The organism is Acinetobacter sp. GFQ9D191M (genome assembly GCF_011174875.1).
GTDB lineage: Bacteria > Pseudomonadota > Gammaproteobacteria > Pseudomonadales > Moraxellaceae > Acinetobacter.
Genome location: NZ_JAALGV010000059.1, coordinates 1 through 57,671, shown reverse-complemented (window position 1 = coordinate 57,671; position 57,671 = coordinate 1). Strand labels below are relative to the sequence as shown.

At 42.1% G+C, this 57,671-nt stretch carries 45 protein-coding genes, 1 tRNA gene and 1 pseudogene (1 of these 47 running past the window's edge); 22 read left to right on the top strand and 25 right to left on the bottom strand.

Going from position 1 to position 57,671, the window contains the following annotated elements; all coding sequences use genetic code 11:
- From sucC to sdhC, 8 genes are all read right to left on the bottom strand, one after another.
- Positions 1 to 629: the 5' portion of an ADP-forming succinate--CoA ligase subunit beta gene (gene sucC / locus G5T77_RS09090; RefSeq protein WP_004782971.1), read on the bottom strand. Its footprint begins 538 nt before the window's first position; 629 of the gene's 1,167 nt are visible here — the first part of the coding sequence; its start codon is at positions 627 to 629; the stop codon falls past the left edge of the window.
- 184 nt (positions 630 to 813) lie between these two features.
- The gene (gene lpdA, locus G5T77_RS09085) at positions 814 to 2,247 is read right to left on the bottom strand and encodes a dihydrolipoyl dehydrogenase (RefSeq protein ID WP_004782973.1); all 1,434 of its coding nucleotides are present in this window, start codon (positions 2,245 to 2,247) and stop codon (positions 814 to 816) included.
- A 60-nt stretch (positions 2,248 to 2,307) separates the two neighbouring features.
- Positions 2,308 to 3,528: a 2-oxoglutarate dehydrogenase complex dihydrolipoyllysine-residue succinyltransferase gene (odhB, locus tag G5T77_RS09080; RefSeq protein WP_005234619.1), complete on the bottom strand. Its 1,221-nt coding sequence runs from the start codon at positions 3,526 to 3,528 to the stop codon at positions 2,308 to 2,310.
- 18 nt (positions 3,529 to 3,546) lie between these two features.
- Positions 3,547 to 6,369, bottom strand: a complete 2,823-nt coding sequence (locus tag G5T77_RS09075) for a 2-oxoglutarate dehydrogenase E1 component (RefSeq protein ID WP_004782976.1) — start codon at positions 6,367 to 6,369, stop codon at positions 3,547 to 3,549.
- 822 nt (positions 6,370 to 7,191) lie between these two features.
- Positions 7,192 to 7,902, bottom strand: coding sequence for a succinate dehydrogenase iron-sulfur subunit (locus G5T77_RS09070; protein ID WP_004782977.1), 711 nt, complete (start codon positions 7,900 to 7,902; stop codon positions 7,192 to 7,194).
- Positions 7,903 to 7,916: 14 nt separating this feature from the next.
- Positions 7,917 to 9,815 carry an FAD-binding protein gene (locus G5T77_RS09065; protein ID WP_004782979.1) on the bottom strand — a complete coding sequence of 633 codons (1,899 nt, stop codon included), beginning with the start codon at positions 9,813 to 9,815 and terminating at the stop codon, positions 7,917 to 7,919.
- 12 nt (positions 9,816 to 9,827) lie between these two features.
- Positions 9,828 to 10,193, bottom strand: a complete 366-nt coding sequence (sdhD, locus tag G5T77_RS09060) for a succinate dehydrogenase, hydrophobic membrane anchor protein (RefSeq protein WP_004782980.1) — start codon at positions 10,191 to 10,193, stop codon at positions 9,828 to 9,830.
- The gene (sdhC, locus tag G5T77_RS09055; RefSeq protein ID WP_034705238.1) at positions 10,193 to 10,591 is read right to left on the bottom strand and encodes a succinate dehydrogenase, cytochrome b556 subunit; all 399 of its coding nucleotides are present in this window, start codon (positions 10,589 to 10,591) and stop codon (positions 10,193 to 10,195) included. The genes sdhD and sdhC overlap by 1 nt, the downstream gene beginning before the upstream one ends.
- A gap of 1,004 nt (positions 10,592 to 11,595) precedes the next feature.
- On the opposite strand from sdhC, the gene gltA reads away from it, so the two are divergent.
- The 3 genes from gltA to G5T77_RS09040 all read left to right on the top strand — a co-directional run bounded on the left by gltA (position 11,596) and on the right by G5T77_RS09040 (position 15,542).
- Positions 11,596 to 12,870, top strand: a complete 1,275-nt coding sequence (gltA, locus tag G5T77_RS09050) for a citrate synthase (RefSeq protein ID WP_004782984.1) — start codon at positions 11,596 to 11,598, stop codon at positions 12,868 to 12,870.
- A 169-nt stretch (positions 12,871 to 13,039) separates the two neighbouring features.
- A complete protein-coding gene (locus G5T77_RS09045; protein ID WP_166136998.1) occupies positions 13,040 to 13,543 on the top strand; it encodes a hypothetical protein in 504 nt (167 codons plus the stop codon).
- 373 nt (positions 13,544 to 13,916) lie between these two features.
- Positions 13,917 to 15,542 (top strand): NAD+ synthase, encoded by a 1,626-nt coding sequence (locus tag G5T77_RS09040; RefSeq protein WP_166137000.1) that lies wholly within the window; start codon positions 13,917 to 13,919, stop codon positions 15,540 to 15,542.
- Between the two features lie 204 nt (positions 15,543 to 15,746).
- On the opposite strand, the gene G5T77_RS09035 is transcribed toward G5T77_RS09040, so the two are convergent.
- A tRNA-Met gene (locus tag G5T77_RS09035) sits at positions 15,747 to 15,823 on the bottom strand.
- A 325-nt stretch (positions 15,824 to 16,148) separates the two neighbouring features.
- On the opposite strand from G5T77_RS09035, the gene G5T77_RS09030 reads away from it, so the two are divergent.
- Positions 16,149 to 16,562: a hypothetical protein gene (locus G5T77_RS09030; RefSeq protein WP_171523055.1), complete on the top strand. Its 414-nt coding sequence runs from the start codon at positions 16,149 to 16,151 to the stop codon at positions 16,560 to 16,562.
- Positions 16,563 to 16,979: 417 nt separating this feature from the next.
- On the top strand, positions 16,980 to 17,420 hold the full coding sequence (locus G5T77_RS09025) for a universal stress protein (RefSeq protein ID WP_166137003.1): 441 nt from the start codon (positions 16,980 to 16,982) through the stop codon (positions 17,418 to 17,420).
- Positions 17,421 to 17,459: 39 nt separating this feature from the next.
- On the opposite strand, the gene G5T77_RS09020 is transcribed toward G5T77_RS09025, so the two are convergent.
- Entirely contained in the window at positions 17,460 to 17,756 is a 297-nt protein-coding gene (locus G5T77_RS09020) for an MGMT family protein (RefSeq protein WP_159122871.1), read from the bottom strand.
- Between the two features lie 65 nt (positions 17,757 to 17,821).
- Complete coding sequence (locus tag G5T77_RS09015) at positions 17,822 to 19,321, bottom strand: cation:proton antiporter (protein ID WP_004782994.1); 1,500 nt, start codon at positions 19,319 to 19,321, stop codon at positions 17,822 to 17,824.
- A 216-nt stretch (positions 19,322 to 19,537) separates the two neighbouring features.
- Here G5T77_RS09015 and G5T77_RS09010 point away from each other — a divergent pair, with 216 nt between their 5' ends.
- Positions 19,538 to 20,092: a hypothetical protein gene (locus G5T77_RS09010; protein WP_166137007.1), complete on the top strand. Its 555-nt coding sequence runs from the start codon at positions 19,538 to 19,540 to the stop codon at positions 20,090 to 20,092.
- Positions 20,093 to 20,141: 49 nt separating this feature from the next.
- Here the strand turns inward: G5T77_RS09010 and G5T77_RS09005 are convergent, their stop codons facing one another.
- Both G5T77_RS09005 and G5T77_RS09000 read right to left on the bottom strand, forming a co-directional pair.
- Positions 20,142 to 21,044 carry a neutral zinc metallopeptidase gene (locus G5T77_RS09005; protein WP_005234599.1) on the bottom strand — a complete coding sequence of 301 codons (903 nt, stop codon included), beginning with the start codon at positions 21,042 to 21,044 and terminating at the stop codon, positions 20,142 to 20,144.
- Positions 21,045 to 21,092: 48 nt separating this feature from the next.
- A complete protein-coding gene (locus G5T77_RS09000; RefSeq protein WP_166137010.1) occupies positions 21,093 to 22,019 on the bottom strand; it encodes a DUF808 domain-containing protein in 927 nt (308 codons plus the stop codon).
- Positions 22,020 to 22,208: 189 nt separating this feature from the next.
- On the opposite strand from G5T77_RS09000, the gene trpS reads away from it, so the two are divergent.
- Positions 22,209 to 23,222 carry a tryptophan--tRNA ligase gene (trpS, locus tag G5T77_RS08995; protein WP_104426456.1) on the top strand — a complete coding sequence of 338 codons (1,014 nt, stop codon included), beginning with the start codon at positions 22,209 to 22,211 and terminating at the stop codon, positions 23,220 to 23,222.
- Between the two features lie 347 nt (positions 23,223 to 23,569).
- Here the strand turns inward: trpS and G5T77_RS08990 are convergent, their stop codons facing one another.
- Entirely contained in the window at positions 23,570 to 25,021 is a 1,452-nt protein-coding gene (locus tag G5T77_RS08990; protein ID WP_166137013.1) for a capsule assembly Wzi family protein, read from the bottom strand.
- A gap of 270 nt (positions 25,022 to 25,291) precedes the next feature.
- A complete protein-coding gene (gene lysS / locus G5T77_RS08985) occupies positions 25,292 to 26,818 on the bottom strand; it encodes a lysine--tRNA ligase (RefSeq protein WP_166137016.1) in 1,527 nt (508 codons plus the stop codon).
- Positions 26,819 to 27,196: 378 nt separating this feature from the next.
- On the opposite strand from lysS, the gene G5T77_RS08980 reads away from it, so the two are divergent.
- Positions 27,197 to 27,691: a YqiA/YcfP family alpha/beta fold hydrolase gene (locus G5T77_RS08980; protein ID WP_004783008.1), complete on the top strand. Its 495-nt coding sequence runs from the start codon at positions 27,197 to 27,199 to the stop codon at positions 27,689 to 27,691.
- 39 nt (positions 27,692 to 27,730) lie between these two features.
- On the opposite strand, the gene G5T77_RS08975 is transcribed toward G5T77_RS08980, so the two are convergent.
- Complete coding sequence (locus G5T77_RS08975; RefSeq protein WP_004783009.1) at positions 27,731 to 28,273, bottom strand: adenine phosphoribosyltransferase; 543 nt, start codon at positions 28,271 to 28,273, stop codon at positions 27,731 to 27,733.
- Between the two features lie 478 nt (positions 28,274 to 28,751).
- Between G5T77_RS08975 and rubA the strand changes: the two genes are divergently transcribed.
- From rubA to G5T77_RS08950, 5 genes are all read left to right on the top strand, one after another.
- The gene (gene rubA / locus G5T77_RS08970) at positions 28,752 to 28,916 is read left to right on the top strand and encodes a rubredoxin RubA (protein WP_004783011.1); all 165 of its coding nucleotides are present in this window, start codon (positions 28,752 to 28,754) and stop codon (positions 28,914 to 28,916) included.
- Between the two features lie 88 nt (positions 28,917 to 29,004).
- A complete protein-coding gene (rubB, locus tag G5T77_RS08965; protein ID WP_166137019.1) occupies positions 29,005 to 30,183 on the top strand; it encodes a rubredoxin reductase RubB in 1,179 nt (392 codons plus the stop codon).
- A 57-nt stretch (positions 30,184 to 30,240) separates the two neighbouring features.
- A complete protein-coding gene (gene estB / locus G5T77_RS08960) occupies positions 30,241 to 31,179 on the top strand; it encodes an esterase EstB (protein ID WP_034704187.1) in 939 nt (312 codons plus the stop codon).
- A 13-nt stretch (positions 31,180 to 31,192) separates the two neighbouring features.
- Positions 31,193 to 32,101 carry a LysR family transcriptional regulator OxyR gene (gene oxyR, locus G5T77_RS08955; protein ID WP_005234587.1) on the top strand — a complete coding sequence of 303 codons (909 nt, stop codon included), beginning with the start codon at positions 31,193 to 31,195 and terminating at the stop codon, positions 32,099 to 32,101.
- Between the two features lie 232 nt (positions 32,102 to 32,333).
- Positions 32,334 to 32,930, top strand: coding sequence for a response regulator transcription factor (locus G5T77_RS08950; RefSeq protein ID WP_166137023.1), 597 nt, complete (start codon positions 32,334 to 32,336; stop codon positions 32,928 to 32,930).
- A gap of 48 nt (positions 32,931 to 32,978) precedes the next feature.
- On the opposite strand, the gene ppk1 is transcribed toward G5T77_RS08950, so the two are convergent.
- Positions 32,979 to 35,060, bottom strand: coding sequence for a polyphosphate kinase 1 (ppk1, locus tag G5T77_RS08945; protein ID WP_166137025.1), 2,082 nt, complete (start codon positions 35,058 to 35,060; stop codon positions 32,979 to 32,981).
- Between the two features lie 111 nt (positions 35,061 to 35,171).
- Complete coding sequence (gene mtgA / locus G5T77_RS08940; RefSeq protein ID WP_166137028.1) at positions 35,172 to 35,846, bottom strand: monofunctional biosynthetic peptidoglycan transglycosylase; 675 nt, start codon at positions 35,844 to 35,846, stop codon at positions 35,172 to 35,174.
- 77 nt (positions 35,847 to 35,923) lie between these two features.
- Here mtgA and G5T77_RS08935 point away from each other — a divergent pair, with 77 nt between their 5' ends.
- Positions 35,924 to 36,754: a rhomboid family intramembrane serine protease gene (locus G5T77_RS08935; protein ID WP_166137031.1), complete on the top strand. Its 831-nt coding sequence runs from the start codon at positions 35,924 to 35,926 to the stop codon at positions 36,752 to 36,754.
- 3 nt (positions 36,755 to 36,757) lie between these two features.
- Here G5T77_RS08935 and G5T77_RS08930 read toward each other — a convergent pair whose 3' ends face one another.
- Together G5T77_RS08930 and G5T77_RS08925 are read right to left on the bottom strand one after the other, a co-directional pair.
- The gene (locus G5T77_RS08930; RefSeq protein WP_166137034.1) at positions 36,758 to 39,253 is read right to left on the bottom strand and encodes an FtsX-like permease family protein; all 2,496 of its coding nucleotides are present in this window, start codon (positions 39,251 to 39,253) and stop codon (positions 36,758 to 36,760) included.
- Position 39,254: 1 nt separating this feature from the next.
- A complete protein-coding gene (locus G5T77_RS08925) occupies positions 39,255 to 39,980 on the bottom strand; it encodes an ABC transporter ATP-binding protein (RefSeq protein ID WP_034704174.1) in 726 nt (241 codons plus the stop codon).
- A gap of 11 nt (positions 39,981 to 39,991) precedes the next feature.
- On the opposite strand from G5T77_RS08925, the gene G5T77_RS08920 reads away from it, so the two are divergent.
- Positions 39,992 to 40,621 (top strand): arylesterase, encoded by a 630-nt coding sequence (locus G5T77_RS08920; protein ID WP_166137037.1) that lies wholly within the window; start codon positions 39,992 to 39,994, stop codon positions 40,619 to 40,621.
- A gap of 34 nt (positions 40,622 to 40,655) precedes the next feature.
- Here G5T77_RS08920 and G5T77_RS08915 read toward each other — a convergent pair whose 3' ends face one another.
- Positions 40,656 to 41,270, bottom strand: a complete 615-nt coding sequence (locus G5T77_RS08915) for a carbonic anhydrase (RefSeq protein WP_004783034.1) — start codon at positions 41,268 to 41,270, stop codon at positions 40,656 to 40,658.
- 308 nt (positions 41,271 to 41,578) lie between these two features.
- Between G5T77_RS08915 and G5T77_RS08910 the strand changes: the two genes are divergently transcribed.
- Together G5T77_RS08910 and G5T77_RS08905 are read left to right on the top strand one after the other, a co-directional pair.
- Complete coding sequence (locus tag G5T77_RS08910; RefSeq protein WP_166137040.1) at positions 41,579 to 42,616, top strand: alpha/beta hydrolase; 1,038 nt, start codon at positions 41,579 to 41,581, stop codon at positions 42,614 to 42,616.
- 14 nt (positions 42,617 to 42,630) lie between these two features.
- Positions 42,631 to 43,638, top strand: a complete 1,008-nt coding sequence (locus G5T77_RS08905) for a hypothetical protein (RefSeq protein WP_125279206.1) — start codon at positions 42,631 to 42,633, stop codon at positions 43,636 to 43,638.
- Between the two features lie 39 nt (positions 43,639 to 43,677).
- Here the strand turns inward: G5T77_RS08905 and G5T77_RS08900 are convergent, their stop codons facing one another.
- Together G5T77_RS08900 and nfuA are read right to left on the bottom strand one after the other, a co-directional pair.
- Positions 43,678 to 45,744, bottom strand: a complete 2,067-nt coding sequence (locus G5T77_RS08900; protein ID WP_159122829.1) for a TonB-dependent receptor — start codon at positions 45,742 to 45,744, stop codon at positions 43,678 to 43,680.
- A gap of 176 nt (positions 45,745 to 45,920) precedes the next feature.
- Positions 45,921 to 46,559 (bottom strand): Fe-S biogenesis protein NfuA, encoded by a 639-nt coding sequence (gene nfuA, locus G5T77_RS08895; RefSeq protein ID WP_004783039.1) that lies wholly within the window; start codon positions 46,557 to 46,559, stop codon positions 45,921 to 45,923.
- A 158-nt stretch (positions 46,560 to 46,717) separates the two neighbouring features.
- On the opposite strand from nfuA, the gene G5T77_RS08890 reads away from it, so the two are divergent.
- From G5T77_RS08890 to G5T77_RS08880, 3 genes are all read left to right on the top strand, one after another.
- Positions 46,718 to 47,335, top strand: a complete 618-nt coding sequence (locus G5T77_RS08890; RefSeq protein ID WP_004783040.1) for a rhomboid family intramembrane serine protease — start codon at positions 46,718 to 46,720, stop codon at positions 47,333 to 47,335.
- A gap of 113 nt (positions 47,336 to 47,448) precedes the next feature.
- Entirely contained in the window at positions 47,449 to 48,393 is a 945-nt protein-coding gene (locus G5T77_RS08885) for an ABC transporter substrate-binding protein (RefSeq protein ID WP_166137043.1), read from the top strand.
- Between the two features lie 167 nt (positions 48,394 to 48,560).
- The gene (locus tag G5T77_RS08880; protein WP_166137046.1) at positions 48,561 to 50,102 is read left to right on the top strand and encodes a hypothetical protein; all 1,542 of its coding nucleotides are present in this window, start codon (positions 48,561 to 48,563) and stop codon (positions 50,100 to 50,102) included.
- Between the two features lie 408 nt (positions 50,103 to 50,510).
- Here G5T77_RS08880 and G5T77_RS08875 read toward each other — a convergent pair whose 3' ends face one another.
- Positions 50,511 to 52,130, bottom strand: coding sequence for an inorganic phosphate transporter (locus tag G5T77_RS08875; protein WP_166137049.1), 1,620 nt, complete (start codon positions 52,128 to 52,130; stop codon positions 50,511 to 50,513).
- Positions 52,131 to 52,646: 516 nt separating this feature from the next.
- Between G5T77_RS08875 and metH the strand changes: the two genes are divergently transcribed.
- Together metH and G5T77_RS08865 are read left to right on the top strand one after the other, a co-directional pair.
- Positions 52,647 to 56,333 carry a methionine synthase gene (gene metH / locus G5T77_RS08870; RefSeq protein ID WP_004783045.1) on the top strand — a complete coding sequence of 1,229 codons (3,687 nt, stop codon included), beginning with the start codon at positions 52,647 to 52,649 and terminating at the stop codon, positions 56,331 to 56,333.
- Positions 56,334 to 56,586: 253 nt separating this feature from the next.
- Positions 56,587 to 57,417, top strand: coding sequence for a TIGR02391 family protein (locus tag G5T77_RS08865; protein ID WP_166137052.1), 831 nt, complete (start codon positions 56,587 to 56,589; stop codon positions 57,415 to 57,417).
- A 166-nt stretch (positions 57,418 to 57,583) separates the two neighbouring features.
- On the opposite strand, the pseudogene G5T77_RS08860 reads toward G5T77_RS08865, so the two are convergent.
- Positions 57,584 to 57,671: pseudogene (locus G5T77_RS08860) on the bottom strand (IS1595 family transposase); the annotation flags it as partial.

The following is a 57,671-nucleotide window of genomic DNA, read 5'->3' as shown; positions in this document are numbered from 1 at the left end:
ATGTCACCATTTTCACGAACAGAGAGTGGGTTAATTTCAAATAAAGCAAAATCATTTTCGACAAAGGCTTGGTAAGCAGCTGTCATGACTTTAACAAATTGATTGATCTGGCTATCTTTTAACTTAAGTGCAAACGCCACTTCACGCGCCTGAAATGGCAATAATCCTACTAAAGGATCAACTTCGACTTTAATGATTTTTTCAGGATTTTCTTCTGCAACTTTTTCAATTTCGACACCACCTTCAGTGGATGCCATGAAAGTAATACGACGGCTAGAACGGTCTACCACTGCACCTAAATAGAGTTCACGCTCGACCGGATAAACATCTTCAGAAACCAAAATACTATTGACTGGTTGACCATTTGCATCGGTTTGATAGGTCACTAAACGTGAACCAATAATCTGATTGGCATATTCAGCTGCTTCTTCAGCCGACTTTACCACTTTTACCCCACCCGCTTTGCCACGACCACCTGCGTGAACCTGCGCTTTTAATACTGCAAACTTCCCACCAAGCTGCTCAAAAGCATGTACTGTTTCTTCAGCATTGGTAGCAAGAATACCTTCTTGTACAGGCATCCCATATTTTTTTAATAACGCTTTTGCTTGATACTCATGTAAATTCATTGATTAACCTTTTACTACTTATTTGACTTTGTTATTACACGTTTTCCCAATATTTCTTGGTTCACATCAATCAATATTGGTATTTTTGGATCTTAGATTTTACTTATCTTTATTTTTAGATGATTATTCATTCAAAAACAACCACCAAATGTAAAAAGAGCGGCCTGAGCCGCTCTTCGAAGAATTACTTACGCTTACGTTGGATCGCGTGGATCGCACGACCATCGACTGCAAGAGCAGCTTCATGTACGACTTCAGAGAATGTTGGGTGACCGAAAGTCATCAACTGTAGATCTTCAACTGAAGAGACAAACTCAAGTGCGATCATACCTTGGTGAACGATGTCAGACGCAGCAGGTCCAATCACGTGCATACCAAGTAGACGGTCAGTTTTTGCATCAGCAACAAACTTCACGAAACCAGCACCTTCACCAGCAGCCAAAGCACGACCATTTACAGCAAAACCGAATTGACCAGTTTTCACTTCATGACCTTTTTCTTTGGCTTGCTCTTCTGTTAAACCTACCCAAGCCGCTTCCGGGTGAGTGTAGATGACAGAAATGATAGTGTCGTAGTTCACTTGAGCAGCATGACCGTGGATACGCTCAACAGCCATTACGCCTTCTTCCATTGCTTTATGTGCAAGCATTGGACCACGTACCAAGTCACCGATTGCGTATACGCCTTCAACAGAAGTTGCACACCAGTCGTTTACTTCAACCAGACCGCGCTCAGTCAGTTTGATACCTGAGTCTTCAGCCAATAGGCCTTCAGCATAAGCACGACGGCCTACACAAACGATCAGCTTATCGAAAGTCTGTTCTTTGTCTTCGCCGCCCTGGCTGTATTTAACAGTCACTTCACGACCGTTAACTTCAGTACCAGAAACTTTTGCACCAATGCGGATATCAAGACCTTGCTTGGTCAGCAGTTTTTGGTAGTCTTTTGCCAATGCTTTGTCAGCCATTGGCAAGAATGCGTCCATTGCTTCAAATACAACAACTTCCGCACCCAGACGACGCCATACTGAACCAAGTTCAAGACCGATTACACCAGCACCAATCACACCAAGACGTTTAGGCACTTCTGGGAATTCAAGCGCACCAGTTGAGTCTACGATCAGGTCTTGATCTACAGGAGCAACTGGAATATTGACTGGTACAGAACCAGATGCAAGGATGACATATTTAGGCTCTAAAACCTGAGTTTCGCCTTCATGCGGTACGAACTCAACTTTTTTACCAGCAAGTAATTTACCAGTACCTTGTAACCATTCTATGCCATTACCTTTAAGTAACTGCGCAACACCACCAGTCAATTGTTCAACGACTTTGTCTTTACGCGCAAGCATTTTAGACAAATCGAAAGCAACTTCACCCGTTGTAATACCGTGGTCATCTAAATGCTTAACAGTATCTTCATAACGGTGAGAAGAATCTAGAAGTGCTTTAGAAGGAATACAACCGACGTTTAAGCAAGTACCACCTAAAGAAGGTTTACCTTTATGAATACGTTTTTCGATACACGCAACTTTAAAACCAAGCTGTGCAGCACGAATTGCAGCTTCGTAGCCACCTGGGCCACCACCGATTACAACTAAATCGAATTGTTGAGACATTATTCTCTCCAAAAATGGGCCTAGAGGATCACCCTAAGCCCATGGATTTATTCTTTAGAATTAAAGATCAAGGATCAGACGAGCTGGTTCTTCTAACAATTCTTTGATTGTTACAAGGAAACCTACAGCTTCTTTACCATCGATTAGACGGTGGTCATAAGAAAGCGCTAGGTACATCATTGGCAAGATTTCAACCTGACCATTCACTGCCATAGGACGTTCCTGGATTTTATGCATACCCAGAATCGCAGTTTGTGGAGTGTTCAAGATTGGAGTTGAAAGCAATGAACCGAAAGTACCACCGTTGGTAATTGTGAAAGTACCACCAGTCATGTCTTCAATCGCAAGTTTACCTTCACGCGCTTTACCAGCGTATGCACGGATACCATTTTCAACTTCAGCATAGTTCATACGGTCTGTATCACGAAGTACAGGAACCACTAGACCACGGTCAGAAGAAACTGCTACACCGATGTCATAGTAACCATGGTAAACGATGTCATCGCCATCGATAGACGCATTCACTGCTGGATAGCGTTTCAGTGCTTCAGTCGCAGCTTTAACGAAGAATGACATGAAGCCTAGACGTGCACCATGACGTTTTTCAAACGCTTCTTTGTACTGGTTACGCATTTCCATGATTGGTTTCATGTTTACTTCGTTGAACGTAGTCAACATTGCTGTTTCTTGAGTTGCAGCAAGCAGACGTTCAGCAACACGTTTACGCAGACGAGTCATTGGAACGCGTTTTTCAATACGTTCGCCAACCGCAACGCTTAACGGTGCAGCAGCAGGCGCTGCAGGTTTAGACTGATGGTTCGCAACATCTTCTTTAGTAATGCGACCGCCACGACCTGTACCAGATACGTCAGCAGCATTGATACCAGATTCAGTCAATGCTTTACGTACTGCTGGAGCTTGGTCTTGAACCTGTTGACGCTCAACGATCGGTGCATTACCCGCTTCAGTTTTTGCAGCAGCTTGCTCTACTGATGCTTCAGTTTCAGATTGAACTGCTTGAGTTTGAGTTGCGCCAGATACGGCACCCTCTTCAAACTGTGCAATCACTTCAGCAGAAAGCACTGTATCGCCTTCATTTTTAACGATTGATGCAATTGTACCGTCTGCAGGAGCAACAACTTCTAAAACAACTTTATCAGTTTCAATATCACAGATCACTTCATCACGTGATACTGCTTCACCTGGTTGTTTGTGCCAAGTTGCGATCGTACCGTCCGCAACTGACTCTGGAAATACCGGTGCTTTAATTTCGGTTGCCATTATTTAGAATCTCCTGGATTATTCAGCATCGATCGCTAGAGCGTCGTTAACGAGCTGAGCTTGTTGTTTTGCATGCAAGTATGGTGAACCACACGCCGGTGCAGCTGAAGCTTCACGGCCTGCGTAACTAATACGGATTTGTTTGCCCGCTTTCATCACATCGTCATATAAACGAGGCGCGATGAACAACCAAGCACCTTGGTTTTTCGGTTCTTCTTGTGCCCAAACCAGTTCTTTCACGTTTGGATACTGAGCAAGAACTTCTGCAAGACGTGCTTCTGGGTACGGATACAATTGTTCAATACGTACAATTGCAGTGTTGTTCAATTCTTTTTCACGACGTTTTTCAACCAGATCGTAGTAAACCTTACCACCACACAATACCAGACGGGTTACGTCTGCTTTGCTGATGTTGTCTACTTCGTCGATCACAGTCTGGAATGTACCGTTAGCCAGTTCTTCCAGGTTAGACACCGCCAATTTGTGACGAAGCAATGATTTAGGTGACATGATGATCATTGGTTTACGGATCGGGCGGATTGCCTGACGACGTAACGCGTGGAAGATCTGTGCAGGTGTAGTTGGAGTCATCACTTGCATATTGTCTTCAGCACATAGCTGCAAGAAACGTTCCAGACGTGCAGATGAATGCTCAGGACCTTGGCCTTCGAAGCCGTGTGGCAGAAGCATAGTCAGACCACATACACGTTCCCATTTGGTTTCACCAGATGAGATGAACTGGTCGATCACCACCTGTGCACAGTTTGCAAAGTCACCGAACTGAGCTTCCCAGATGATCAGGCTCTTAGGAAGAGTAGTCGCATAACCATATTCAAATGCCAGTACTGCCATTTCAGACAATAAAGAGTCATAGATCGCAACACGCGGTTGGTTCTCTTTGATATGGCAAAGTGGAATATAAGTTGAGCCATCTACCTGGTTATGCAGTTTTGCATGACGGTGTGAGAATGTACCACGACCCACGTCTTCACCAGTTAAACGAACCAGATAACCATCATCTAGCAGTGATGCATAGGCTAGAGTTTCAGCAGCACCCCAGTTCAGCGGCATTTCACCAGTTTGCATTTTCAGACGGTCGTCAATTACTTTAGATACCTGACGCTGCATCACGAAGCCTTCTGGAAGCTCACGCATTTTGCGGCCAAGCTCTTTAAGACGTTCTAGATCACACGTAGTATCCCACTCGTCTGTGTATTCATGACCCAGGTACGGTGTCCAGTCTACAAACATTTTTTTGTTCGGTTCTAGAACCAGTGCATTGGCAACATGTTTACCTGCTTCAAGATCAGAACGGTATTGTTCAACCATTTGATCTGCAGTAGCACGATCAAGTACACCTTCTTGAACCAGTTTGTCAGCATAAAGCGTACGAGTTGTCGCTTTTTTGTTGATCACTTGGTACATCATTGGCTGAGTTGCAGCTGGTTCGTCCGCTTCGTTATGACCACGACGACGGTAACAGAACATGTCGATCACAACGTCTTTACGGAAAGTATGACGGAAATCGTGGGCAAGCTGAGCAACAAACAACACAGCTTCCGGATCATCACCATTTACATGGAAGATCGGCGCCTGAATCATTTTCGCGATATCAGTACAGTATTCTGTAGAACGCGCATCACGTGGATCAGAGGTTGTGAAACCAACCTGGTTGTTCACTACGATATGAACTGTACCACCTACTGTGTAACCACGAGTCTGTGACATCTGGAAGGTTTCTTGGTTTACGCCCTGACCTGCAAATGCAGCATCACCGTGAACAATTACTGGCAATACGTCATCGCCACCAATGTCTTTACGACGGACTTGACGTGCACGTACAGAACCTTCAACTACAGGTCCAACGATTTCAAGGTGAGATGGGTTAAACGCCAATGCCAAGTGAACTTCACCACCTGGAGTCATTACGTTAGAAGAGAAACCTTGGTGATACTTAACGTCACCAGAACCTTTTTTATGTAGTGATTTACCTTCGAACTCACCAAACAGGTCAGCCGGGTTTTTACCCATGATGTTAACCAGAAGGTTCAGACGACCACGGTGTGGCATACCGATCACGACTTCTTTACAGCCTACAGAACCGGCACGCTGGATCAATTCATTCACCATAGGAATGAAAGATTCACCGCCTTCAACACCAAAACGTTTTGCACCCACGAATTTATTACCGAGGTATTTTTCCAGACCTTCAGCCGCAGTTAAACGTTCAAGAACATGTTTTTTCTGATCAGCACTTAGTCCATATTGACCACGTGCGCTTTCAAGACGTTGCTGGATCCAGCGTTTTTCTTTGGTATCCACGATGTGCATGTATTCAGCACCGATAGAGCTACAGTAAGTCGCTTCCATCGCTTGGACCATTTCGCCCAAAGTCGCTGCTTCCTTACCAATCGCAAGGTTACCGGTATTGAATATAGTGTCCAGATCAGACTGAGTTAAACCGTGCGCAGAAAGATCAAGATCTGGCACAACTTCGCGTTTAGCCAGACCTAATGGATCCAATTTTGCTTTTTGGTGGCCACGGTTACGGTACGCAGCAATCAGCTGTAAAACGCCAATTTGACGACGTTCATGCTCTGAACTAACTGTCGATTGGATAACAGGCTGAATACGGCTTGAATTGCGACCTAAAAGTAGGAATTGCTCACGTACATTGCTGTGTGGTTGATCACCTTTTGGGAATTTATCGAAGTACGCTCTCCAGTCAGCACCCACTGAGTCTGGAGCAGTGAGGTACTGCTCATAAAGTTCTTCAATATACGCTGCACTATCAGCGGAAAGTTCAGTGTCAAGACGCAGAGCGTCAGCAACTTCTTGCATTTGTGGACCCATTTCCTATTGCAAAAACATTTTCAGGATGCTTTTTAAGCAAAACCCAGGATTAGTAATGTCAAATTGATAATTCAACATTAGTCCCCCATAAGGCATAAGCCATGAGGCGTTATCACCACACCAAGAAAATTCTTGATATGTTTAATGAACAATAACGCCCCTCAGCGGCATCATCACTCATTGAATACCCGATCGTGACCGAGCAATTTTTTGCAAATCGACTTAGAAAAAACAAAGATTTAAACTATATTTTTTCTAAAGCGACTTTGACTTACATTTATATACTATTCTCAACCTCTTCCGTGTTTAAAAAATGTACATCTGCCCACACATTTTTTAAATATAGTCTTGTGCTAAATGCTATCACGATCTCGACTAATCAATTGATTTTTTTGACGAGGAACGCATGTTTTTTAGTCAAATACTTCTATCAGAAATTACTCTAACATAGGGAGCTTTAAATGAAAAACACATTCAGCGTAGACCAAAGTCCTACATCTTTTTGATAAACAAAAAGAGAGTAAATCTTCCAATCCACTCCCTTTGCAACTTTGCGTTATATAATAACATTATTGAAAACCTTTTTCAGTCCAGAATTACATCTAAAAATCATAAATACCTCAAACAACATCATAATAGTGCATAAATCCGACCAAAATGTTCTGCAATGATTCATCACCCGATTTGATCATATGAGATACAGCACCAATAACAGCAGTTTTCACGACCACTGTTCGTTTATGGAGCCCTATAAAGCAAAAAGCACACCAAGTGGTGTGCTTTTTGAAAAACTGTTTATTGCAGTCTAAATTAGCCAGCCATATCTAGAAGCATGTTACGGATGTGACCGATTGCTTTAGTAGGGTTCAAGCCTTTAGGACATACAGATACACAGTTCATGATACCTTTACAACGGAACAGAGAGAACGGATCGTCAAGACGAGCCAGCCGCTCTTGAGTACCTGTATCACGCGAATCGATGATGAAACGGTATGCATTCAATAATGCTGAAGGACCCAAGAACTTGTCTGGGTTCCACCAGAATGATGGGCATGAAGTTGAACAACATGCACAAAGAATACATTCATACAGACCATTCAAGTGTTCACGTTCTTCAGGAGACTGCAAACGCTCTTTAGGAGGTGCAGGCTGATTGTTGATCAAGAACGGATGAATCTTGTTGTACTGGTCGTAGAACTGGTTCATGTCAACTACAAGGTCTTTGATTACTGGAAGACCAGGTAGTGGACGAATCGTGATTTCGTTTGGTAAATCGTTCAGGTTCCAAAGACACGCCAAACCATTTTTACCATTGATGTTCACGCCATCAGAACCACAGATCCCTTCACGGCATGAACGACGGAATGTCAAAGATTCGTCCTGTACTTTTAATGCAAGAAGCGCATCAAGCAACATACGGTGCTTATCAGTCAGTTCAAGCTTAAAAGTTTGCATGTACGGTGCTTTATCCTTATCAGGATCGTAGCGGTAGATATGAAATGTACGAGTACCTCTACTCATCTTTAATCTCCTGATTAGAATGTACGTGGTTTCGGTGGAATTGCATCAACCGAAAGCGGTTTGTAACGCACTGGCTTGTACTCAAGACGGTTGTCAGCAGAGAACCACAAAGTGTGCTTCATCCACTCATCGTCACGACGGCCATATGGATACTCTGGGTGATCTGGTGGTAATTCGAAATCTACCACAGTGTGAGCACCACGACATTCTTTACGTGCAGCAGCTGAAATCAAGGTCGCTTTAGCAACTTCATACAGGTTTTCAACTTCTAGAGCTTCAATACGTGCAGTGTTGAATACTTTAGATTTGTCTTTCAAGTGAATGTTGCGAACACGCGGCTCAATTGCAAGAATTTGTTTTACACCTTCTTCAAGCAGCGCAGTTGTACGGAATACACCCGCGTGGTCTTGAACGATGTCACGGATTGCATCAGCAACTTCTTGAGCATTCTCACCAGTTGTTGATTCATCCAGCTTACGAACACGCTTAATTGTGTTTTCAAGCACAGTTGTAGGAAGCGGTTCATACTCATCACCGTGGTGTTTAGTCACGTAGTCGATGATGTGCTGACCAGCAGCCTTACCAAATACAACCAAGTCAAGCAGTGAGTTTGTACCTAGACGGTTTGCACCGTGTACAGATACACATGAACATTCACCGATCGCATAGAAGCCTTTCACTGGTTTCGTGAAGTTGCGACCTTCTTGGTTAGTAGAATAGGTATCAGTATTCTTGTCGTAGTTCGTTACTAGAGCTTCAGATTCTGGAGACTCAGGAACAACTACCTGACCATGAATATTCGTAGGAATACCACCCATTTGGTAATGGATTGTTGGTACTACAGGAATTGGCTCTTTAGTAATGTCAACGTTCGCGAATTTCTTGCCAATCTCGAATACAGATGGCAGACGTTTCATGATGGTGTCAGCACCCAAGTGAGTCATATCAAGAAGGATATAATCGCCTTTAGGACCACAACCACGACCTTCTTTGATTTCCTGGTCCATAGAACGTGATACGAAGTCACGAGGAGCCAAGTCTTTCAGAGTCGGTGCATAACGTTCCATGAACGGTTCGCCGTCTTTGTTACGAAGGATTGCACCTTCACCACGACAACCTTCAGTTAACAGTACGCCTGCGCCCGCAACACCTGTAGGGTGGAATTGCCAGAATTCCATATCTTGTAATGGAATGCCTGCACGAGCTGCCATACCAAGACCGTCACCAGTGTTGATATAAGCATTAGTAGATGCACGGTAAACACGACCAGCACCACCTGTAGCGAACAATGTAGCTTTCGCCTGGAATACGGCAATTTTACCAGTTTCCTGATCAATTGCTGTCACACCCAGTACATCACCAGCTTCGTTACGGATCAGGTCAAGCGCGATCCATTCAACGAAGAACTGAGTACCCATTTTCACGTTGCTTTGATAAAGCGTATGAAGAAGCGCGTGACCTGTACGGTCGGCTGCAGCACATGCACGTGGAACTGCTTTTTCACCATAGTTTGCAGAGTGACCACCAAATGGACGTTGGTAAATCGTACCGTCTGCGTTACGGTCAAATGGCATACCTAAATGTTCTAATTCGTATACCACTTGCGGTGCTTCGCGAGTCATAAACTCGATCGCGTCTTGGTCACCTAACCAGTCAGAACCTTTAACTGTGTCGTAGAAGTGGTAGTGCCAGTTATCTTCTTGCATGTTACCAAGAGATGCACCGATACCACCCTGCGCTGCTACAGTGTGAGAACGTGTTGGGAATACTTTAGTCAGTACCGCAACTTTCAAACCTGCTTGAGCAAGTTGGTAAGAAGCGCGCATACCAGAACCACCACCACCAACGATAACTGCATCGAAAGTTTCGTGTGGAATATTTGTGTAATCTTCTTTAGGGGTTATAGCGCCCATGATTGTTTCCTATCAATTCGCCCAAAAAATCTGGATTGCCCAGATCGCATATGCAAATACAGCAATAATCACTGCTGAAGTCAGTACAAGGCGTAAACCTGATGCTGATGGACCCATTTGACGAGTAGTCACATAGTCAGTGAATACCTGCCACATACCGATCCATGCATGCGCAACAAGAGATAAGACTGCCAACAAAGACATGATCTTCATTGGAACTGTCATCATAAAGCCGTACCATTGCTCGTAGTTGAAGCCACCATTCAGTAGGATCCAACCAAACACCACAACGGTATAAACAGCTAGAACTACAGCACTGATGCGTTGGACAAACCAATCACGAGAACCTGAACCTGTTAAACCAGTAGCACTTTTCATTAGAGTACGATCCATACAAATGCTGCAACAATACCGATTGCAGACAAGATTAATGAAATAGTAGCTGCAGTACGACCGCTTTGCAGTTCTTCTGCAACGCCGATATCTGCAAGTAAGTGCTTAATACCAGTGAACAAATGATAAATTAAGCCGGCTACAAATACCCATACGATAAAGCGGACAAAGAAACCGTTAAAGATTTCCTGCACTTCAGCAAAACCTTCTGCTGAAGACAATGATTTATCCAACAGCCACAAAAGGACCGGTACGAGTAAAAATACGATGACACCTGAAAGACGGTGTAGAATTGATGCAATAGCCACGGGTGATTTTAAGTTTACTTCTAAAACTTGACCCATGGACAAATTGACAGGTCTGTTGCTTTTCACAGCGGGCATCCTGTAGTTAAAAACTCCATCCGGAGTTTGTTGGAATTAATTCGAAGGAAAGCTGGCATTATCAGGCAAATACATGCCTAAACATAAAACGACACTGAATTATAAAACGTGAACTATTAAAATACAAACAACTGTATTTGGCTTTTTGAACAAAAAACCTTTAAATAAGAATCATTAACAACAACTTTAAGTTCTCCCCCACTTACTTTATCTTCATATTCTCATTCTAGATATTTGTTTTTTAATAATTAACTTGATTAATTTAGTCTGTTATCTAGCCAAGCTTCGACTAAGTAGATTTAGACTAAAGATGAACAGCAAAAATATAATTTCGATCCTAAGTCCTTATTAATCCCAAGTAAAATTATAAGGATATATTTCACAAATAAATAATGACTATTTATATAAAGGGATCTCAATTTAGAATTTTTATACTAAAACCTACTTATCTCTTTGTAGATCATAGTTTTTTTGATGTTTTTAGACATTTTATATTCAAAAAAACACTTATTTATTTTTGTTTAAGTTGTATTAAACAAAGTGAAGCAAATTTACGAGCTATTTTTTAGCCGATTAAACAGAGCCAAAAAGAAAATTTATTGCTTTTATTTATAATTCAAGTTTGAAGTAAAAACTTAAGGAAATCGATGTAAGTTACGAGATTTATATAATTTTAAGTTGCAGCCTTAGAATATTTTCTCAATTTCTCCTTTATTTTTTGCTAGGAAAAAACGCTTACAAATACGGCAAAGACTATATTTTTTTCTGCACCTTCTGTTCAATTTGACTTATTATAGAGGTTTGGTACTGTGATTTTATTAAACTTTTTATACCAAGATAAATGACTAAACCACTGTGAGAATGTCATTTTTCATCCATAAGTATAATTGACAAAATTTCAGTAGCCACTAATCTTATAGCAAATTTTTGATCCGTCCGTTTTGTGCATTAAAAGATTGATAGACAACTCGGATATACATTCACCAGGACAGGAGATCTATTGAATGTCTGAAGCAACTGGCAAGAAAGCCGTTTTACAGCTTGATGGCAAAGAAATTGAATTACCAATTTACAGCGGCACATTGGGCCCAGATGTAATCGACGTTAAAGATGTGTTGGCTGCAGGTCACTTTACTTTTGATCCTGGTTTTATGGCAACAGCTGCATGCGAGTCTAAAATCACTTTCATCGATGGTAATAAAGGTGTTCTTTTACACCGTGGCTACCCAATTGACCAGTTAGCAACTAAAGCTGATTACCTAGAAACTTGCTACTTACTTCTTAATGGCGAGCTTCCAACAGCTGAGCAAAAAGAAGAATTCGACGCTAAAGTTCGTAACCACACTATGGTTCACGATCAAGTAAGCCGCTTCTATAACGGTTTCCGTCGTGATGCTCACCCTATGGCAATCATGGTTGGTGTTGTTGGTGCGTTGTCTGCGTTCTATCACAACAATCTGGACATCGAAGATGTTAACCATCGTGAAATCACTGCGATTCGTTTAATCGCTAAGATTCCTACTTTGGCAGCTTGGAGTTACAAATACACTGTTGGTCAACCATTCGTTTACCCACGTAACGATTTGACTTACGCTGAAAACTTCCTGTACATGATGTTTGCTACTCCTGCAGACCGTGACTACAAAGTAGATCCAATCCTTGCGAAAGCAATGGACCGTATCTTCACACTTCACGCTGACCACGAACAAAATGCTTCTACGTCTACAGTACGTTTAGCTGGTTCTACTGGCGCTAACCCATATGCATGTATCGCTGCTGGTATTTCTGCACTTTGGGGTCCTGCTCACGGTGGTGCGAACGAAGCTGTTCTTAAGATGCTTGATGAAATCGGCACTGTAGAAAACGTTGCTGGCTTCATGGAAAAAGTGAAAACTAAAGAAGTTAAACTCATGGGCTTCGGTCACCGTGTGTACAAAAACTTCGATCCACGTGCGAAAGTAATGAAAGAAACTTGTGACGAAGTTCTTGGTGCTCTTGGCATCAACGATCCACAGCTTGCTCTTGCTATGGAACTTGAACGTATCGCGCTTTCTGACGAATACTTCATCAAACGTAACCTTTACCCTAACGTAGACTTCTACTCAGGTATCATCCTTAAAGCGATTGGTATCCCAACAGAAATGTTTACTGTGATCTTCGCGCTTGCACGTACAGTTGGTTGGATCAGCCACTGGTTAGAAATGCACAGCGGTCCTTACAAGATCGGTCGTCCTCGTCAGCTTTACACTGGCGAAGTTCAACGCGACATCAACCGTTAATTCGGTTAGCGTTGAAAGACATAAAAACCACCCTTCTGGGTGGTTTTTTTATAACTGACAAAAACCAACACAATAATGATGTGAAAAAATTAAAATAGTAAGCCTGAAGAATTTTCAATTTCTGCAAATTTCTAGAAAGTACTCTTCTATCGTTAAGGATTGAGTTTTAATGCTGTTTTACCTACTTCCTTTTATCCTGAGAATGGTTCGTTTTGATCAGTTTAAAAGCCGGAATTTGACTTCAGGGGAAATCAGGCTTTGCCAGCAAGTCTTTGCTGACCTGATTGACTATTCAGCAGTCCGTGTCTTGAATCACCCTTTCCTGCCTTGGCAATCCAAGCATGTGATTATGGCACCAAGTGGTTATATTCATGTGCGTAACCTGAATTATCGGGACGATTATTCTAAAGAAAGCCGTTCTTATCAGGCGCTTTTCATTCATGAAATGGCGCATATTTATCAATATCAACAGAATATTAATGTGTTGTTTAAGGGTGCTTTTTTACAAGCCGCTTATTTTTTAACTATGGGAAAATATAATCCTTACAAATATCAATTTAATCCCAACAAATCCTTTTTAGACTATAACATTGAACAACAGGGAGATATTGCACGCGATATTTTTCTAAAAAAAATCCCCAATATTATTTTAAAAAATCAGTTAAGCAGATGATATTGAATATTTTTCACTCAAGTATTCTGTTGATTTCTATTTTTGGAAAATAAACTCATTTAAATCCATTTGAGTATTTTTGTGCATTTACCAGAATAAAAAAGCACCATAATAAGTCATTTCTGATCATAACTTTGTGTATCTGTTTCAATTCTCCTGAAACAGCTCTAGCATCTGCCTCAAATTTCGATAAAATAAGCCAAGTATGATATTTTTAGCTCGCAAATCAAGATTTAATGATCATGCGGTCATGACTTTTTTAATTTTGGCCATTTGGCATTTTGTTCGTATCAAACTGCACTCAGCTGGATAATTAGAATTTTAAAAATCAGTGATTTAGTGTATTCACCTATAGGAATAGGACTTAATTGGAATGAAAAGTTTTAAAATTGCGATTGCTCAATTCTCTCCACATGTGGGCAATTTAGATGCAAATACGCAGACAATGATAGATTTGGCAAATCAGGCCAAAAAAGATAATGCTGATCTTATTATTTTCCCTGAACTTTCAACTTTAGGTTATCCGGCTGAAGATTTATTAATTCGTCCAAGTCTGGCTAAACGCACAAAGCTGGCGTTTGAGAAACTGACTGAAGTAAAAGATATCGTCATGGTCTTTGGTTTTGTCAATCAAACCGAAGATGGTGAACGCTATAACTCAGCCGCCGTTATGAAAGATGGCGAAGTTTTAGGGGTTTATAATAAACAGACATTGCCAAACTATGGTGTATTTGATGAGAAACGCTATTTTGGCGAAGGACATCAGCATCTGGTCTTCGAATATCTGGGACACAAGTTTGGTGTTCTGATCTGTGAGGATGTCTGGTCATTGTCTACGGTTCAACAGCTGGCTCAACTGAATATTGATACTGCGCTGGTTCTGAATGCTTCCCCATACGAAGTTGGCAAACCGCAACACCGTATCGATACCATGGCTGCGCTGGTCAAACAGTTGAATATCAATCTGGTGTACTGTAACCAGGTAGGTGGCCAAGATGATCTGATCTTTGACGGCACCAGCTTTGTACTCAATAAATCAGGCGAAGTGGCTCTGCAAGCACCTAGCTTTGAAAAAGGCCTGTATATCGCTGAATATGATGCAGAAAAATTAGAGTTCAGCAAAGGCATGATTACTCCAGCCCTAGAAACTATGGCCGAGATTTATCAAAGTCTGGTGATGGCAACCCGTGATTATGTACAGCGTTCAGGTTTTCCAGGTGTAATTCTGGGTCTGTCTGGTGGTATTGACTCTGCCTTGACTCTTGCCATCGCAGCAGATGCGATTGGCCCTGACAAAGTCCAAGCAGTGATGATGCCTTATACCTATACTGCTCAGATCAGTGTAGAAGATGCCACTGAACAAGCAAAAACTATGGGTGTAACTTTCGGTATTGCCGAGATTAACCCGATTGTAAGTGGCTTCTTGCAAACCCTGTATCCATTCTTTGGCAATGCCCCTGTAGATGCCACTGAAGAAAACCTGCAAGCACGTGCACGCGGTACACTATTAATGGCGCTTTCTAACAAGTTCGGCAATCTGGTTCTGGCAACCGGTAATAAATCTGAACTTGCCGTTGGTTACTGCACACTATATGGCGATATGGTCGGTGGTTTTGCGGTATTAAAAGATGTTTATAAAACCATTGTGTTTGAACTTGCGAAATACCGTAACAGCATCGCAGAAACTCCTGTGATTCCTGAGCGCGTCATTACTCGCCCACCATCAGCAGAACTTCGTCCAGATCAGGTCGATCAGGATTCATTACCGGCTTATGAAGTACTTGATGCGATTCTTTATGCTTATATTGAAGAAGATCTGAGCCAGGATGACATCATTGCCAAAGGCTTTGAAGCTGAAGTCGTGAAAAAAGTGATTCGTCTGGTTGATATTAACGAATACAAACGTCGTCAGGGTGCGATTGGTCCACGTATCAGCTCGCGTTCTTATGGTCGTGAACGTCGCTATCCGGTCGTTAATGGTTGGAAAGCAGGTATCTAAGTTTTAACAAAACTAGATTAGCTATAATGCCCAAGTAAATGCTTGGGCATTTTTTTATCTTTAAGCAATAAATAGGGTTAAGAAATTAAAAGAAGATTCAAAAATTTAAACAGACAGATATTTAGAAGAACTTTCTCTTAATTTTTTATTGATATTTTTATGGCACAAAAAAAGAGACCAAGCTGAGAGCTTGGTCTTTAAAAATGGTGGCTATGACGGGACTTGAACCTGTGACCCCCGCATTATGAGTGCGGTGCTCTAACCAACTGAGCTACATAGCCGTAAACTGTGTGCGCATTATCGTAATTTCAGGTTGTATCGTCAAGTATTTTAAACCACAAATGTTCAGTCTTTATGCAAATTAATCATAAACTCTTAAACTTTGTACAAATCATGATTTAATTCGAAATCCCATAACAGAATCTACAAAAATTGGTACCAACTTTTAAAGCCAAATCTAAATCGAAGTCGTATCATATAATATTTAACTTTAAGAATAACTTGCTGAAGAATCAAAATAAAAAGTGAATCTAGGACCTTTTCCTATCGCTATAATACTTTTCCAAATATGGCCAATAGTATCTCTGGATTAAAGCAAAACTGAAGATGACGAAATTCAAAATATACCTAAGCCTGCTCCTATTGAGTGTTATAAGTTTAGCCAATGCAACTGTTATTCATCCAAGCAGCAGATTTTCAGGATGTGATGATGTGAAAAGTTTGGCTCAAGAAGTCATGCTCTTTAGACTGAAAGGTGCACCACAGAAATGGATGATTCAGCAAATAAAACAGCACTACGGTACAGCGAATGATCTCCATGCTCTGATTGGTATAAAACTTACTGAAAAAGCGTTTAAATATGAAATACCCCAAGATCAGTCTGGACGTTCCGCCTTAATTAAAAACTTTGCAATTGATCACTATAATGAATGTGAGAAATCCATTACAGATCGTGCTCAATTTAAAAAAGAAAATAACGGTATTAACCCACCCTTGGAAAGGGAAGTTTTAGAACACTAAAATTATGCTGATAGAAGGTTACTATTAGAAATAGCAGTCTATCTTTATGCAGTTTGATAGATTTTTCATTATTAAAATCTCAATTTTAAACCTGTTCCTATAGTTTTATATAACAGGGATTTTTTGAATCTAAAATTACAGGTAATAACGCAGTATTAAAATCAGATGGCTTTTTTAAGTTAGTTCATTAATATTCTAAAATCATATTATTTTAATCTCAAAATATAAATATAAATCAAAAACTTATAAAATATACCAACCATTAAAAATTATTACTTTGTTAAACATAATACTGAGGTATTTACTTGGTTTTATTTTTATAAAATACGCGTTATGATCAAAGTATAAACAACAATTCGTACACGATTTTAACACGTCATATTTTTATAAAACTTATTTCCGATAAGGAGAATTCTAATGTCATTTGAACATATTTTAGTACCCGTTGACGGTTCAGAAACTTCCTATGCTGCAGTCGATAAAGCCGTCGAAATTGCCAAAGCATTTAACAGTAAAGTGACAGTGGTTCAGGTGCTGGCACTTGATCCCTATATCGCTGCTGAATACATTACAGCAGCTCAAACCAATGACCTGGTTGAACGTGCCCGTACTGCAATTCTGAAGACACTTGATGAAGCAAAAGCGAAATTTGCTGCGGCAGGTATTGATGCAGAGACCCAGCTACTCGAAGGTCAGGTGATTTATAGTGAAATTGTCAAAGCAGCAGAATCCTTGAATACTGATCTGATTGTGATTGGCTCACATGGCCGTACTGGCTTCAAGAAACTGTTCCTGGGTAGTGTTGCGCAAAGCATCTTGGGACAGGCCACTGTTCCTGTAATGGTTATCCGTAAATAATAAAAAAATCCCCACTTCAATCAAGTGGGGATTTCTCTTTCAAACAAATCCATCCCATTGATACTGCTTTAAGCTAACCCGATTTCCAGCAGATAGGATCCCTTCTGCGCCTAATTTTTGCTGTTGAATATTATGTCCATATTCATCCAGTTTATTGAGACTGATCTTACCTTGAGCGTTCAGGACACGATGCCAAGGCAAATCGGTTTCTGTATCAAGCTGGCTTAAAACCCTACCTACCAGACGTGCATGTTTGGGCAAGCCAGCCAGCTTAGCGATCTGTCCATAGGTCGCTACTTTCGCATAAGGAATCTGGCTGACTACACTCAGAATCATTTGTGCCATTTCCTGGCTTGCACTTGATGTCATTGGCTTTCAATCTTGATAGAAAATTCTAACGCTTAGAAATTCTCCGGATTCTCTAAGCGTTTCACTTCCTGTACTTTATCAGGATGATGCACGGTTGCTACACCATCGGCATCTTTCTTATCAATCAGCATCTCAGGCTGGAAGATGGTGATGGTTTCATTTCCATTTGCATCCTCCCCCACAATATACTGAAAACCGCGCCGGTTCATCTTGTGGCACATCCGCTGATACCAGCCTTTAAAGCCTTGAGTTTCTTCATTCGGGTTGTAATAGAAGGCATTCATTACGGCTGGCAAACCTAGGCCACAAACCACCCCAGAAAGAAGTACCACAATGAAGGTATATCCAATCAGAATACTGCTATACGCTTCCAGTTGCGGAATATTGGCCACTGCCAGAATCAGGGCTAAGGAAATCCCGCCACGTACACCGCCCCAAGACAGAATGGTTAAACTGCCGTTATAACTTTTTTTACGCATTCTAGGGAATAATGCAAAAGACAGATGGTTGGCCAGGAAGCGTGCCAAATGCAGAATTATGAAAGCGACAATCCCGCCTAGAACCAGACTGGTGCTTAGATCAATAATGAACAGTTCCAGACCGATCAAGGTGAACAGGAAGGAATTGATAATTCCCTCTACCGTATGCCAGAAATGGTTTACATCACCGATATCTGCATCAGCCAGAATTTCTTTCCATTTATTACCGACAATCAAGCCGCCGATTACACAGGCAATTGGTGCAGAAGCATGCGCCAGTAAAGCAACCAGATATGAACCACAAGCCAACAGTGCAGTAGTTAATATCAGTGATTCCATTTCATGCTTACCGCGCAGAATACGTAAAATCGCCAAACCAAACCCAATTCCGATCAAGACTGCCACGACAATTTCATAAAGCAATGTTTGCAGGACGGCGAGTACGGTAAAGTTTTCACCTTGCAGTACATTTAATAAGGTCATAAATAATGCAATACACATGGCATCATTAAACAGTGATTCACCTTCCAGCTTCACGATCAAATGATGGGGTGCGCGTACCGAACTGAGTACACCTTTAATCCCAATGGGATCCGTTGCTCCGAGCGCAGCACCGAGTAATAGTAGAACCAATATATCGACGTGGTTACCAATCAGAAACTGATAACCGTACAGCGCAATACCAAAGAAAACTGCACAGAAAACCAATGCCAGACTGGCCAGAATACCAATCGGCCGCCAGTGATTGCGTAAATCTGAAACCTTAAACTTCAATGCGGATGAAGTCAGAATAAAACAAATCACACCATTAATCAGGAAGTCATAAAAATCGACATGGCGAACTGCTTTCTCAATATTATCAATATTGATGCTAAAAAATGGATTACCCTGTAACAGGCTGGCGCACCATTGCAAGATAAAGACAAAAATAGCGGAAACAATCGGCACACCAATGGCTTGAGGAAAACTTAGAACACGTTTGTTGAACATGGTAGTGGCAATTGACAGAGCAAAGACCACCGTCAACAGTTGTAAAAAAAAGAAACTTCCCATTAGGTTTCCTAAGATTTGGCAATTTGCAGCCGTGAGCTGAAAGTTTTACTTGAAATATAAATTTAAAAAAACAGTATATTTTAGCGGATCAAGTTTAGTCCCATTTTTTTTCGAATTAAGTTAAGTTTCTTTTCAATATTCACAACTGATGATTTAACATACAGCCTTAAAGCACTTTATTGCTTACTCCTCCTTTCTATTTAGAAATTTTCTTCCATGCATCAAACTGTCAAAACTATATTCCGTCTGTGTCTCGCTGCTGTCATTTTTCTGGTTACACTTTCTTTAATGTTCACTTGTGTTGCCAAAATTCAGGAAATCCTGAAAGCAGATCAATATTATCAGCAAGCTGTGAGCATTCCTTTAAAAAGCAATACCAAAGCGCAATATGTACTGGTGTCTAATAATCAACGTCCAGACAATGCGCTGTTTATCCTGATTGCGGGAAATGGTTATGTAGCAAAAATCAGCTGTGAGCATTATGCTGCCCTATGTACTGATGACTACAATCAGTCACATACCCGGCAGATTCAGAATGTTAATTTAGTAAAAGTGAGAAATTATTTTTATATTGAAAATATTCAGTTCCAAGATAGTAGAACTGGTCAGATCACTAAACTTAGCTATTCCAAAAATGAATTGAAGCAATTTTATAATAATGACATCAGCAATTTAAAATATATTCTCTTTGCGATTTCGCTATTTGCCTTGGCTGCCTTATTTGTCAGTATCAAGATTTTGAAAAACTTCCGTCGTTTTCTGGAAAAATAACTATTCAATCATTAGGGGAGCATTTGCTCCCCTTTTTTGATCTTTAATTTTAGATATTTTGATTAAAAGTATCACAAGCAGACATTTGACCTGATTTCAGACCAGTATTAAACCATTTTACCCGCTGTGCACTGGTACCATGCGTAAAGCTGTCCGGCACGACATGGCCTTGTGCCTTTTTCTGCAGATAGTCATCACCGATCTTGTGTGCCGCATCCATGGCTTCTTGTACATCACCCTGCTCCAGGAACTGCGTACGCTCATGGTTATGATAAGCCCATACCCCAGCCAGACAATCCGCCTGTAGTTCTTGTCGTACAGAAAGCTGATTGCCCTGTGCTTGAGTAGCTTGTTGACGTGCCTGCTGTACCTGTGAAGAAATACCTAAAATGGTCTGGATATGATGACCTACCTCATGCGCTACCACATAGGCTTGAGCAAAATCACCTGCCTGATCATTGCGAGATAACTCGGTTGAGTTCTGTTCCCCGCTGATTCCCATTTGAGTACGCATATCTTTAAAGAATGCTGTATCAATATAAACTTTCTGGTCTGCCGGACAATAGAAAGGTCCCATGGCCGATTGCGCTGTACCACAACCAGAATTTACTACCCCACTAAATAAAACCAATTTGGGTGCAGTATATTGCTGGTTCAGCTGCTGCTGAAATATTTGAGACCAGGTATCTTCTGTATCGGCAAGCACAGTTCCTACAAAATCGATTGCTTCTTGCTGCTCTGGCGTTGGATTTTCCAGACCCCGTGTTTCTGCACTAGAAACACCTTGCGTGACCTGCTTGGTGGTTTGATAGGCTTGCTGTGGATCAACGCCAAAAAACTTCCAGGCCACGAAAGCAATAATCAACCCGAGAATACTGATTCCACCGGCTTTGGCACCACCGCCACGACGGTCTTCTACATTGCTACTAACACGACGTCCTTTCCAGCGCATAGTGAGATTCCTTATAGTTTAAAGTCAGCTTATTTTAACGGGCCTAATTTATGCCTGCTTTGATTTCGATCTGATTTTTTGAATAAAGCCAATCAAGATAAATACGATTAACCCTGCCACAAAACCAATCACCAGATTAATCAGTGTAGGCGTAACAGCCCCTACGATACTGCCCAGACTAGGCATATGCTCTACATACTCAACCGAATCTTCAGTGAAATGATGAAACCATGGAATGGTATGAGCAATAATCCCGCCACCGACCAGGAACATTGCAATCGTACCTACAATCGTCAGGGTTTTCATCAATTTAGGAGCAAAAGCCAGCAATCCACAGCCTATACTTTGTTTGAAGCTGGATGCCTGCTTAGTCAGGTACAAACCTAAATCATCAATTTTAACAATCATGGCGACGAAGCCGTACACCCCGACTGTCATTAATATGGCAATTCCTGCCAGTACGATGACTTTGGTGGTAAAAGCTGCGGCTGCCACGGTGCCCAAAGAAATCACTACAATTTCCGCAGACAGAATGAAATCAGTTCGGATCGCACCCTTAATTTTCTCTTTTTCAAATGTGGCCAAATCGGTTTCGATCGTAGTGAATTCAGCCTCAGCATCTTCTTCAGTCTTGGCTTTCTTATGCTTTAAGCTATGCAGGACTTTTTCTACGCCTTCATAACAGAGAAATAGACCACCAATCATTAGTAAAGGATTAATTAACCAGGGTGCAACCACACTAATAAGTAAAGCCAAAGGAACAAGAATCAGCTTATTAATAAAAGAACCTTTCGCTACCCCCCACACCACAGGAAGTTCACGTTCTGCCCGTACACCGCTGACTTGCTGGGCATTTAATGCCAAGTCATCCCCCAAGACACCTGCCGTCTTTTTTGCAGCCATCTTGCTCATCACGGCAACATCGTCTAAAACAGTCGCAATATCATCCAATAATATTAATAAGCTGCTCGCCATTTTTGTTATCCTTATCATCTTTAGACATATTTTAATGAAAATATTTAAAAAATATTGTATTCACTTGTTTAATTAATAAGATTTTTTACTACGGCTTTTTTTCTGGCTGACATTCAAAAACAGAATGCCGTACAATGTGGCCATTCGTTAAAATATAGATGTAGTACAGACTACTTTTTGGAATAGATAATGAGTAATCAAGATAATCGTCCAGTAATCTTGACTGGCGACCGTCCTACCGGACAGCTTCACCTTGGCCATTTTGTCGGTTCATTACGCTCTCGCGTAGGTTTACAAGATTCTCACCATCAACATTTGTTACTCGCTGATGCTCAAGCCTTGACAGATAATGCAGATAACTTTGAAAAAGTACGTCGCAATATTATTGAAGTGGCCACAGATTATCTGGCTGTCGGCATTGATCCAACTAAAACTACAATCTGTGTTCAGTCTTGCCTGCCAGCCTTAAACGAACTGACCATGCTCTATCTGAACTTTGTGACAGTTTCACGTCTAGAGCGCAACCCGACCATTAAATCAGAAATTCAGATGCGTGGTTTTGAGCGTGATATTCCTGCAGGTTTCTTATGCTATCCAGTGGCTCAAGCAGCAGATATCACAGCCTTTAAAGCAACTGTAGTTCCAGTAGGCGAAGACCAGATTCCAATGATCGAACAGACCAATGAGATCGTACGTCGCCTTAACCGTCAGATTGGCCGTGAATTACTGCCTGAATGTAAGGCGCTGCTTTCTAATGTGGGACGCTTACCAGGTTTTGACGGCAAAGCGAAAATGTCTAAATCATTAGGCAATACCATTGTTCTAGATGCTTCTGATAAAGACATCAAAAAAGCTGTCAATGCGATGTATACCGATCCGAATCACCTTCGTATCGAAGATCCAGGCCAGGTTGAAGGCAATGTGGTATTTACTTACCTGGATGCTTTCGACACTAATAAAGAAGAACTGGAAGAATTGAAAGCACATTATCGCCGTGGTGGTTTAGGTGATGGTACAGTAAAAAAACGTCTGGAAGGTATTCTAAAAGAGCTGATCGGTCCGATTCGTGAACGTCGTATGGAACTGGCTAAAGACCCGGATTACATCATGGATATTTTGAAAACGGGCACAGATAAATGCCGTGATATTACACAGACCACTTTAGATGAAGTAAAAACGGGCTTAGGTGTTTTCCATTTCTAAAATAGACAATATTTAAAAAAAAGTCCTTCATATGAAGGGCTTTTTTTATTTAAGTCCAAAATGCGCAAAAATAAGGCAAGTTTCCACACAGATTCTTCATAGTTTTAACCTTACTTAACATCTATTAACATGAATACTGATGAGTCACATGAGAATGAGTCCTAATATACTTACATACAGTAAGCAATCAAATTTAACTCTCTCCACAGTTAATCTTGATTTAGTTTTGAAAGAAACTTCCTTTTTCTACGCAATGACAACCCCAATCATTGCGTTTTTTTTGTCTGTAATTTTTGAAAATATAAAAAATCCTGCCAGATGAGCAGGATTTTGTTGTGTCTTAAATATTAATATTTGAACAAGCCTTTTTCTAATGGAATTTCAATTCCAATAGAGGCACCGCCATCCTGACCATTTACATCTGAGTCACTTATCCAGGCATTAATTTTAAGTGGCATTTCTGGACGAATATAATGCGACCAAGTAACATCTAGTGCTTTAATTTCATCATCAAAAGCAAAAGCAGCATTATTTAAACTTGCACGTTCAGACTGATTGACTTCAGCAAACAATACCCGCCCAGATAAACGGTTCATCGGATCAAAACGGATATCACCCCCTACTGAAACCATCTGTGCATCACCACCTAAAGCATGTGCCAGCGGATAACCGTGCTGATAAAAACCATCAGTGTAAGTACTGTGATTATAAGAAATACCTCGCACCTTGCCGTTAGTACGTGTATCTACCCATTCTGTATACAGTTGATATGGCATATTTTTTACAGTCGAAGAATAGTCTATACCCGCCAGATACATTTTCTTTGCAGGCAGACCACCCGCTTCATCTTCACCAACATATTGCCCATAGAAGCCCATAGGTACCTGTGTCAAAGGAAACAGATTCAGGCGTGCATCGAAACCCGCGATCTGGTTCGATGGGTCAGGTTCACCCGTACCACCATTATCTTTATTCCCGACAAAAGCATCCCATAATGAACTTAAGCTTTCAGGACGTCCTTCCCCACCCCATTGAATCGCACGAGAAGCGCCTAGCTCCAAGTAAGATAAAGGTTGTGCTGTTACACGAAGACCAATAAGTTTGGTATCTGGAACGGCAGTATAATCATCCAATTGTCCTGCAAAAGCCTGATATTGCCACGGTCCAATCCAGGACAGCCATTTAGTTTCAAAAGCTGTTTGTTCTGCACGTTGTGCCATAAATCCATATACTGGGCGGCTAGCATCGCCACGAATCAAGCTGCCATCATGTCCCGGACCCCAATAGGTCGGAATTTGGCCAGCAATCAGCCATTGATTCCAGAGTTTTCCTGCTAGATAAGATCCTTCCAGATTCACATCCTGATCATTCTCAATTTGTCGATCTTTTTCGGCATTAACCCGGAGTTTGGCATCCCAGTTTTCGCCACCTGCATTAAACTCTAAAGCTGCCTGAAATTGTGCCTTTTGCTGATCGCCAAAGGCTTGAGGAATATCTTTTGGATCACTTTCCGCAAATAAGCCTACTTTGAGCTGCTGATTGTCTGCTGTTAATTTTGCCAGAACTGAATCAATAACACGTTGTTGTACTTTGTTACTCACTTGTGCATTGGATAGAGCTCGTTGAATTTCATCACCACTGAGCGGCCAGGTCGAGGTACTGATCTGGATCACCCCTTGCTGGTTTAACCAGTTCAAGTCAGTACGAAGATTTGCATCATTCAGAACCAGCCCTTGAGCAAAAACAGGAAGCGAAAGTGTCGTAAGAAGTGCACTTAATAATGGTTTTTTTAGAAACATGGGATCAATATTCTCAAGTTTATTTTTGCCTAACCATAGATATTTCAAAAATAATATTCAATGGCGAAACTGTATCAGTATAATATGAAACCCTAGATTTAATTGACTTTTAAAATAAAAAATCGCTTCAAGAAATGAGATAGAAATACAAAAATGAAATCACAAATGTAAAAAATAGAATGAAATAATGCTGGGTTTTAATTTTATTTAAAATAAATACTGAACACATAAAAAAGGCAGTTTTAAAACTGCCTTTTTTCGAATAAGTAATCAGTGTTTATGACGCATATGCGGGAATAAAATTACATCACGGATACTTGGTGCATTCGCGAAAATCATTACCAGACGGTCAATACCGATCCCTTCACCTGCTGTAGGAGGCAGACCATATTCTAGGGCTTCAATGAAGTCAGCATCATAGTGCATTGCTTCATCATCACCTGCATCTTTCTCAGCAACCTGCGCCTGGAAGCGTTCAGCCTGATCAATCGGGTCATTTAATTCCGAGAAGCCATTTGCCAGTTCACGACCACCGATAAAAAATTCAAAACGGTCTGTAATATGCGGGTCTTGATCATTACGGCGTGCTAATGGTGAAGTTTCTGCTGGATATTCAGTCACGAATGTAGGCTGACGTAGTTGAGTTTCTACCGTTTCTTCAAACACAATTGTTTGCAGTTTACCCAGACCAAAACCTGGTTTTACCTGTTCTTTCAGTTCTTCCTGAATGAATTTCGCCAGGAACTCACGGTCATTGACATTTTCTGGAGTGAACTGTGGATTGTGCTCAAGAATGGCATCAAACATTGAAATTTTCTTGAATGGCCCTTTGAAGCTAAAGACTTCATCGCCATAAGGCACATCAGTGGTACCCAGAATATCAATTGCCAGTTTTTCCAGCATTTGCTCTGTCAATTCCATCAGGTCTTTGTAATCTGCATACGCCTGGTAGAATTCGATCATAGTGAATTCAGGGTTATGACGAGTAGAAACACCTTCATTACGGAAGTTACGGTTAATTTCGAATACGCGCTCGAAACCACCCACAACCAGACGTTTCAAATAAAGCTCAGGTGCAATACGCAGGAACAACGGCATATCCAGTGCATTATGATGCGTTTCAAATGGACGCGCAGATGCTCCACCAGGAATTACGTGCATCATCGGGGTTTCAACTTCCATAAAACGTTTGTCGTTCAGGAAGCTACGAATACCGGCAACAACTTTGGCACGAACTTCAAAAGTTTTACGGGTTTCTTCATTTACGATCAGATCAAGATAACGCTTACGATACTTCACTTCAGTATCAGTCAAACCATGGAACTTGTCTGGAAGTGGACGTAATGATTTTGTCAGTAATTCAAAATGTTCGATATGAACATACAGGTCACCTTTTCCAGAACGACCGATATAACCTTCAACTGCAATGATATCGCCCAGATCCAGGCCTTTGATCGTTGCAAGTACTTCTGGCTCAAGTTCTTTACGTGGAACATAAAGCTGAATACGACCGGTCATATCCTGAATCACGATGAATGAACCGCGGTTCAACATCACACGACCTGCTACTTTTACATGAACGTGTTCGCCAGCTTCAATTTCTTCTTTAGATTTATCAGCAAACTGGTCTTGTAAGTCTTGCGCATAATGTTCACGTTTAAATGTGTTTGGCCATGGGCTAACACCAGTTTCTTTTGCGTGGTCTTGAATCTGCTTTAACTTGGCATGACGCTGTGCAATTAAATCGTTTTCGGAAATGATTTGTTCAGAAGTCGATTGAGCGTTATTTTGCGTCATCTCTGCCTCGGATAAGATTAGTTAAAAAATAGAAGTTGCATAGAATAGCAGAAATCCGCATCAAATCGTAGCGTAAAGACTTCCTACACGTGGCTTTTCTTGAGAAAAATTTCTGGATATATGAAATTCTTAAAGGCAAATGATTTTCAGTTTCGAATTTTATGATTGGTTTTTTTAGAATATTGCCCAACTTTTGTTAGATGAAAGTCCAAGACCTCAATCCTCTGCACAAATTCTGCCTTTATATCCCATATCAGCTTAGACCAATAGCTAACTGCTTCCTCGAAATAGACGTTTTACAATAATGACCATATTAGAAGGTGGTGTCTTAACACCCTGACCACGACTTTGCCATGTCCGATAAAAATGAGTAAAAATATGTCTAAAATATTGTTTTTTCATGGCTTGGATTCGTCAAAACAGTCCACGAAATTTCATGCAATTGATGCAATGCATAAATATTGTATAGATGTGGATTATCGTAATCTGAGCTACCAGTCGGTAGCTGATTTCTATCATGAAATGGTTGAAACCATTAAACCGGATATTCTGGTCGGACACAGTCTGGGCGGTTATTGGGCGCTAAAAATGTCACAAGCTCATCAGATCCCTTGTGTGATCGCGAATCCTAGCTTGCAACCGAATTTCCGCGATGATTATCCTGCGATTTGTGACAACGATTTGCAGCATGATATTCCGCAAATGGCCTATCTGGAATTAGGTGATGAAATTCTGGATATGCATGCAGCACAGGCACAGCTTGAAGACTATATGCAAATTCATGCCATTGAAGGTGGCCACCATCGTCTTGAACACCCTGAACAGATTAATGACCTGATTCAGGAAATTGAATATCATTTTATCCGGCAATAAAAAAGCCCCAATAGTTGGGGCTTTTTTGATGATCTAGACTTAAGCAACTGCAGCTTCAGGCTGGGATTTATCATCAAGTACTGACCAGATGTCCAGACCTAATTCACCGTGTAAATCTGGCAGATCAAGGAAGATGCTCGCACCTAGAACCTGATGCTGACATTTTTCAGCCAACTCATGTACTGCTTTCAATGTACCGCCAGTTGCCAGTACATCATCCACAATAATCACTTTTTGTCCCTGAACTTCTGCAGACATTTCCAGACGGTCCAGACCATATTCAAGGCTATAACCTACACCTACGACTGGAGGCGGCAATTTACCTGCTTTACGAACCAGTAATAAGCCTTTGCCCGTACGCTGCGCCAACAGGCTTGCCAGCACGAAACCACGTGCTTCTACTGCCACAAAGCTGTCTACTTCAGCAAGCTTTTCTTCAGGAATGCTGGCAATCAAAGCATCAGTTAATGGACCCAGATTATTCATGAATAATGGGGTCAAATCGAAGAAACAAATGCCTGGTTTTGGGAAATTCTGGACAGTACGAATGTGAGACCACAGAGAAGTAGACAAATTGCTCATGGGAGATCTTTAAACAAGGAAAGGAATAGGTGAATTTTAAACTAAATTAACAATGTGTAACAACAACGACTGTGCAATATTAAAGCACAGAATAATAATAAGCAATTGATTTAAATATATAAATTTATTTTAAAAAATATTTAATAAAGACTTTGCTGAGTCTAAGTTAACTGATTTTAATCATTTTTTCTGCCCGACTTTGGTCTACAACTTAAAATCTAAGCCAGAAGAGTGTTTGATAAAACTAAAAATACAACTCTTTGCCTCACCTTAAATATATTTCTAGTAATGAAATACCTAGGGACTGCCCTTTCTGCTGTTAATTTCACTGATTAAACTTTTATTCGCTTTACTTTATGAATAGAACTGCGTAAAAATTTAGCCAAATATGTTTACTATTAAAAGTCATATTCTTTAGGGTCTTGCCATTTGTGGATTTTAAGCTGACAGCTACAGTTGGTCAGTTTTGGAGAGTTATATGAAAAAATATCAATGCATCGTTTGTGGATGGATTTATGACGAGGCAGAAGGTTGGCCTCAGGACGGAATCGTTCCTGGAACCAAATGGGAAGATATTCCTGATGACTGGACTTGTCCGGATTGTGGTGTTTCTAAAGTCGATTTTGAAATGATTGAAATCTAATCATGTTCTTTTAAAGACCATATTGAATGGTCTTTTTTATGTCCTTTATACCTGAAAAAAACTAATTTAAAAAAGCATGGAGAATCGTATGCATCCTATCGTCATCATTGGTTCGGGCATGGCGGGTTATGCTGTTGCCCGTGAGTTTCGCAAACTCAACCCAGACCATGAACTTGTCATGATTTGTGCTGATGATGCGACTAATTATGCAAAACCTACGCTTTCTAATGCTTTAGCAGGAAACAAAGCGCCAGAACACATCCCTTTGGGTGATGCAGAAAAAATGTCAGCGCAGCTGAAAATGCGCATCGAAAAAAATACCTGGGTCAAAACGATTCATCCTGAACAGCATCAGCTGACTTTAGAAAAAGACGGTCAGGAAAGTACACAGGATTATTCTAAACTGGTGCTAGCTGTAGGTGCCAATCCAGTACGCCTAGCCATTGCCGGTGATGCCAGCGACGATATTCATATGGTCAATAACCTGACTGACTATAAAGCTTTCCGTCATAATCTGGCAGCACGTGAGGATAAACGCGTAGTAATTTTAGGCGCAGGCCTGATCGGCTGTGAATTTGCCAATGACTTGCAGCATACCAATCATCAGGTCACCGTGATTGATCTGGCACCCCAGCCTTTAGGTCGCTTATTACCAGCTCATGTCGCAGATGCTTTCCAGCAAAATCTTGAAGAGACGGGTATTCATTTTGTATTAGGGACAACAGTTGAAAAAGTCTCTAAAGTTGAAAATGGTAATTATCTGGTCACACTTGCCAATGGTCAGTCAGTTGTTGCTGATGTGGTGCTGTCTGCTGTGGGCTTACAACCGAATATTTCTGTCGCAAAAGAAGCCGATATTCATACCAGTCGCGGGATTCTGACCAATACAAAACTAGAAACCAATCAACCGGATATTTATGCAGTAGGCGACTGTGCGGAAGTAAATGGAATGCTTTTGCCATATGTCATGCCAATCATGCAGCAGGCCCGTGCCCTGTCTAAAACATTGAATGGCGAACATACTGCAGTCCATTATCCAGCAATGCCTGTTGCGGTAAAAACGCCAGCTGCGCCATTGACTGTCCTTCCTGCTCCGGTTGATGTCGAAGTAACTTGGGAAAATGAAGAGTTTGATGACGGTATGCTGGCCAAAGCCTTTGATGCCAGCGGTACTTTGCGTGGATTTGTCCTGCTTGGTGCCACTGCTGCCAAACAACGCCTGGCATTGACCAAGCAGGTTCCTGACTTGATTCCAGCTACAGTTTAGATGTTTAATACAAAGGACATTTTTTAAGCGAAATGTCCTTTAATCAGGAAATACATCATGCACAGTGCCCTGCAGTTCAATCATTCTCCGTATACCGCGTTCATGCGTGAAACCAAGGTCGATCTTGGCAATGGCATCGAATTGCACGTGGAAGTCGGAGGAAATCCTGAACACCCGACCATTCTGCTGATTATGGGGCTTGGGGCACAGATGCTGTACTGGCCGGACTTCTTCTGTAAATCCCTCATTGATCAGGGCTATCATCTGGTGCGTTTTGACAACCGGGATATTGGTTTATCTTCCAAAATTCACCATAAAGGGCCTCGCTTAAACACTTTAAAAATGATGAGCCGTTTTGTACTGGGTTTAGGCAATCAGGGCGCGCCTTATACGCTGTACGATATGGCAGATGATGTACATCTTCTGATTGAAAAAATGGGACTGGGTCAGGTTTATGTGCTCGGTGCCTCTATGGGCGGCATGATTGCCCAGATTCTGGCCGCACGTTATCCTGACAAAGTTAAAAAAATGGGTTTACTGTTTACCAGTAATAACCAGCCACTGTTACCTCCGCCTTTTCCAAAGCAACTCTTTAGTTTAATTGACAAACCCGCTTCCACAGATGAAGATGGCATTGTCGATCATAGCTTGAAGCTGTTTAATATTATTGGCTCACCGGGTTATGTGAATCATCTGGAAGCGATTCAGACCGCCCGTAAGTTATATAAGCGAAGTTACCATCCAGCGGGTGTACTTCAACAGTTTTTAGCAATATTATGTACGGGTTCATTGCTGCAACTGGACAAGCAAATCCAACAAGAGACCTTGGTGGTTCATGGTGCTCGTGACAGATTGCTGCCTCCTAGTCATGGTAAGGCTGTTGCAAAAGCAATTTCAGGGGCTAAATTTGAATTAATTGATGGAATGGGGCATGATATCCCTCCGCATTTTATTCCATATCTTAGCGAATTATTTGCTGATCATTTTAAATCATAAACATTAGGACACTATGGCTGCATTACCATCCCTAAGACAGCTGTCATACCTCGTAACACTGTCTGAGACGCTGCATTTTACAGAAGCTGCTCGCCGCTCATTTGTTACCCAGTCAACTTTGTCTGGCGGTATTATGGAGCTGGAGCGTTTACTCGGTGGCGTTCTTGTTGAACGCGATCGCCAGAATGTACGTTTAACGCCGCTTGGTGAACAAGTGGTTGCACGTGCCCGTGTTCTACTGGCTGATGCTCAGGACTTAATGCGTTTAAGTCGTGAAATGAGTGAACCATTAACCGGTGATCTGCATCTTGGCGTTATTCCAACCATTGCCCCTTTCATCCTGTCGCAATTTCTGGATGAAGTGCATCAGCAGCTACCGAAAATCCAGCTACATTTACATGAAGCTCAAAGTGAGAAAATTGTAGAGAAACTGGAGCATGGTAATCTGGATATGGTGGTGCTCGCTCTACCTTTCGATACCCGTAGCTTGAAAGTTGCTGAAATTGCCAAAGAGAATCTGTATCTGGTACATCACAAATCTGACCAGAATGCGGCTCAAGCCAAATCTCTGGAAGATCTGGACCTGTCTCGCCTGATGCTGCTTGAAGAAGGTCATTGCTTGCGTGATCATGCATTGAGTGCCTGCCCGATTGGTGAGCGTAAAAATGATCACCGCCTGAAAGCAAGTTCATTACCGACGTTAATTGAAATGGTGTCTGCTGATCTTGGTTTCACCCTGTTGCCAGAAATTGCGCTGCATACCAATATGATCAAAGCCAATCCGGATCTGCGCATCAATCCAATCAACGCAGCACCAAGCCGTACTCTGGCACTGGTCACTCGTAAGAGCACACCGCTACAAAGCGAATTCGATGTGTTATTACAAATTTTGCAAAAAATTACTGCCCATGATGCAGCTTAATTAAGCCCTAAGAAAAAAGGAGCACTTAGATTGCTCCTTTTTTATTGCCTGTGTCTTCTGATAAAGTAAATTTTTATAAATTCAGTCAATTAAAATGATCCAAAAACCAGTTTTTCAAACTTTAACTATTTATAATATATAAAAATTAAATCCCTATTTCTGGGGATTGGCATTGAAACCAATTTAAGCCAAAATACATCTGTATATTAATTACTCTCAGGATAAGATTTCTTTGGCCTCATTTTTGCCTGCACCCGTATTATTGGTGCAACCTTATCCACCCCCGCTCTCTTCCAATCTTGATCTTGCATTGCTACAGCTCGGTTATCAACCGGATATGCTGTCCTATACCGATCATCTGTCTGCTCAATCCCATATTGAACAGTATCTTCCCAATCTCGTGTTATATGAGATTCATGAGAAAGCACAACTTAAGAATCTTAATGTAATTCAAGCACGAATCCAGATTCCTCATCTGATTATAGTTTTAGCTGATGATTCACTTGAAATGATCGATTTATTCTTGTCATCTGGCGTGGATCGATATCTGATTGCTTCGCATCCTGTTTCGAAAATAGTGGCAAGCCTGAAAATCATTCTACGTGGCGGTTCCTATTTACATCCTGAATTAGCCCGTTATTTAGTGAGTCAGGAAACAAAAATACATTTTTTAAATCAGACTGAAGTACAGATTTTAAAGTATTTCAGCCAAGACCTGACTTTGGCCGAAATTCAAAACAGATTAAGTCTGCACGATTACCAGATTTATGCTGCTATTCGCAAAATCTATCAAAAACTCGCGAATCCATTTATCCATTTTCAAAATTGATAAAATATAAAAAAGGCTGAATCATCAGCCTTTTTAGTTTGCATCGAGTTATTTAAAGGTTTCCAGCAAGGTACGCTGTGCATTATGCGGTTGTTCACCTTCAGCGACTTGGGCACGCACCCAGGTTCCATCTCCCTGTAATAACCAGGCCTGCTGATTGTCTTTCAGGTAATTTAATAAACCTTGCTGGTAAATGCGTTTCTTTAATGCTTCATCTTCAATCGGAAAACAGGCTTCTACACGATTAAACAGATTGCGATCCATCCAGTCCGCGCTTGAGCAATAAATGCGAGAATTGCCATTATTGCTAAAATAAAACACGCGTGTATGTTCAAGGAAACGGCCGACGATTGAACGTACCCGGATATTCTCTGAAAGTCCCGGTAAGCCTGGACGTAGACAACAAATTGAACGGATAATCAGATCAATCTGTACACCTGCTTGAGAAGCTTCATAAAGTTTGTTGATCAGTTGCAGTTCAGTTAAAGCATTGACCTTCACGATGATCTGGGCTTTCTTGCCCGCTTTAGCATTGGCAATTTCATTATCAATATAGTTGATGAGCTGGGCATGCAAGGTAAATGGCGCATGGAGCAGCTTTTTCAGCTTGGCCATTTTCCCCATTCCAGTCAATTCCTGGAAGATACGATGCACATCTTCACATAGATCTTTGTCCGTGGTTAAGAGACCATAGTCGGTATAAATTCGCGCATTACCTGCATGATAGTTCCCGGTTCCCAGATGTACATAACGCACCAGCTTGTTATTTTCTCGGCGTACCACCAGAATCATTTTGGCATGAGTTTTATAGCCAACAATGCCATAGACCACGACAGCACCCGCTTCTTGCAGCACATTAGCAACTGCAATATTAGATTCTTCATCAAAACGTGCACGCAGCTCGATGACTGCAGTCACTTCCTTACCGTTACGGGCCGCTTCTGCCAGCACCTGCACGATCTCGGAATCTGGACCACTACGATACAATGTCTGCTTGATTGCCAGTACCTGAGGGTCACGTGCCGCTTCACGTAACAGCGTAATCACTGGTGCAAAAGATTCAAATGGATGATGTAGCAAAATATCCTGCTTCTGCATGGCACTGAAAACATTTTCAGATTTCTTCAGTACTTTAGGCAGAATTGGCGTATGTGAATCATAACGTAGATGTGGACGTTTGAAGTTGGACAGTAACCGCGCCAGATTAACCGGTCCTGCCACTTTATAGAGCTGTTCTTTATCCAGATCAAATTCTTCCAGCAGATATTCATAAATATGCTGCGGACAATTTTCAGTCACTTCCAGACGGACTGCACGACCAAAACGGCGCGAACTTAGCTCGCCTTTTAAGGCTTTGGCCAGGTCTTCAACATCTTCATTTAAGGCCAGATCGGCATTCCGGGTAACACGGAACTGATAGCAGCCAGTCGCGGTCATGCCCGGGAACAGGTCAGACACATGTTCATGAATGATGGCGGATAACATCACATGATGTTCTTTACCATCAGTCAGTTCATCCGGTAAACGCACAACACGTGGCAATGAACGTGGCGCAGGAACAACCGCAAGATCAATCTGACGGCCAAAGGCATCTTTCCCTTCGAGCGTCACAATAAAATTCAGGGATTTATTCACCAGACGTGGGAATGGATGTGCCGGATCAAGGCTAATAGGCGTAAGAACTGGAGCAACCTGTTCCTGAAAATATTTTTTCACCCAGGCCGATTGTGCCGGTGTTAGCTCTCCACGGCGCAAGAAGCAGATATCTTCCTCACGCAGTTTCGGCAAAATCTCTTCATTTAAAATACGGTACTGGCGTTCAATGGCGGCATGCGCAGTTTCGGCAATCTGTTCTAATACTTGTTTGGGCGTCAAACCATCTGGACTGCGGCTTTCATTGCCCAAATCCAGTTGTTCCATGACGCCAGCTACACGAATTTCAAAAAACTCATCCAGATTACGTGAAAAGATCAGTAGAAAATTCATGCGTTCCAGCAAAGGATGCAGAGGATCGACTGCCTGTTCCAGCACACGCAAGTGGAAATCCAGAATAGACAGTTCACGATTAATGTAACGATCATTATAAGTATATTCGGTCAGTGCCGAAGTCGTACTGGCTGCCGTATTCATATCAAACCTACGCTATTTTCAAGTCTTGCTTATTGCTTTTAGTATGCTTCAAATTAATGACATTTTCATAAAAAAAGCCCAAATATTTGGGCTTTATCTTGATATTTTTATTTAAGGGATTTCGGCATAGCGCATATAACGCTGAATCATACGTTTACGTGCTTTTAGTGCGGATGCATTATGATGATCTTCAAAATATTTTGGATTGGTGAGAATCGCTGCCAGGAAGATGGCCTGATCACGAGTCAGGCTCTCTGCAGTCTTACCAAAATAATGTTTGGCTGCCGCTTCTGCTCCATAGATATTGTCTCCAAACTCAATCGAATTTAAATACACTTCCAGAATACGCTCTTTAGACCACATGCGTTCCATCATCCAGGTCGCGACAGCTTCCTGACCTTTACGCAGGAATGAACGCTTGTTGACGAGGAACAGGTTTTTAGCCAGCTGCTGGGAAATGGTTGACCCTCCTGCCACAACACGGCCTTCATTCTTGTTACGGCTGAGTGCAGTCTGAATACCATCCCAGTCAAAGCCATGATGGTGCATGAATTTTCCATCTTCTGCCGTCACTACCGCCTGCTTGAGATTGGTACTGATTTCATCATAAGGGCGCCACTGATGTTGAATGGGTTTCGAGGGTTCAGTCCAATAATCGATCCGCATCATCATGGTGGTATTCACTGGATTGGTTCGCCACCAGGCTAAACTTGCAAAAATCCACAGTTGAACAAGTAGAATCACACTGACAATCACGAGAAGGGTGCGGGTCAGAAAGGCTTTCATGTCAGTGCGTTACTCCTGAAAATTCAATTTTTCGTGTTAAGCTTATTCGAAATATACAATCACAGCAAAAAAATAGCATGCCTGAATATTCTCCCCCAACAACACATCGCAAACTGGAAATGCAGCTCTGGTGGATGACCGCACTCCTGATCTGCATCAATATCGGCCTGTTTGGCTGGCAGGTTCTGAATGGGATGGATATCACACAGCCAAGTTCTCCAGATGCCATTCGCTGGGGAGCAGATTATGCACCTTTAACGTATTTAGCGGAACCCATACGCCTGTTTAGTAGCATGTTTTTTCATTTTGGCTTAATTCACCTGATGTTGAATATGTGGGCACTGTATATTTTTGGTAGTGTCGCTGAACAAATTTTTGGCCGGATCTATTTTACAGGTCTTTATATTTGTGCCGGCCTGATGGGTAGTTTGCTCAGTGGCTATATGAGTATCCAGGACAGTTATGCCTTAATCGAAGGCGGTGTAGCCAATCCTGGCTTATTGCCGGGTGTTAGTGCGGGTGCTTCGGGTGCAGTCATGGGTCTCGGTGCCTCCCTGACTGTTCTATCTTTACTGCCAATGTTGCCCCGTCAGCCTTTTATTCTGGATAAAAAGACACTGGTAATGATCATGGGCCTTAACCTGGCGATGGGCTTTATGATCAGCGGAATTAACAATGCCGCACATATTGGCGGCATGATCATGGGGGCCGGACTAACAGCGCTCTGGTATCTTGGTCAGAAAATGCAGCGTGGCCGTTTGGTCAGTCTGGTTGCCTTACTGCTCGGCGTCGCTGCCTGTATCGTGCTGTATCAATATAATCTGGCTTTGCTTGAACCGATCCGCCCACTCTGGCAAGAGATTTTACAAATGCTACAACAGCAGTTGGCGGATCAACCTGCAAGATAAATCTTATTGATTCATCTCACGCAGGCTTTGCAAGGGCGGAATTTCGGAAAGATAACTCAGACGATAACGCCCAATCAAGGTACATAACACAGTCATAAACACAGGTAAGATAACCCAGATTTCCCAATGAGGCTGGATGATCAGATCCATCTTATAGCTGGCAATGGCGCTGATCACTTCTGCAAACAGACATGAAACAATACCGGCGAATAGTCCGATAAAACCGATTTCCAGACTCATCATGGTTTTCAGTTTCTGTTTGGAACTACCAAAAGACCGGAGCAAAGCCACTTCACGTTTACGTTCATCCATGAGCAGGTTTAGACAGGCCATCAGTACCAGAAAACCGGATACGCTGACCAGCACAGCCAGAATGGTAATGATCTGCACCAGTACATTCACAATCCGTTTGATTTCTTCCAGAATCAGGCTGACATCAATAAATACCGTATTGGAAAACCGCTGAACCAGATTCACCAGTTTATCTTTATCTGTTTCCGGTACATAGAAACTGCCCAGATAACTGCCCGCATTGGCATCCATAGTATTCGGTGCAAAGATAAAGAAGAAGTTTGGACTAAAACTTTCCCACTCTACTGTTCTGAGGTTCACCACTTTGGCTTCGAGTATGCCTTCAGGCAGGCTAAAGCTGAGCTTATCTCCCAGTTTGATGCCCAGCTCTTGTGCAGTATTGGCTTCGACCGAAACTTCACCCGGCTGTTTCAATCCTGCCTCCCCCTGAACAATCACATTATCCTGAGGATAGCGATCCGACTGGGTCAGATTCAGTTCACGTCTTAAGGTATTACTCTTTTTGACCAGTTCAGCAGCAAAAGGATGATCATTTTTCGCTACCAGACGCCCGCGAATATTGGGATAAAGCGGCGTGCTTTTCCAGCCATTCTGTTCTAACTGAGCTTTTAAGTCAGGCATATCAAAAGGCGGCAGACCATAGACAAACTGGTTGGGTGTCCCTTCCGGCAACTGTTGCTGCCATCGATCAAGTAAATCTGTACGCAGTACAGCCAGCACACTAATCAAACTGAGTCCTAAAGCTAAGGCAGTAATCTGTAAAGCGGTCTGATACGGTGTCCGTACATAGGCAGACAGATTGAATTTCAGATTACGCAGCAGTTTTAAAATACTCCAGACCGTAAAATACAGAACAGCACAAAGCAGAATAATGGCCCCAATCACCCAAGCTGTCAGCACGATATTTTCCGTTAAAATCACACTGAAAATAATCAGACTTAAGGTTCCGGTCAGTAACATCCACAACATCGAATGGACGGATTTTTCCTGCTGACGAATGACCCGAATCGGAGGAGTATTTAAGAGTTGAAACAGACTCGGCATGACAAAGCCCAGTAACACCACTGCACTGGTCAGCATGGCAATTGGCAAGGGCCCCAGCAGCATCGCCGTAGCAGAGAACTCAAGCTGCAAGTTTGGAATCAGCTGTAGCATGAGCTGCAGCAAGCCATAACCCAATGCAACACCTATCACGCTACCAATCAACATGGCGATTAAAAGTACTAAACCCAGCAAAGCCAGATAAGCGGCTAGAATCTGATTTTTGGTCGCGCCAATACAACGCATCAGGGCAATATGATCCTGGTTCTGCTGTACATAACGTTGTGCGGTTAAAGCAATGGCAATCCCGCATAATAAAATGGTGAGAATATTCGCCAGTTGCAGAAAAGTATCCAGATTGGCAATTGGTTTCATTAAACGGGTATTGCCTTCGCTGGCATTACGCAAGCGTAGACTGCCCTGCTGTTCCAGTTCTTGTCCCTCAACCTCAGCCTCTACTTCATCTGAAGTCCCATTTTCAGATTTTATCTTCTGCTTGAACCAGGCTTCATATTGCCGGGTATCGGCTGGATTACCCGCCATTAATAAACGGTAATCAATCCGGCTACCGACCTGAATCGCATTGGTGCGCGCCACTTCTGACTGAGCAATAATTACAGTCGGCGAAAAGCCAGAAAAGCCGAGCTCCTGATTCGAATCCTGCTCGATTTTTGCAGTAACCTTAAATTTGGCATCGGCAATATTCAGTTCATCACCCAGTTTGACCTTGAGTAGATCCATGGCCCGTGAACTCAGCCAGATTTCCCCCGCTTGGATTTTGTCTGCTGCAGGTTGAACCTGTAGCTCTCCTCGTAAAGGAAAAGCCTGATCAATAGCCTTAACATTGACCATGACAAACTGATCATTGGTATAAGCCATCGTACTGAAAAATGTGACTTCAGATTGCTGTAAATCGAGCTGCCTGGCCTGATCACGCCATTCCTGAGCTAGCGGCTCATTATCAGAAAGTACCAAATCTCCCGCCAGCATTTCAGCTGCCTGTAAAGCAACGGCGTTCTGAATCTGTTCCTTACTGAATTTTAGTGCCGTTGTGGCACTAATCGCTAAGGTCAGCGCGATGATTAGCAGATAAATCCCTGTCGTATTAAAACTTTGTCTGAGTAAAGGACGAAAAAGATGCTGCATATCAGCCTCCACTCGCATGTTCAATCAGCTGACCATTGACCAGTTCAAAATGACGCTGGCATTGTCGGGCCAGATCAGGATCATGGGTAACCAGAACCAGCGTGGTGCCTAATTCGCGATTTAACTGAAAGAGCAGCTGTTCAATTTCCTGAGCGGTTTCCCCATCCAGATTACCTGTCGGTTCATCAGCAAATATGATTTTGGGTTCACTGACCAATGCGCGGGCAATAGCGACACGTTGCTGCTCCCCACCCGACAGTACTTTTGGTGTTTGCTGAGCCTGACGGTCTAATCCGACCTTTTGTAGCAATGCCAGCGCCTTTTGTTCGGCATCACTATATTTAAAATCTAGCTGTAAACGTAAAGGCAGCATGACATTTTCAAGCGCAGTAAGATGAGGTAAAAGCTGGAAAGACTGAAATACAAAGCCAATATTTTTTAGCCGGACTAAAGCACGCTGTTCTTCATTCAAGTTCGATACCAGCTCTCCACAAACCGTTAACTGCCCGGAACTAGCCTGATCTAAAGTGGCCAAAATGCCCAGTAAAGTTGACTTTCCTGAACCGGAACGCCCAGTAATGGCGACCTGTTCTCCAGTCAAAATTTCCAGCGAAAGATCTTCAAAAATAGTCAGTTGTTTTTGTGAAAGTTGTATCTTTTGTGTCAATTTCTGGGCAGAAATAATCGCTTGTGGCATGATGGTCGAATCGTTGCTGCTTTGAATCATACGTGTCCTATATGAAAGATCTAAATCAGAAAAATCGTGTATTGCCTTGCCTGGTATTCTTTGGACTGTGCCTGATTCCTTTTAGTCTGTCGGCAAAGACCATTATGATTATGGGTGACAGTATAAGTGCTGGTTATGGCATGCAACCACAGCAAGGTTGGGTGCATTTATTACAAAAGCGTTTGGACCAACACTATCCGAAACAGCATAAAGTGGTCAATGCAAGTGTGAGCGGTGAAACCACCAGCGGTGCCTTGGCAAGGCTGCCAAAACTGCTACAGACGCACCGTCCAGATGTTGTGGTGATTGAGCTCGGCGGGAATGATGGCCTGCGTGGACAGCCACCCCAAATGATTCAAAAAAATTTAGCTGCTCTAGTACAGCAGAGCCAGAAAGCCAAGGCGAATGTGGTTGTTTTTGGAATGAAAATGCCGCCAAATTATGGTCAGGCATATAGCAAGGCTTTTGAAAATAACTATAAGGTGGTCAGTCAGCAGTATAAGGTGAAATTGCTCCCCTTCTTTATGCAAGGCGTCGCTGGCAATAAAAGCCTGATGCAACAGGATCAGATTCATCCCAACACCAAAGCTCAAACTATTTTATTAAATAATGCTTATCCTTATATTAAAGGCGCCCTCTAAGGCGCCTTTAACTAAATCAAATCTTGAGATTTACTTAGAAGTCGAAGAACGTCACTTCACCGGTTTCAAGTGAATATTCTGCACCAATCACCTGTAACTTACCTTTAGCAATCAGGCTTTCTAGAACTGCAGAACCATGACGCAATTGATTTACTGAAGCAAACACATTAGAGCGCACTGCATGTTTAGACAGTTTATTCAGGTCATCTTTCAGTTCAGTCTGCATTAGAATTTCAACTGATGGACGTACACGGTTCACGATTGACATCAGATTTGCAGATGGCGGCGTTGCTGGATTGGTTAATGCTTCAATTGTTGAATGAATAGCGCCACAATGTGTATGACCCAAGACAATTACAATCGGACAGCCAAAACTTTCTGCTGCGAATTCGACACTGCCGACTTGAGACGGTGCAACAATATTACCTGCTACCCGAATGACAAACAGATCACCTAGCCCTTGGTCAAAGACCATCTCTGCGGGTACACGTGAATCTGAACATCCTAAAACAATAGCAAATGGTTCCTGACTTTCTGCCATCTCAGCACGTTGCTGATGCGATAATAATTTTAAATGCTGCGTTTCACCATTGACAAAGCGCTGGTTACCCTTTTTAAGACGATCTATAGCTTCCTGAGCTGTGAGCATTCTTTTTTACCATCGATGTTTTTAGTGGGAATATCTTACTGCTAGATTTTTTGAATGTCACTTGCAAAAAAAATTAGCTGTAAAATTTTTAGCGCTTTGATGATTTCTTGTTCTGATAATTTTTCTGTGAAGTTCATCACGTTTTTTGGGCAGTTTTTCTGCTCAAGCTAATAATTAACAGATGTACAATATTAAGGAATGCTTTAAAATAAGTGAAAGATTACGATTTGATTCATCTATAAATTGCAAATCGATAACACGGAAGTATTTTGAGCGTTTTTGCTCAGTTTTTTCAGGGGACAGTGCTAATGAAGAAAATAATAAAATTGCGCTCAAAAATTATCTATTCCACTTTAGTCGCTCTGGGTCTTAGCCTATCTAGCCTGAGCCATAGCCAATATCTGTTTACGCCGCCGAAAGCCAAGTCTGCCGAAGTTTTACAGCTGTATCTGAGCCAGCAACGCATCCAGGCGGGTCTACAATCCAAAACCTTAAAAATCGGTGATGTGACCTGGAGTTATAGCGAAGGCGGGGCAAAAAACAAACCCTCGATTATCCTGATTCATGGACTGGCAGGTACACGCGACAACTGGAATCGTGTCGCCCAGTTTTTGACTCCGTATTATCATGTCATCATTCCAGATTTGCCGAGCAATGGCGATACCCGGGTTCCAGCAGATTTTGATTTGTCTGTACCCAATGTCACTTCGCAATTACGTACTTTTGTCGAAACCTTGAAGATTGAAAAAAATCTGCATGTCGCTGGCCATTCTCTAGGCGGTTCAATTGCGACAGTTTATGCATCCCAATACCCTTTCGATACCCAAAGCCTGTTTCTAGTAAATAGCGCCGGCATCTATAAAATGGGCAATACGCCTTATACCAAAGACCCACATGCGCTCAAAGATCTGATTGTCAGTAAACCGGGCGATCTGGAAGATGTCTCCAAACAGCTGATGCAGAATCCACCAGCATTGCCTTACCAGTTAAGACATGCGCAGGAAAAACTGTTGATTGCCCGTTCGGAACAAACCAGCAAATCGATTGATCAGGTGGTGATGCTTAACCGGCTGTATACTCCTGATACCTTTGCCCGTCTGACCCGTACAGTGGAAGCCCCGACTTTAATTTTATGGGGAAAACAGGATCGAATTATTAATGTCGAAGTGGTGAAAGAGCTCTATTCACTGCTGAAACGTGCTGAAACTCCAGTGATTTTAAATAATGTCGGTCATATGCCGATTCTGGAAGCAGAAAAACAGGTCGCCCAACATTATTTGCCTTTCTTGGCCAAGACCCAGACCCTAAAAAATCCACTTGCTGATAAACTCATTCCTTTCAATTAAGTTTCAGAGAAGTTATGCAGAAACACCCGATGATTGAGCAGTTGATTGATGCTCAACTTGATTTTCTTGATCAGGTATTTTCTCAATCTGAAACCATTCAAAGCGAGTTTCATGAGTTTTATCTCTGGTTGCGCAAGCAGACCCTAAAAGATCTGTGGAGCTGTGAACTGATCAATCAGCTACTACAAAAGCAGATTCTGGATACTGCTGCCAGTTCTTTTCTGATTGAGCAGATTGCCGAACATATCCGGTTCGCATTGGTTCATCCAGCCAATGATACAACCAAAATTGCAGATGTCATTCCGGTACTGACCATTGATAAAATTGCACAATATGTGGCCAGCAAAAGTGGTCATCGTCAGCGCCTAATCAAAGCGGTGGTGAATAACCCTGCTTTCTCGGCCATGATTACGCAACTGATCCAGCATTCGATTCAGGATTATCTGGATAATTCTGTGATTGCCAAGAGTGTGCCGGGTGTTTCCCGTTTTATGAAAATGGGCAAATCTGTTCTAGAAAATGTCACGGATTCCAGTCTGGACAACACGGTCTCCCGTTATCTGCAAAAAAATATTTTAAAACTCAGCCAAATGAGTGAACATGTCCTGAACCAGCACTTTGATGATGACAAGCTATACCATTTTCAGGCCAATCTCTGGCATAAGATCAAAGACATGCCGCTGTCCGTGCTCAAGAACTATATTGAAACCCAGGATCTGAACCAGACGGTAAGTTTGGGGCACGAAATCTGGGATCATATGCGCCAGACGGAATATATGCAGCAGCAACTGCATGACGGGATTTATACCTGGTATGTACGCAATCAGGAACATACCTTTGACCAGTTATTGCGTGATCTAAATATTGATGAAGCATTGATTCAACATGAATTGAATGAATTGCTGACACCGATTATTCAGCAGATGATTCATCAGGGCTATTTGCGTGAACGTGCCCGTGCCTATCTGGAAAAATTCTATTATGCTGAAAATACCTTAAAAATTTTAAAGATTGAAGACTAAAAAAAGCCGCTCGAGAGCGGCTTTTTCTATTAGTTATTTTTAGAATTTAGCATTCAAGCTGATACCGTAACGACGGCCATCCAAAAGCTGATCGCCATCAATATCTTCAGCTTTTTCATCAAGAACATTATATACGCCAAATTTACCTGTTAAATTCGGGCTAAATTTGTAGTTAAAACCGACATCTACAAACTGATAACCAGGATTAGGTTCAGCCATAGAAGTACGGCTCAAGTACGCTGAGGTTTCAGAACGATAATGCAAACGGCTCCATACATTCAGTGCATCATTTAAATCATAATCCACGCCAATATTAAACATATGTTCCGGCATCTGGTTCAGTGGCTGACCTTTAAAATCACCCGATTTAAACTCTGAATCGGTATAGGTATAGTTGGCAGTTAAAGTCGTGTAATCATTCAGGTCAGCTTCTACAGTAGCTTCTACACCGCGAATTTCTGCTTTATCGACGTTAATCCGCTCACTGATAAAGTAGAATGGAATATCCCCTTCGAAACAGCTCCAGTTCTGCCAGTTATTACGGTTTGTGGTTGTACCGTCAGTATCGGTTTCACAGGCACGAACTTCCGTAATCCGGTCTTCATATTTAGTGATAAAGCCTGTAAGCGACGTATTGATATAATCATTTTTCCAGTTAAAACCTAATTCAGTCGACACGCTTGATTCAGGTTCCAAGTCTGGATTGGCACGGATAATGCCACGACCTGTCGGTAATGGCGAACCGCCACCACCCGTTACGCTATAGAAGCCTTCAGTAGCTGCGCGAATATCAGGCTGTTTATAACCGGTTGCTACACCGCCTTTTACAACGAAATTATCATTTACAGAATAGACGCCATAAAGTCGTGGTGATAAATGGCCGCTATAGTTTTCATCATGGTCATAACGTAGACCAGCCGTTAAGTCGAAACGATCCGTCATACTCCAGGTATCTTCGAGGAAGGCAGCAGCAGACCAGCGTGTAAGCTCACTAAATTCAGGCGCATTTGGATTACGGTTCGTTGCTTTATCGACTAGTTTTTCATCCTTGAAATATCCGCCGAAGGACAAGGTATGATCGCCTAATAACCAGTTCCACTGACTGTTCGCCGTCCAGGTATCCAGCGTGATTCCTTTAGTTCCCAGCTCGGTATTGCCACGATCCGGGTTCTTTGAATTTTCATATTGGATATAGGATGAGCTGTCCAAATTATCGCTATAACGGCCATTATGTGTCACTGAATAAACATTACGGTAATTACGCGAGAAAGAGTCTTCTGCCCCTTGAGCTGGCTCTACCGTTTTTCCTACCGATGTCGTCGATTCCTGCTGAACAAAATTGGCTTCAAGCTGTACATCATGATCATCATTAATTGCATAGGTCAGACGTGAATTTAAGCTTTCACGTTCTGTTCCACGGAAACCACCCACATAATTATCTTCTGTACGTTCTTGTTTATTAACTGCCAGTTGCAAGCCAAGCTTATCTGCAATTAAAGGGCCTGTCAGATAGGCAGAACCATTTTTAATGTCACCTGAACGGTTACTGTCCTGAACGATGGTTCCTAATTCAACATTCCCAGACCATTCATCCGATACTTTTTTGGTAATGATATTGACTACCCCACCCATCGCATCTGAACCGTATAGCGTTGAAGCAGGACCACGGATAATTTCAATACGCTCAATGGCAGCAATCGGTGGCAGAATATTTTTTTCAAAACCGCCATCATCACCATTCGGGTTCACATCCTTGCCATATTGACGTTTACCATCTACCAGGAACAAAGTGTAGTTTGAGCTCATCCCGCGGATACTAATGGTCTGTGCAGATCCCGCACCTGAAACTACTACCCCTGGGGCATTACGTAATACATCCGTAATATCGTTATATTCGCGTTTATCTAATTCTTCACGATCAATCACTGTAATGGATGCTGGCGCTTTAGCAAGATCCTGCTCATAGCCTGTTGCAGTCACCACAATCGTTTGCAGTTTTGTTGCTTCAGCTTGCGGAACAGCTGTTTCTTCTACTGCAAATGTATTACCCGTCATCGCTGTAAATACAGCAAAAGCTATAGTCGATTTTATGAATGGCTTAGTCATGCTTTATACGCCCCAAAGTCATTTTGATGAAGAAATCATGTTGAAATTGTCACGCATTGTATCAAATGTAACTATAAATACAATTAGTATTGATAATTATTATCATTATTAAATTTAGATAAAAAAATACCCCGAGCATTCGAGGTATTTTTTACAAGCTAAATTTTATTAGAGACTTATTTGAAATAAGCACCTTCAGCTTGAGTATGGTCAGTCTGGTCAACGACACGTGCCAACTCAGGAATGTGCTGTTTCAAGGTTGTTTCAACGCCTTGTTTTAAAGTCACATCAATTGCTGAACAGCCTTGGCAACCACCACCAAATTTAAGAACCGCAGTTAAGCCATGCTCAGGATCTTCAACCACTTCGACCAGTGCACAGTTACCACCATGACCTGCAAGACCCGGGTTAATTTCTGACTGAAGCACATAGGTAATACGTTCTTCTACAGAGGCATCAGGACCGACACGTGGCACTTTAGAGTTTGGTGCACGGAAAGTCAGCTGACCACCAAAACGGTCTTTATTGTAGTCAATAACTGCATCTAGCAAGTATGGAATTGACGGAGAGTCAATATAGGCCGGAAAATCTGGATATTCCTGCTTATAGTCTGTAGGTACAACCTCATCAGGTGCACTATAAGCCATGCAACATTCAGCGCGCGGTGTACCCGGATTTTCTACAAACACACGTACGCCAATACCTGGTGTATTCTGTTTGTCCAATAGATCCTTTAAATACTCTTGTGCTGTCGGTGTAATCAAAAGATTTGGAATTTCTTCTGCAACCGGAGTGTTGCTGTTCTCAGTCGACATAACAATAATTTCCTCAAGCTGAAGCTGCTATTTTAACTGAAGATGCGGGGTAATTATAAAAATTCAACCAAAATTGTCGGATTTATTATAAAAGTCGCACTTTAGATTTGTTTTAATGGCATGATCATTGTCAAATAGATAGAACCAGAATTACTTATATGCTTGATTTACCTTTTAATCATACTGTCACTATTATTCTGATCACCTGTATTGTTTCTTTTATTGCTTTTTCAAAAGAAACGGTAATGAATCGTCTGATTTTCTGGCCGCCTGCCATGCAACGTGGTCAATATGACCGTTTCATTACCCATGGTTTTATCCATGCAGATGGCACGCATTTACTATTCAATATGATCACGCTGTTCTTTTTCGGCAGCATTATTGAAAGTTTTTATCGCCAGTATTTATATGATCTGGGCTTTATCCTGTTTTATCTAGGTGGTCTGGTTGCAGCGATTCTGCCAAGTTATCTGAAACATAAAAATGATGCGCGCTGGGCCAGCTTAGGTGCTTCCGGTGCAGTATCCGCGGTTCTGTTCGCTTATATTCTGTTTGAACCATGGAAGCTGATTTTCGTATTCTTTATTCCAGTCCCTGCGATTATTTTTGCTGTTTTATATGTGGCCTATAGCATTTGGTCGGGCAAACGTGGCAACAGCAATATTAATCACAGTGCCCATCTTTGGGGTGCAGCTTATGGTGTGGTGATGACGATTATTCTGGAGCCACGACTTATTCCGCATTTCCTGAATAAATTGACTCAAATCCCCTTCTAAAGTTTTGAATGATTAAGGGATAGCAAATATCCCTTTTTTAATCATTCACATATGAAAATGATTTTCATTTCCACTAATTATGCTAATCTTGTCGCGAATTTAGAGGAATAAACATGGAATTTAAGACTTTAGCACTTGCCACAATATTAGGACTGACAACTTCTTTTACAGTTTCTGCACAGGTCACTTTCGACTATAAAAACCAAAATATTCAACTTAAAAAAGCGCCAAAAAAGATCGCAGTGTATGACCTGTCTGCACTGGATACCTTGAATGCACTAGGGCTTGAAGCTCAGTTGGTGCCTTCTGCAAGCTTTGCAGGCAACTTAAGCAAATACCAGCAGGACAAATTCACCAAAGCTGGTTCACTGTTCGAACCGGATCTCAATGTACTAAAAACTGCTAAGCCCGACCTAATTATTATTGGTGGCCGTTCGGCTTCTAAAGCCGAGGCAGTTAAAGGTATTGCTCCGACTTTAGATCTTACTCCAGATACTAGCCAATATATTGCCAATCTGACGGAACGTACCCTTGTCTTGGCTCGTGCATTTGGTAAAGAGAAAATTGCTACTGAAAAGCTCGGTAAAATCGCAACGCTGCAGCAACAGCTTAAAAAGCAGACTGAAGGCAAAACTGCACTGATGCTGTTTGCGGTCGGTGAAAATTTTATGCCACATGCAGAAAATGACCGTTTTGGCTTTGTCTATGAATTAGCAGGTTTTAAACCAGTCTTGGATCCCTCTGAACAGTCGGATGCACCCCGTCCAGAAGCCGGCTCTCCAGAAGCATTGAAAGCAGCTGAGAAAAATATTCAGCGTATTACAGCAGCCATTGAGAAGAATCCAGATTACATCATTGTCCTGGATCGTGGTGCAGTGAATACCCAGAAATACACCGCTCAGGATAATATTCAGAAACACTCTGTATTGAAAAATGCCAAAGTCTTGGCAGAGAAAAAAGTGATCTATGTGAATGCTGATGCCTGGTACATTACCGGTGCGGGTTTGGACAATACCGCTTTCATGCTGGAAGAACTCATTAAAGGCACAGCGAATTAATTTTTAACCTATTGCTAAAAAGGAAGCTTCAAGCTTCCTTTTTATTTGAAACATCTCGTAATAAATTAAGACCCAAGACTGGAATTTAATGCCAACCCAGGAAGCAACTTAGCAGCGATAATGTATACATCTGTATATTAATTGCTGTAAGTTGCGAGATATTTTGCATGTCCACTTCCCTAGACGGTCTTCAATTTCCCATTTCTGCTTCACAACAAAAACCAAGCACATCGAAAATCGGCCGTAACATTATTTCTGAAGCCTTAGGCGCAGTCGATCCTGTACATGCTACTGCAGCACAACAGGAAAAGAACTGGCGTAAGCAATATCCAGTACACTTTAAACATCTGGTTGAAGATGGATTACGCTCCGCAGGTGCAGCACTAAGTATTGCCAAGCAAGGTCTAGAAACTGCACATGCCAGTTTTGAGTTTTATCGTGATGGTCAGAAGCATCTACTGAAAGATGTGATGTCCTTGCCTGCGCAGAAACTGCATACTTTCCAACTGAAAGGTCACTCTGAAAGAGCCCCAGAATGGTATGTACCTTACCATGGCAAAAAGCTGCAAGGACAGGATTTACTTGATCAAATCCAGTCTTGGGAAGATCGTGGCATTGTCGAATCAAGTCATGCTAATGCCCTGCGTAAATGTATTGCTCATCCAGAATGGTTTGACTTATCCGATCGCACTACAGTACTTTTCGGTGCTGCCTCTGAAGCCGGTCCACTGACCTGGCTGTCGAAATGGAAAGCCAATATCGTCGCGATCGATCTGCCGAATACACGCGTATGGGGCAAAATTCTGGATACGGTTAGCCAAGGTAATGCGACTTTATATGCACCATCAGTTGAAGCTCTTCCTGCTGATACTTCACTGGAAGTTCTAAAAGAAAAACTGGGCGCCAACCTGCTGACTCAAATTCCCGAAATTGCTCAATGGCTGATTCAGTTCAAGCAGGATCTGGATTTGGCGGCAATTGCTTATCTGGACGGTGAAAAGCATGTGCGTGTTTCGATGGCGATGGATGCTATTATGAAATATGTCAGCGAGCAAAAAGCCAATACCAGCCTGATGTACATGTGTACCCCAACCGATGTATACGCAGTTCCAGAAGAAGTGGTTTACGCTTCTCAAAGCAAATACCAGCAACTATCTAAACTAGAAAGTACTTTGACCAAAGGTATTTCCCTGATTTCACGCAAGCATTTCTTCCAGAAGAATGAGCAGGATCTGTTTAAGGTTAGCGACAAGTCTTATGGTGTTTGTGACTGTCTGGTCGTTGAGCAAGGTCCGAACTATGCACTGGCTAAACGCATCCAGCAATGGCGTGCAACATTGGCTCGTGCCAACGGGCAGCAAGTGAGCATCAATATCGCCCCTTCAACCACAACTTACTCTGTGACCAAGAACCCACTGCTGAAAGCTGCGTTTAATGGTGCCAGCCTGTTTGATGTAGAAGCTTTTGCACCTGAAACCACCAATGCGATTATGGCGGCATTGTGGATTCATGACTTACGCAACTCTGAGTCTGTTGCAAATCCTAATGTACAACTCAACCATCCACTTGAGTTGATGATGTCAGGCGCAAATCATGGCGGTTTATGGCGTGTGGCTTATCTGGCACGTACTGCTCTACCATTTGCCGCGCTTTATGGTTTTGCAACGGATAAATTACCAAAGGGATTATTGGGTAAGTTGAAGAAGTAATTTTTTCTGAAATAAAGACGAAATCAATTTTATTGGTCAGGCGACATGGATGTCGCCGTTAGGCTGTGATATAGGGACATATCATCAGCTTAACAAAAGATTTTTGTTACCTTGCGAAGTGCACTTCTCATCTTTCAAAAGTAAGGCTAAGAAATACTCATTTTTTACATTTAGTTGAAATTAGCTATTAATCCTTCTATTAAAGTACTTTTAGCCTTCTGATTACCCTCACCCCTTGCGCAGCAATGCTACTCATCCAATAGAGAGCATCCCTTATAATTTTGCAAGCCATTGGATAACAAACGGTCTTCTATTTCAGCAAAAAAAATCACCAATTTTAAGGTTAGAAAATTTTCTCCCATCCATAAAAAAACGCTGCCTTTGCAGCGTTTTTTTACTTCCAATCTTTTAGAAAACTTTTAACAACAACCAGTACAGCGCACCAGATAAACAGATCGTTGCTGGCAGCGTAAATACCCAAGCAGACAGAATTGACTTCACCATTTTGAAGTTCAGACCGGACTTGTTCGCCACCATGGTACCTGCAACCGCAGAGTTTAAAACGTGCGTGGTAGAGACTGGCATACCAAAGCCATCAGCAGCCGCAATCGTAGACATGGCTACTAGCTCAGCAGACATGCCCTGACCATAAGTCATATGTTCTTTACCGATCCGTTCACCCACAGTCACGACAATTCGTTTCCAGCCGACCATCGTTCCCAGACCAAGTGCCAAGGCTGTTGCGACTTTTACCCAGGTTGGAATGTATTGCAGGAATGAATCCAGGTTGTCGCGATACTCATCAACGGTTTGTTCCTGAGCCTCGCTCATTGCCGGTAAAGCTTCTGCTTTATCCAGACGTTTAAACGCTGTGGTACTCAGGTACATGTCATTACGGAATTCTGAAACTTGTGCTTCTGGAACATCCTTGATATTGCTATAGCTACCAACTTTATCACCCAAATGATCTGTCAGGCTTGCCAATGCAGGAACAACCTCAGCATTCAATTCTTTGGTTTGAATGTATGTGGTAATGATGGCACGTGCTTTTTCGTCTGGAATATCTGCATGCTGCGGATAAATCGCATCAGCCGTTTGCGCAGACAACTGACCAAAAGACTGGATATGTGCTGCATCCAGATTTTTATTCAGTGAATATGCCAAAGGTACACAGCCGATCAGGATCAGCATAATCAGACCCATACCTTTTTGACCATCATTTGAACCATGCGCGAAGCTTACACCAGTGCAGGTAAAGATCAGAATGGCACGAATCAGCGGTGGTGGTGGTTTGTTGCCTTCAGGTGGCTTAAACAATTCAAGCTGCTTTCTGAAGATCTTTTTCACCAGCAGGAATAGCACTCCAGCAAAAGCAAAACCGATCAAAGGTGAAAACAGCAATGCTTTACCAACTTTCAGCACCTGCTCCATATCCACACCAGAAGCGCCACCACCCGAATTCAACAGATAGTTCATGATGCCCACACCCAGAATCGAACCGATCAAGGTATGTGAACTGGAAGCAGGAATACCAAGAAACCAGGTGCCCAAATTCCAGAGAATCGCAGCGATCAGCATGGCAAAAACCATAGCAAAACCGGCACCTGTGCCGACATTCATGATCAGTTCGACAGGCAATAATGCAATGATTCCGTATGCAACAGCACCACTGGCCACCATTACCCCAAGGAAATTACAAAAACCTGCCCACATGACTGCAACCGGTGCAGACAATGCATTGGTATAAATCACGGTCGCAACCGCATTGGCCGTGTCGTGGAAACCGTTGACGAATTCGAAGCCCAGCGCAATGAATAACGCCGTGCCTAAAAGAAGCATTGAATACAGACCGATCGGTGGGACATGAGCTAAATCTGAAGTCAATTGGAAGCCGATATAGATCAGCGTGGAGATAATTAGAGTCAGAAACACCGGCATAAAAAATTTCGGTGTGGGCACATGAACATTGGCCGGCTTATCAGAAGGCGACTGTTGTGCTGAACCTAAGGGAGTTTGATTAGAATTCATGCAAGCAGGAATAGAGGATTCAAGAATCCCCATATTGTTCAGTTAAATTGTGACAATTATATGACAAAGTGCTGTCATATAAACCAGTTTTTTAGACTTTCTCGTTGCCGTTTATCCTGTAACCACATGCTCTAAATTTTAAAAATATACAAATACAATCAATTATTTATTAAAAATAAAACGCTTGAATCGCCCAGCTTTATTCATGTTTTGCAATATATCTGATCATGCCTACCCGGCTGTCATATTTCCGAGCCTGTCATATTTGGCTAAAGATTAGCTTTATAATATGACACTCTGATGAAAGCTGCTTACATTTTATTTTCCAGTCGTACCCTTTTATCAAAAACTTTAATTTCCAGATTTCCATCTGTTTTCAGCTTTCTATACCGGCTTGAGTTTCTTTATCAAATTTTCATATCAAGCATATCCAGCATTCTGTATAAGCGTTACAGAAAACTGCGCACTAATCTGTTAAGATTATTGCCGTTTTTGATGCTTACTGAGAAAGTTTGAATGTCCACACTTGCCACCCTAAAAGAACTTCTTGCCAAGAGAATTTTAATTATCGATGGTGCGATGGGTACCATGATCCAACGCCATAAATTGGAAGAAGCCGATTATCGTGGTGAGCGTTTTGCTGATTGGGCATACGACCTTAAAGGCAATAACGACTTACTTGTGCTGACTCAGCCACAGATTATTCAAGGCATTCACGAAGCCTATCTTGAAGCCGGTGCCGATATTATTGAAACCAATACCTTTAACGGCACCCGTGTTTCAATGTCTGACTATCACATGGAAGATCTGGTTCCTGAGATCAACCGTGAAGCGGCGCGTCTTGCCAAAGAAGCCTGTGCAAAATACTCAACGCCTGAAAAACCACGTTTTGTGGCAGGTGTGATTGGGCCGACATCACGTACTACGTCGATTTCACCAAATGTAAATGACCCTGCTTTCCGTAATATCACTTTTGACGAATTGAAAGTGAATTACATCGAATCAACCAAGGCCTTGATTGAAGGTGGTGTTGATATCATCCTGATCGAAACCGTATTCGATACTTTAAACGCCAAAGCTGCCATCTTTGCAGTGAAAGAAGTATTTAAAGAACTAGGCACTGAATTGCCAATCATGATCTCAGGTACGATTACTGATGCGTCTGGCCGTACTCTGACTGGTCAAACTGCAGAAGCGTTCTGGAACTCAATGCGTCATGCAGAACCGATTTCAATTGGTTTCAACTGTGCCCTTGGTGCAGATGCGATGCGTCCACATGTGAAAACCGTGTCTGATGTGGCTGATACTTTTGTGTCTGCGCATCCAAACGCTGGCTTGCCAAATGCTTTCGGTGGTTATGATGAAACTCCGGAAGAAACTGCAGCCTTCATTAAAGAATTTGCTGAAAGTGGTCTGATCAACATTACCGGTGGTTGTTGTGGTACCACGCCGGATCACATCCGCGCGATTGCTCAAGCAGTTGAAGGGATTGCGCCGCGTCAGGTTCCTGAAATTGAACCAGCGTGCCGCCTAAGTGGTTTGGAACCATTTAACATCACCAAAGATTCATTGTTCGTGAACGTGGGTGAGCGTACCAACGTCACCGGTTCTAAAAAATTCCTGCGTCTGATTAAAGAAGAAAACTTTGCAGAAGCGCTAGATGTTGCGCGTCAACAGGTTGAAGCCGGTGCACAGATCATCGACATCAACATGGATGAAGGCATGCTCGATTCAGAAGGTGCGATGGTGCACTTCCTGAATCTGGTGGCATCTGAACCTGATATTTCTCGTGTGCCAATCATGATTGACTCATCAAAATGGGAAATCATTGAAGCTGGTCTGAAATGCGTACAAGGTAAAGCGGTTGTTAACTCGATTTCCCTGAAAGAAGGTTATGACGAGTTTGTAGAACGTGCCCGCCTCTGCCGTCAATATGGTGCTGCGGTGATCGTGATGGCATTCGATGAAAATGGTCAGGCTGATACTGCGGAACGCAAAAAACAAATCTGTAAGCGTTCTTATGACGTGCTGGTGAATGAAGTTGGCTTCCCTTCTGAAGATATCATTTTCGACCCGAACGTGTTTGCGGTAGCAACCGGTATCGAAGAACACAACAACTATGCAGTCGATTTCATCGAAGCCACTGGCTGGATCAAACAGAACCTGCCAAATGCGATGATTTCTGGTGGTATCTCCAACGTATCGTTCTCATTCCGTGGTAATGAGCCGGTACGTGAAGCGATCCATGCGGTATTCCTGTACTACGGTATTCAGCAAGGTTTAACCATGGGTATTGTGAATGCTGGTCAGCTAGCAATTTACGATGACATCGACAAAGACCTGAAAGATGCGGTTGAAGATGTGATCCTGAATCGTAACCAAGGTGAAAGCGGTAATGAAGCAACTGAAAAATTGCTGGAAATAGCTGAAAAATACCGTGGTCAAGGTGGTGCACAAAAAGCGGAAGAAAACCTTGAATGGCGTAATGAAAGCGTTGAAAAGCGTCTTGAATATGCACTGGTTAAAGGTATTACCACTTACATCGACCAGGATACTGAAGAAGCTCGCCTGAAAGCTGTTCGTCCACTCGACGTAATCGAAGGCCCATTAATGGCCGGTATGAACGTAGTCGGTGACCTGTTCGGTGCCGGTAAGATGTTCCTGCCACAGGTAGTGAAATCTGCACGTGTCATGAAACAGGCCGTAGCTTGGTTGAACCCGTACATCGAAGCAGAAAAAACCCAAGGCGAAGCCAAAGGTAAAATCCTGATGGCGACCGTAAAAGGCGACGTACATGACATCGGTAAGAATATCGTAGGCGTGGTACTGGGCTGTAACGGTTATGACGTGGTTGATCTTGGTGTGATGGTGCCATGTGAAAAGATTCTGCAAACTGCGATTGATGAGAAAGTTGACATCATCGGTTTGTCTGGTCTGATCACCCCTTCTCTAGATGAAATGGTCTTCGTTGCTAAAGAAATGCAGCGTAAAGGTTTTAACATTCCATTGATGATTGGTGGCGCAACGACTTCTAAAGCGCATACTGCAGTGAAGATTGCTCCGCAATACCAGAATGATGGCGTGTACTACACGGCTGATGCTTCTCGTGCTGTAGGTGTGGCGACTCAATTGCTTTCTGCCGAAATGAAGCCAAAACTGGCAGCAGACTATGCAGCGGATTATGAAAAAATCCGTACCCGTCTTGCCAACAAACAGCCAAAAGCGGCGAAGCTGTCTTATGCAGAATCAGTTGAAAATGGTTTCAAAATCGACTTCGACAAGAATGCACCATTTAAACCAAACTTCATTGGCTCACAAACTTTCACCAACTACCCTTTAGAAACTTTGGTGGAATACTTTGACTGGACACCGTTCTTTATCTCTTGGAGTCTTGCGGGCAAATTCCCGAAAATCCTTGAAGATGAAGTCGTGGGTGAAGCCGCACGTGACCTGTATGCACAAGCACAGGCGATGTTGAAAGACATCATCGAAAATAAACGGTTCGATGCACGTGCTACTTTCAGCATCTACCCTGCAAATCGTACCGGTTCAGATACGGTTGCTGTGACTGATGAAGCTGGCAATGTAACGCATACTTTCGAACACTTGCGTCAGCAGTCTGACAAAGTAACCGGTAAGGCTAACTACTCATTGGCTGACTTTATTGCGCCTAAAGATGTGGCTCAGGATTATCTGGGTGGCTTTACCGTTTCGATCTTCGGTGCGGAAGAATTGTCTCAGGAATATAAAGCCAAAGGTGATGACTATAATGCGATTATGGTTCAAGCCTTGGGTGACCGTTTTGCGGAAGCCTTTGCAGAGCATCTGCACCAGCGGATCCGTAAAGAGTTCTGGGGCTATCAGGCTGACGAAACTCTGGACAATGATGAATTGATCAAAGAGAAGTATGTCGGCATCCGTCCTGCGCCGGGCTACCCAGCTTGTCCTGAACATTCTGAAAAAGCGCCATTGTTTGACTGGTTAGGTACGACTGAGAAGATGGGTACTTACCTGACTTCTAGCTTTGCGATGTGGCCACCTTCATCAGTGAGTGGTTTCTATTATGCAAACCCTGAAACTGAATACTTTAACGTGGGTAAAATCTCTGGTGATCAACTGGAAGATTATGCGAAGCGTAAAGGCTGGACACTGGATGAAGCGAAACGCTGGTTAGCGCCAAATCTGGATGATTCAGTGGTTTAATCCCCCTCGATCCCCCTTTGATAAAGGGGGAAGAATCCATTCTTATCGAATATAAAAAATCCCCTCGAGTGAGGGGATTTTTTTGTTTTTAATCTCCCCTAACCCCTCTTTTTTCAAAGAGGGGAATTTCACGTATTAATTTAATTACATAACAGCTCCTCCCTTTTTAAAGGGAGATTGGAAGGGATTAAATTGCTATAAATAAAATGAATATTTAGAATGCTTAAATCCATGAAAAATTTAAAATTGACAAATGGCAATAATAAAAAGTTTAGATCTTGGAAGCTTAGAGAGCATCTGTAAAACTTTAGGTGAAACTAATAATGGGCTTTCAGGAACAGAAATTACCAAGTATCTGGCTGAATGTAATATCAAAGATCTTCAATTAAATTCAACAAAATGGAAACGCTTATATGATGCTCTATACTCAAAACAAACTGAAGATCGCTGTTCCAATAATGTCTTAGCTTTTATTAAGTATGTTATGCGTCCTTCACGACATATCCATAGAAAAGAATGGTTTGAAAATATACGAACTGAATTGAATTATGTATTGTCATTTGAAGGTTTTGAACTCAATGAAAGTGGCGAACTCAAGCAAGCAGACAAAGTTCAAACTTTTGATGAAGCTGAAGCACGAGCACAAAATTTAAGAAAAACTTTATTAGATAGAAAAATACATCCTGATGTTTTAGCCTTCTGTAGAGCAGAACTACTTGTAGATAATTATTTTCATGCGGTTTTTGAAGCCACTAAAAGTATTGCTGAGAAAATTAGAATCAAAACAAAACTAACAAGTGATGGTTCTGAATTAGTAGATCAAGCTTTTGCATATAAAAATAAAGTTCCTTATTTAGCCTTAAATAGTTTAGCTACACCAAGTCATCAGAGTGAACAAAACGGTTTTATGCATTTACTTAAAGGGATATTTGGAACATTTAGAAATACTACAGCTCATGCCCCTAAAATCACATGGAATATAGATGAACAAGATGCTTTAGATATTTTATCAACTGTGTCCTTAATTCATAGAAAATTAGACAAAGTAGTTGAAGCTAAAAAAATGTATGAAGGTAAAATGTAATCCCTCTTAACCTCCCTTTGAAAAAGGGAGGAACTACATGATTTCATAACCGCCATCAAATTCGTTTGAAGTCCCCCTTTGCAAAAGGGGGATTTAGGGGGATTCTTTAGAAAGCTCATTCAAACAATATTTATAAGGCTCTAGACTAGCAGATTTACACTTAATTTTACCTAATGAGGTTCCACAGCTCAGTTGCTAACTCATTAGGTTCCCTCATCCAACGCCATTCAGTTTCTTTAAGATGATAAAAAAAG

What these genes read in the sequence shown, in the direction of transcription:
- lpdA (WP_004782973.1), bottom strand. Translation starts at nt 2,247, where the DNA reads ATGTCTCAACAATTCGATTTAGTTGTAATCGGTGGTGGCCCAGGTGGC.
- odhB (WP_005234619.1), bottom strand. Translation starts at nt 3,528, where the DNA reads ATGGCAACCGAAATTAAAGCACCGGTATTTCCAGAGTCAGTTGCGGAC.
- G5T77_RS09075 (WP_004782976.1), bottom strand. Translation starts at nt 6,369, where the DNA reads ATGCAAGAAGTTGCTGACGCTCTGCGTCTTGACACTGAACTTTCCGCT.
- G5T77_RS09070 (WP_004782977.1), bottom strand. Translation starts at nt 7,902, where the DNA reads ATGAGTAGAGGTACTCGTACATTTCATATCTACCGCTACGATCCTGAT.
- G5T77_RS09065 (WP_004782979.1), bottom strand. Translation starts at nt 9,815, where the DNA reads ATGGGCGCTATAACCCCTAAAGAAGATTACACAAATATTCCACACGAA.
- sdhD (WP_004782980.1), bottom strand. Translation starts at nt 10,193, where the DNA reads ATGAAAAGTGCTACTGGTTTAACAGGTTCAGGTTCTCGTGATTGGTTT.
- sdhC (WP_034705238.1), bottom strand. Translation starts at nt 10,591, where the DNA reads ATGCCCGCTGTGAAAAGCAACAGACCTGTCAATTTGTCCATGGGTCAA.
- gltA (WP_004782984.1), top strand. Translation starts at nt 11,596, where the DNA reads ATGTCTGAAGCAACTGGCAAGAAAGCCGTTTTACAGCTTGATGGCAAA.
- G5T77_RS09045 (WP_166136998.1), top strand. Translation starts at nt 13,040, where the DNA reads ATGCTGTTTTACCTACTTCCTTTTATCCTGAGAATGGTTCGTTTTGAT.
- G5T77_RS09040 (WP_166137000.1), top strand. Translation starts at nt 13,917, where the DNA reads ATGAAAAGTTTTAAAATTGCGATTGCTCAATTCTCTCCACATGTGGGC.
- G5T77_RS09030 (WP_171523055.1), top strand. Translation starts at nt 16,149, where the DNA reads ATGACGAAATTCAAAATATACCTAAGCCTGCTCCTATTGAGTGTTATA.
- G5T77_RS09025 (WP_166137003.1), top strand. Translation starts at nt 16,980, where the DNA reads ATGTCATTTGAACATATTTTAGTACCCGTTGACGGTTCAGAAACTTCC.
- G5T77_RS09020 (WP_159122871.1), bottom strand. Translation starts at nt 17,756, where the DNA reads ATGATTCTGAGTGTAGTCAGCCAGATTCCTTATGCGAAAGTAGCGACC.
- G5T77_RS09015 (WP_004782994.1), bottom strand. Translation starts at nt 19,321, where the DNA reads ATGGGAAGTTTCTTTTTTTTACAACTGTTGACGGTGGTCTTTGCTCTG.
- G5T77_RS09010 (WP_166137007.1), top strand. Translation starts at nt 19,538, where the DNA reads ATGCATCAAACTGTCAAAACTATATTCCGTCTGTGTCTCGCTGCTGTC.
- G5T77_RS09005 (WP_005234599.1), bottom strand. Translation starts at nt 21,044, where the DNA reads ATGCGCTGGAAAGGACGTCGTGTTAGTAGCAATGTAGAAGACCGTCGT.
- G5T77_RS09000 (WP_166137010.1), bottom strand. Translation starts at nt 22,019, where the DNA reads ATGGCGAGCAGCTTATTAATATTATTGGATGATATTGCGACTGTTTTA.
- trpS (WP_104426456.1), top strand. Translation starts at nt 22,209, where the DNA reads ATGAGTAATCAAGATAATCGTCCAGTAATCTTGACTGGCGACCGTCCT.
- G5T77_RS08990 (WP_166137013.1), bottom strand. Translation starts at nt 25,021, where the DNA reads ATGTTTCTAAAAAAACCATTATTAAGTGCACTTCTTACGACACTTTCG.
- lysS (WP_166137016.1), bottom strand. Translation starts at nt 26,818, where the DNA reads ATGACGCAAAATAACGCTCAATCGACTTCTGAACAAATCATTTCCGAA.
- G5T77_RS08980 (WP_004783008.1), top strand. Translation starts at nt 27,197, where the DNA reads ATGTCTAAAATATTGTTTTTTCATGGCTTGGATTCGTCAAAACAGTCC.
- G5T77_RS08975 (WP_004783009.1), bottom strand. Translation starts at nt 28,273, where the DNA reads ATGAGCAATTTGTCTACTTCTCTGTGGTCTCACATTCGTACTGTCCAG.
- rubA (WP_004783011.1), top strand. Translation starts at nt 28,752, where the DNA reads ATGAAAAAATATCAATGCATCGTTTGTGGATGGATTTATGACGAGGCA.
- rubB (WP_166137019.1), top strand. Translation starts at nt 29,005, where the DNA reads ATGCATCCTATCGTCATCATTGGTTCGGGCATGGCGGGTTATGCTGTT.
- estB (WP_034704187.1), top strand. Translation starts at nt 30,241, where the DNA reads ATGCACAGTGCCCTGCAGTTCAATCATTCTCCGTATACCGCGTTCATG.
- oxyR (WP_005234587.1), top strand. Translation starts at nt 31,193, where the DNA reads ATGGCTGCATTACCATCCCTAAGACAGCTGTCATACCTCGTAACACTG.
- ppk1 (WP_166137025.1), bottom strand. Translation starts at nt 35,060, where the DNA reads ATGAATACGGCAGCCAGTACGACTTCGGCACTGACCGAATATACTTAT.
- mtgA (WP_166137028.1), bottom strand. Translation starts at nt 35,846, where the DNA reads ATGAAAGCCTTTCTGACCCGCACCCTTCTCGTGATTGTCAGTGTGATT.
- G5T77_RS08935 (WP_166137031.1), top strand. Translation starts at nt 35,924, where the DNA reads ATGCCTGAATATTCTCCCCCAACAACACATCGCAAACTGGAAATGCAG.
- G5T77_RS08930 (WP_166137034.1), bottom strand. Translation starts at nt 39,253, where the DNA reads ATGCAGCATCTTTTTCGTCCTTTACTCAGACAAAGTTTTAATACGACA.
- G5T77_RS08925 (WP_034704174.1), bottom strand. Translation starts at nt 39,980, where the DNA reads ATGATTCAAAGCAGCAACGATTCGACCATCATGCCACAAGCGATTATT.
- G5T77_RS08920 (WP_166137037.1), top strand. Translation starts at nt 39,992, where the DNA reads ATGAAAGATCTAAATCAGAAAAATCGTGTATTGCCTTGCCTGGTATTC.
- G5T77_RS08915 (WP_004783034.1), bottom strand. Translation starts at nt 41,270, where the DNA reads ATGCTCACAGCTCAGGAAGCTATAGATCGTCTTAAAAAGGGTAACCAG.
- G5T77_RS08910 (WP_166137040.1), top strand. Translation starts at nt 41,579, where the DNA reads ATGAAGAAAATAATAAAATTGCGCTCAAAAATTATCTATTCCACTTTA.
- G5T77_RS08905 (WP_125279206.1), top strand. Translation starts at nt 42,631, where the DNA reads ATGCAGAAACACCCGATGATTGAGCAGTTGATTGATGCTCAACTTGAT.
- G5T77_RS08900 (WP_159122829.1), bottom strand. Translation starts at nt 45,744, where the DNA reads ATGACTAAGCCATTCATAAAATCGACTATAGCTTTTGCTGTATTTACA.
- nfuA (WP_004783039.1), bottom strand. Translation starts at nt 46,559, where the DNA reads ATGTCGACTGAGAACAGCAACACTCCGGTTGCAGAAGAAATTCCAAAT.
- G5T77_RS08890 (WP_004783040.1), top strand. Translation starts at nt 46,718, where the DNA reads ATGCTTGATTTACCTTTTAATCATACTGTCACTATTATTCTGATCACC.
- G5T77_RS08885 (WP_166137043.1), top strand. Translation starts at nt 47,449, where the DNA reads ATGGAATTTAAGACTTTAGCACTTGCCACAATATTAGGACTGACAACT.
- G5T77_RS08880 (WP_166137046.1), top strand. Translation starts at nt 48,561, where the DNA reads ATGTCCACTTCCCTAGACGGTCTTCAATTTCCCATTTCTGCTTCACAA.
- G5T77_RS08875 (WP_166137049.1), bottom strand. Translation starts at nt 52,130, where the DNA reads ATGAATTCTAATCAAACTCCCTTAGGTTCAGCACAACAGTCGCCTTCT.
- metH (WP_004783045.1), top strand. Translation starts at nt 52,647, where the DNA reads ATGTCCACACTTGCCACCCTAAAAGAACTTCTTGCCAAGAGAATTTTA.
- G5T77_RS08865 (WP_166137052.1), top strand. Translation starts at nt 56,587, where the DNA reads ATGGCAATAATAAAAAGTTTAGATCTTGGAAGCTTAGAGAGCATCTGT.